Annotated in this window: 51 protein-coding genes, 2 rRNA genes and 1 pseudogene (1 of these 54 running past the window's edge); 34 read left to right on the top strand and 20 right to left on the bottom strand. The window is 60.0% G+C overall.

Going from position 1 to position 57,671, the window contains the following annotated elements; all coding sequences use genetic code 11:
- On the top strand, positions 1-44 hold the final stretch of the coding sequence (locus AOA61_RS08435; RefSeq protein WP_099601543.1) for a hypothetical protein. Its footprint begins 268 nt before the window's first position; the window shows 44 of its 312 coding nt (coding positions 269-312); its start codon lies beyond the left edge, outside the window; its stop codon occupies positions 42-44.
- A gap of 66 nt (positions 45-110) precedes the next feature.
- Here AOA61_RS08435 and AOA61_RS08430 read toward each other — a convergent pair whose 3' ends face one another.
- Entirely contained in the window at positions 111-539 is a 429-nt protein-coding gene (locus tag AOA61_RS08430; protein WP_099601542.1) for a hypothetical protein, read from the bottom strand.
- A gap of 137 nt (positions 540-676) precedes the next feature.
- Positions 677-1,264 (bottom strand): hypothetical protein, encoded by a 588-nt coding sequence (locus AOA61_RS08425; protein WP_099601541.1) that lies wholly within the window; start codon positions 1,262-1,264, stop codon positions 677-679.
- A 67-nt stretch (positions 1,265-1,331) separates the two neighbouring features.
- Between AOA61_RS08425 and AOA61_RS08420 the strand changes: the two genes are divergently transcribed.
- A complete protein-coding gene (locus tag AOA61_RS08420) occupies positions 1,332-3,416 on the top strand; it encodes a DNA cytosine methyltransferase (protein ID WP_099601540.1) in 2,085 nt (694 codons plus the stop codon).
- Here AOA61_RS08420 and AOA61_RS08415 read toward each other — a convergent pair.
- A complete protein-coding gene (locus tag AOA61_RS08415) occupies positions 3,413-3,643 on the bottom strand; it encodes a hypothetical protein (protein WP_099601583.1) in 231 nt (76 codons plus the stop codon). The genes AOA61_RS08420 and AOA61_RS08415 overlap by 4 nt on opposite strands.
- Positions 3,644-3,713: 70 nt before the next feature.
- Between AOA61_RS08415 and AOA61_RS08410 the strand changes: the two genes are divergently transcribed.
- The 4 genes from AOA61_RS08410 to AOA61_RS08390 all read left to right on the top strand — a co-directional run bounded on the left by AOA61_RS08410 (position 3,714) and on the right by AOA61_RS08390 (position 5,949).
- On the top strand, positions 3,714-4,025 hold the full coding sequence (locus tag AOA61_RS08410; RefSeq protein ID WP_099601539.1) for a DUF4406 domain-containing protein: 312 nt from the start codon (positions 3,714-3,716) through the stop codon (positions 4,023-4,025).
- A 146-nt stretch (positions 4,026-4,171) separates the two neighbouring features.
- Entirely contained in the window at positions 4,172-4,381 is a 210-nt protein-coding gene (locus tag AOA61_RS08405) for a hypothetical protein (RefSeq protein ID WP_143521198.1), read from the top strand.
- A 651-nt stretch (positions 4,382-5,032) separates the two neighbouring features.
- Positions 5,033-5,362, top strand: coding sequence for a hypothetical protein (locus AOA61_RS08395; protein ID WP_099601536.1), 330 nt, complete (start codon positions 5,033-5,035; stop codon positions 5,360-5,362).
- Positions 5,359-5,949 carry a hypothetical protein gene (locus AOA61_RS08390; protein WP_099601535.1) on the top strand — a complete coding sequence of 197 codons (591 nt, stop codon included), beginning with the start codon at positions 5,359-5,361 and terminating at the stop codon, positions 5,947-5,949. The genes AOA61_RS08395 and AOA61_RS08390 overlap by 4 nt, the downstream gene beginning before the upstream one ends.
- 64 nt (positions 5,950-6,013) lie before the next feature.
- On the opposite strand, the gene AOA61_RS08385 is transcribed toward AOA61_RS08390, so the two are convergent.
- Complete coding sequence (locus AOA61_RS08385) at positions 6,014-6,334, bottom strand: hypothetical protein (protein ID WP_099601582.1); 321 nt, start codon at positions 6,332-6,334, stop codon at positions 6,014-6,016.
- Positions 6,335-6,498: 164 nt separating this feature from the next.
- Here AOA61_RS08385 and AOA61_RS08380 point away from each other — a divergent pair.
- The 6 genes and pseudogenes from AOA61_RS08380 (at position 6,499) to codA (ending at position 12,115) form a co-directional block, all read left to right on the top strand.
- Positions 6,499-7,353, top strand: a pseudogene (locus AOA61_RS08380) (DNA adenine methylase).
- A 68-nt stretch (positions 7,354-7,421) separates the two neighbouring features.
- Positions 7,422-7,634, top strand: a complete 213-nt coding sequence (locus AOA61_RS08375) for an AlpA family transcriptional regulator (protein ID WP_081609232.1) — start codon at positions 7,422-7,424, stop codon at positions 7,632-7,634.
- 63 nt (positions 7,635-7,697) lie between these two features.
- Complete coding sequence (gene queD, locus AOA61_RS08370) at positions 7,698-8,054, top strand: 6-carboxytetrahydropterin synthase QueD (RefSeq protein WP_003173033.1); 357 nt, start codon at positions 7,698-7,700, stop codon at positions 8,052-8,054.
- A 327-nt stretch (positions 8,055-8,381) separates the two neighbouring features.
- Positions 8,382-9,650 (top strand): cytosine permease, encoded by a 1,269-nt coding sequence (gene codB / locus AOA61_RS08365; RefSeq protein ID WP_032886708.1) that lies wholly within the window; start codon positions 8,382-8,384, stop codon positions 9,648-9,650.
- On the top strand, positions 9,647-10,852 hold the full coding sequence (locus AOA61_RS08360) for a PucR family transcriptional regulator (protein ID WP_095186459.1): 1,206 nt from the start codon (positions 9,647-9,649) through the stop codon (positions 10,850-10,852). The genes codB and AOA61_RS08360 overlap by 4 nt, the downstream gene beginning before the upstream one ends.
- Before the next feature lie 27 nt (positions 10,853-10,879).
- Positions 10,880-12,115, top strand: a complete 1,236-nt coding sequence (gene codA / locus AOA61_RS08355; protein ID WP_099601534.1) for a cytosine deaminase — start codon at positions 10,880-10,882, stop codon at positions 12,113-12,115.
- 9 nt (positions 12,116-12,124) lie between these two features.
- Here the strand turns inward: codA and AOA61_RS08350 are convergent, their stop codons facing one another.
- The 5 genes from AOA61_RS08350 to AOA61_RS08330 all read right to left on the bottom strand — a co-directional run bounded on the left by AOA61_RS08350 (position 12,125) and on the right by AOA61_RS08330 (position 19,201).
- Entirely contained in the window at positions 12,125-14,275 is a 2,151-nt protein-coding gene (locus tag AOA61_RS08350) for a lipase family protein (RefSeq protein WP_099601533.1), read from the bottom strand.
- A gap of 4 nt (positions 14,276-14,279) precedes the next feature.
- A complete protein-coding gene (locus tag AOA61_RS08345; RefSeq protein ID WP_099601532.1) occupies positions 14,280-15,062 on the bottom strand; it encodes a hypothetical protein in 783 nt (260 codons plus the stop codon).
- Positions 15,055-15,891, bottom strand: coding sequence for a DUF4123 domain-containing protein (locus AOA61_RS08340; protein ID WP_099601531.1), 837 nt, complete (start codon positions 15,889-15,891; stop codon positions 15,055-15,057). The genes AOA61_RS08345 and AOA61_RS08340 overlap by 8 nt, the downstream gene beginning before the upstream one ends.
- Positions 15,891-17,909 carry a type VI secretion system tip protein VgrG gene (locus AOA61_RS08335; RefSeq protein ID WP_099601530.1) on the bottom strand — a complete coding sequence of 673 codons (2,019 nt, stop codon included), beginning with the start codon at positions 17,907-17,909 and terminating at the stop codon, positions 15,891-15,893. The genes AOA61_RS08340 and AOA61_RS08335 overlap by 1 nt, the downstream gene beginning before the upstream one ends.
- 305 nt (positions 17,910-18,214) lie before the next feature.
- Positions 18,215-19,201 (bottom strand): diaminopimelate epimerase, encoded by a 987-nt coding sequence (locus AOA61_RS08330; RefSeq protein WP_099601529.1) that lies wholly within the window; start codon positions 19,199-19,201, stop codon positions 18,215-18,217.
- A gap of 349 nt (positions 19,202-19,550) precedes the next feature.
- On the opposite strand from AOA61_RS08330, the gene AOA61_RS08325 reads away from it, so the two are divergent.
- The gene (locus tag AOA61_RS08325; protein ID WP_032886723.1) at positions 19,551-20,702 is read left to right on the top strand and encodes an MFS transporter; all 1,152 of its coding nucleotides are present in this window, start codon (positions 19,551-19,553) and stop codon (positions 20,700-20,702) included.
- A gap of 4 nt (positions 20,703-20,706) precedes the next feature.
- Here AOA61_RS08325 and AOA61_RS31530 read toward each other — a convergent pair whose 3' ends face one another.
- On the bottom strand, positions 20,707-21,624 hold the full coding sequence (locus AOA61_RS31530) for a type III secretion protein (RefSeq protein WP_178075190.1): 918 nt from the start codon (positions 21,622-21,624) through the stop codon (positions 20,707-20,709).
- Between the two features lie 605 nt (positions 21,625-22,229).
- Positions 22,230-22,781: a hypothetical protein gene (locus AOA61_RS32170; RefSeq protein ID WP_241150133.1), complete on the bottom strand. Its 552-nt coding sequence runs from the start codon at positions 22,779-22,781 to the stop codon at positions 22,230-22,232.
- A 23-nt stretch (positions 22,782-22,804) separates the two neighbouring features.
- Between AOA61_RS32170 and AOA61_RS32165 the strand changes: the two genes are divergently transcribed.
- From AOA61_RS32165 to AOA61_RS08290, 4 genes are all read left to right on the top strand, one after another.
- Positions 22,805-23,017 (top strand): hypothetical protein, encoded by a 213-nt coding sequence (locus AOA61_RS32165; RefSeq protein ID WP_099601528.1) that lies wholly within the window; start codon positions 22,805-22,807, stop codon positions 23,015-23,017.
- 773 nt (positions 23,018-23,790) lie between these two features.
- Positions 23,791-24,591 carry a glucose 1-dehydrogenase gene (locus AOA61_RS08300; RefSeq protein ID WP_032888248.1) on the top strand — a complete coding sequence of 267 codons (801 nt, stop codon included), beginning with the start codon at positions 23,791-23,793 and terminating at the stop codon, positions 24,589-24,591.
- Complete coding sequence (locus tag AOA61_RS08295) at positions 24,584-26,425, top strand: glycoside hydrolase family 15 protein (RefSeq protein ID WP_099601527.1); 1,842 nt, start codon at positions 24,584-24,586, stop codon at positions 26,423-26,425. Before AOA61_RS08300 ends, AOA61_RS08295 begins: the two co-directional genes overlap by 8 nt.
- Positions 26,426-26,696: 271 nt before the next feature.
- Entirely contained in the window at positions 26,697-27,602 is a 906-nt protein-coding gene (locus tag AOA61_RS08290) for an alpha/beta fold hydrolase (RefSeq protein WP_099601526.1), read from the top strand.
- 148 nt (positions 27,603-27,750) lie between these two features.
- Here AOA61_RS08290 and AOA61_RS08285 read toward each other — a convergent pair whose 3' ends face one another.
- Positions 27,751-28,719 (bottom strand): GlxA family transcriptional regulator, encoded by a 969-nt coding sequence (locus AOA61_RS08285; protein ID WP_099601525.1) that lies wholly within the window; start codon positions 28,717-28,719, stop codon positions 27,751-27,753.
- A 90-nt stretch (positions 28,720-28,809) separates the two neighbouring features.
- On the opposite strand from AOA61_RS08285, the gene inhA reads away from it, so the two are divergent.
- Positions 28,810-29,490 carry an isonitrile hydratase gene (gene inhA / locus AOA61_RS08280; RefSeq protein WP_099601524.1) on the top strand — a complete coding sequence of 227 codons (681 nt, stop codon included), beginning with the start codon at positions 28,810-28,812 and terminating at the stop codon, positions 29,488-29,490.
- A gap of 51 nt (positions 29,491-29,541) precedes the next feature.
- Here the strand turns inward: inhA and AOA61_RS08275 are convergent, their stop codons facing one another.
- Positions 29,542-30,171 (bottom strand): LysE family translocator, encoded by a 630-nt coding sequence (locus tag AOA61_RS08275; protein WP_032888237.1) that lies wholly within the window; start codon positions 30,169-30,171, stop codon positions 29,542-29,544.
- A gap of 158 nt (positions 30,172-30,329) precedes the next feature.
- On the opposite strand from AOA61_RS08275, the gene AOA61_RS08270 reads away from it, so the two are divergent.
- The 15 genes from AOA61_RS08270 (at position 30,330) to AOA61_RS08200 (ending at position 50,160) form a co-directional block, all read left to right on the top strand.
- Positions 30,330-30,845: a sigma-70 family RNA polymerase sigma factor gene (locus tag AOA61_RS08270; RefSeq protein ID WP_099601523.1), complete on the top strand. Its 516-nt coding sequence runs from the start codon at positions 30,330-30,332 to the stop codon at positions 30,843-30,845.
- Positions 30,832-31,782 (top strand): FecR domain-containing protein, encoded by a 951-nt coding sequence (locus tag AOA61_RS08265; RefSeq protein WP_099601522.1) that lies wholly within the window; start codon positions 30,832-30,834, stop codon positions 31,780-31,782. The genes AOA61_RS08270 and AOA61_RS08265 overlap by 14 nt, the downstream gene beginning before the upstream one ends.
- A 105-nt stretch (positions 31,783-31,887) precedes the next feature.
- Entirely contained in the window at positions 31,888-34,374 is a 2,487-nt protein-coding gene (locus tag AOA61_RS08260; RefSeq protein WP_099601521.1) for a TonB-dependent receptor, read from the top strand.
- A gap of 431 nt (positions 34,375-34,805) precedes the next feature.
- Positions 34,806-36,245 (top strand): undecaprenyl-phosphate glucose phosphotransferase, encoded by a 1,440-nt coding sequence (locus AOA61_RS08255; RefSeq protein ID WP_095186468.1) that lies wholly within the window; start codon positions 34,806-34,808, stop codon positions 36,243-36,245.
- On the top strand, positions 36,245-37,705 hold the full coding sequence (locus AOA61_RS08250) for a mannose-1-phosphate guanylyltransferase/mannose-6-phosphate isomerase (RefSeq protein ID WP_099601520.1): 1,461 nt from the start codon (positions 36,245-36,247) through the stop codon (positions 37,703-37,705). Before AOA61_RS08255 ends, AOA61_RS08250 begins: the two co-directional genes overlap by 1 nt.
- A 1-nt stretch (position 37,706) precedes the next feature.
- Positions 37,707-38,618, top strand: coding sequence for a glycosyltransferase family 2 protein (locus tag AOA61_RS08245; RefSeq protein ID WP_032888224.1), 912 nt, complete (start codon positions 37,707-37,709; stop codon positions 38,616-38,618).
- Between the two features lie 29 nt (positions 38,619-38,647).
- Positions 38,648-39,424, top strand: coding sequence for a polysaccharide biosynthesis/export family protein (locus AOA61_RS08240; protein ID WP_032888222.1), 777 nt, complete (start codon positions 38,648-38,650; stop codon positions 39,422-39,424).
- Positions 39,425-39,438: 14 nt separating this feature from the next.
- Complete coding sequence (locus AOA61_RS08235) at positions 39,439-41,430, top strand: exopolysaccharide transport family protein (RefSeq protein WP_032888220.1); 1,992 nt, start codon at positions 39,439-39,441, stop codon at positions 41,428-41,430.
- Positions 41,430-42,620, top strand: coding sequence for a glycosyltransferase (locus AOA61_RS08230; protein WP_099601519.1), 1,191 nt, complete (start codon positions 41,430-41,432; stop codon positions 42,618-42,620). Before AOA61_RS08235 ends, AOA61_RS08230 begins: the two co-directional genes overlap by 1 nt.
- Positions 42,610-43,938 (top strand): beta-galactosidase, encoded by a 1,329-nt coding sequence (locus AOA61_RS08225; protein WP_099601518.1) that lies wholly within the window; start codon positions 42,610-42,612, stop codon positions 43,936-43,938. Before AOA61_RS08230 ends, AOA61_RS08225 begins: the two co-directional genes overlap by 11 nt.
- A gap of 8 nt (positions 43,939-43,946) precedes the next feature.
- Positions 43,947-45,164 carry a glycosyltransferase family 4 protein gene (locus AOA61_RS08220; protein ID WP_099601517.1) on the top strand — a complete coding sequence of 406 codons (1,218 nt, stop codon included), beginning with the start codon at positions 43,947-43,949 and terminating at the stop codon, positions 45,162-45,164.
- Entirely contained in the window at positions 45,155-46,258 is a 1,104-nt protein-coding gene (locus tag AOA61_RS08215) for a glycosyltransferase family 1 protein (protein ID WP_099601516.1), read from the top strand. Before AOA61_RS08220 ends, AOA61_RS08215 begins: the two co-directional genes overlap by 10 nt.
- Before the next feature lie 2 nt (positions 46,259-46,260).
- Positions 46,261-47,688 carry an O-antigen ligase gene (locus AOA61_RS08210; RefSeq protein ID WP_099601515.1) on the top strand — a complete coding sequence of 476 codons (1,428 nt, stop codon included), beginning with the start codon at positions 46,261-46,263 and terminating at the stop codon, positions 47,686-47,688.
- A complete protein-coding gene (gene murJ, locus AOA61_RS08205; protein WP_099601514.1) occupies positions 47,688-49,097 on the top strand; it encodes a murein biosynthesis integral membrane protein MurJ in 1,410 nt (469 codons plus the stop codon). The genes AOA61_RS08210 and murJ overlap by 1 nt, the downstream gene beginning before the upstream one ends.
- Positions 49,098-49,119: 22 nt before the next feature.
- Complete coding sequence (locus tag AOA61_RS08200; protein ID WP_099601513.1) at positions 49,120-50,160, top strand: acyltransferase family protein; 1,041 nt, start codon at positions 49,120-49,122, stop codon at positions 50,158-50,160.
- A 26-nt stretch (positions 50,161-50,186) separates the two neighbouring features.
- Here the strand turns inward: AOA61_RS08200 and AOA61_RS08195 are convergent, their stop codons facing one another.
- The 4 genes from AOA61_RS08195 to AOA61_RS08180 form a co-directional block, all read right to left on the bottom strand.
- Positions 50,187-50,762: a DUF4174 domain-containing protein gene (locus AOA61_RS08195; protein ID WP_032888204.1), complete on the bottom strand. Its 576-nt coding sequence runs from the start codon at positions 50,760-50,762 to the stop codon at positions 50,187-50,189.
- A 164-nt stretch (positions 50,763-50,926) separates the two neighbouring features.
- On the bottom strand, positions 50,927-51,559 hold the full coding sequence (locus AOA61_RS08190; protein WP_099601512.1) for a glutathione S-transferase N-terminal domain-containing protein: 633 nt from the start codon (positions 51,557-51,559) through the stop codon (positions 50,927-50,929).
- Positions 51,560-51,618: 59 nt separating this feature from the next.
- Complete coding sequence (locus tag AOA61_RS08185; RefSeq protein ID WP_099601511.1) at positions 51,619-53,976, bottom strand: DNA polymerase II; 2,358 nt, start codon at positions 53,974-53,976, stop codon at positions 51,619-51,621.
- 201 nt (positions 53,977-54,177) lie between these two features.
- Entirely contained in the window at positions 54,178-54,645 is a 468-nt protein-coding gene (locus tag AOA61_RS08180; protein ID WP_032888196.1) for an SRPBCC family protein, read from the bottom strand.
- A 99-nt stretch (positions 54,646-54,744) separates the two neighbouring features.
- Between AOA61_RS08180 and AOA61_RS08175 the strand changes: the two genes are divergently transcribed.
- Positions 54,745-55,146, top strand: coding sequence for a GFA family protein (locus AOA61_RS08175; RefSeq protein WP_099601510.1), 402 nt, complete (start codon positions 54,745-54,747; stop codon positions 55,144-55,146).
- Position 55,147: 1 nt separating this feature from the next.
- On the opposite strand, the gene mrdA is transcribed toward AOA61_RS08175, so the two are convergent.
- The 3 genes from mrdA to rrf (AOA61_RS08160) all read right to left on the bottom strand — a co-directional run bounded on the left by mrdA (position 55,148) and on the right by rrf (AOA61_RS08160) (position 57,652).
- Positions 55,148-57,040 carry a penicillin-binding protein 2 gene (gene mrdA / locus AOA61_RS08170; protein ID WP_032888193.1) on the bottom strand — a complete coding sequence of 631 codons (1,893 nt, stop codon included), beginning with the start codon at positions 57,038-57,040 and terminating at the stop codon, positions 55,148-55,150.
- Between the two features lie 272 nt (positions 57,041-57,312).
- Positions 57,313-57,428, bottom strand: a 5S ribosomal RNA gene (rrf, locus tag AOA61_RS08165).
- Between the two features lie 108 nt (positions 57,429-57,536).
- Positions 57,537-57,652, bottom strand: a 5S ribosomal RNA gene (rrf, locus tag AOA61_RS08160).
- Positions 57,653-57,671: the final 19 nt, after the last annotated feature.

The following is a 57,671-nucleotide window of genomic DNA, read 5'->3' as shown; positions in this document are numbered from 1 at the left end:
TCGGCCAACGCCAAGCATCGCGGCTCGACGCCGAAGAAGCATAACCCACCCTACTCGCTGCATCCGGTAACGGAGAGTGACATAACACAAGCCCGGCTCTGTACCTATACTCAAGTACCTGCCCACAAGGCAGCAAAAGAAACAATTAAACTCACAATGGAAATAGGGACTGCCAAGCCCTGATTCTTGTTGCAGAAATCTAGAAACTTGTCCACCGGTGTCATTGAAGCTCTTCCGTAACCAGCTTCGGTTAGAAAGAAAGCAATATTGCTATCGAATATTACGTAACCGCTAGCCTCCAGCTCCCTCATTACATCGACAAACAGATCACGAGCCATGTTCTCGTCGTATTCTCTGAGCTCTGGCATATCAGGCAGGTAAACCTCTGCGCTTGTTATCCAGATCGGAAATTCACGGAGATTGCGCACGCCATGCCCTAGGCGCTCCACATACTTTCGATAAATCAGAGCCAGGAGTTTCTGCTCCATGCCCTTCTTAAGCTGCCTAGTTATCAAATCCACTCCTTGATCCGGCTCCATGCCGGTCACCCGTAATACACCATATCAACGAATGAAGATAGCAGGAGCAAATGCCCGACCTGAAGTCGTGATTGCAGAAAAGCAGTCACGACATCTTGAAAGTTTCTCAAGATCAGGTTGGATTGAGGACGCTAAGTTTAGCCAAGATCATAGATCTTAGAGTTAACAGTAAGAAGACCGCTTTTCACTTTTTCTCTTAGTTCATCTACCGTATCAAAATCCATTAGCGAGACTTCAACGGAGAGTTGAATAAGACATTTAATCTCCCGCTCGGCTGTTGCCAAATTTTGATTAGCCTTATTGAGATCTTCCGTCCTTGCGGAGCCAGACCTTCTCATGTACTCGGAAATCCGCACCACATCGGTGTCATATCGGTCGATCATTCGCTCGTACATAAGGATTTGCTGGTCCAGCAAACGAAGCTGGGTGGCCTTGAATTCCGACAGCCTTGCCGATCTACCGTCTTCGACAAAATGCGCACTTTGATCAAGTTGAAGATCAATGGTTCGCAATAGAGCTATTAATGTGACAAGAGAAATAGCAGGACCGATTAGCCCCCCAACAAACGTGCCGAAATCAGACCAGTTATCCGACGACTTTGAAATACCATTATTGAAGATACTGAAATAAAAGCTCGCAACAACCACTACGAAAACACCAAGGGACAGTAGAGCGATATTCAGTGGTCTTCCCCACCGATGAACAAATTCAACTTCCGATTCCATTCTAAACCCTTCTCTTGATTGAGAGACAAACTACTTGAAAGTAGGCGAACTCGCCGAAGGATAACTCATGTCCGCACAACAGAAGAAACACCCCTTCGATTTCAAAACCCAATACGGACTCGGCTTCAACCCTCAGGACGATGAGATCGTTGTCGACTTCTTCTGTGGTGGTGGCGGCGCCGGTACTGGGCTGGAAATGGGCCTGGGCCGCACGGTGAACGTGGCGAAGAACCACAGCCCACAAGCGATCAGCATGCACACCGTGAACCACCCAGGCGCGAAGCACTTCACCACCGACGTGTTCGAGGGTGATCCGGACACGGAGTGCGGCGGCAAGGCCGTGGGCTGGTTCCACATGTCACCGGACTGCACGCATCACTCCCAGGCCGCTGGCGGCCAGCCGCGCAAGCGTGAGATCCGCAACCTGTCGTGGATCGGCCTCAAGTGGGCAGGCATGAAGCGGCCCAGGGTGATCAGCCTAGAGAACGTGAAACAGATCCTGCAATGGGGCCGACTGATCGCCAAGCGAGACAAGGACACCGGCCGCGTCGTCACCCTCGACCAGGTTCCGCACCCGACCAAGAAGGGAGCGACCACCAACCGGGTCGCTGCGCCAGGCGAACGGGTTCCGGTTTCCAACCAGTTCTTGGTGCCTGACCCTAAGCAGCGCGGGCGCACCTGGCGCCGTTTCGTAGCCCTGCTGGAAGGCATGGGCTATTTCGTTGAGTGGAAGGTGATCAAGGCCTGCGACTTCGGCGCGCCGACCAGTCGGGAACGCCTGTTCATGATTGCCCGGTGCGACGGTCAGCAAATCGTGTGGCCGGAGCCAACCCACGCCAAGAACCCCACCAAGGGCCAGCAGAAGTGGAAGACCGCCGCTGACTGCATCGATTTCACCGACTTGGGCAAAAGCATTTTCGGCCGCAAGAAAGACCTGGCCCCGGCCACCCTGCGCCGCGTTGCCAAGGGCATGAAGAAGTTCGTTATCGATAGCGCGGCGCCATTCATTGTGCCGATCGCCAACTGGTCAGGGGAAACGGTGCAGTCAGCCGACGAGCCCTTACGCACCATCACCTCCTACCCGAAGGGCGGCGCCTTCTCGATGGTCAGCCCTATCATTGCCCCGGCTACCCATCAGGGCAGCGACCGAATCAACGACCCACTCGAACCGCTGCCGACAGTGACCTGCGCCAACCGCGGCGAGCTGACACTGATCAGCCCGTTGATGGTTGGTGCTGGTGGCCCGGAGTACTCAGGCAAGCCGGTGGGCATGGACCAGCCGGTTGGCACGCTGATGACCCAGAACCACCGCGCGCTGGCTTCGGCCTGCATCGTCCAGGCCGGGCACGGGGAGGGTTCCGGTGCAAACAAGCGCCGCTCCCACGGGGTGAACGACATCTGCGGACCTATCGGCACCGTAACTGCCAGCGGCGGCGGCCAGTCAGTAAGTGCCGCCGTGATGATCCAGGCCAACGGCGGATTCAACACCACGCACGCCAAAGGTATGCACGAACCCATGACGACGGTCACCAACACCGGCAGCCAGCAGCAGTTGGCCGTGGCGAACCTGGTGCACCTGCGTGGCAACTGCGATGCGCGCGACCTCAATGACCCACTTCACACAGTAAGCGCCGGCGGCCAGCACCACGGGTTGGTCAGTGCTTTCATGGAGCGAGCATTCGGCGCCAGCGTCGGTCAGGGCCTAGAAGAACCGGCGCCGACCATCACGGCAGGCGGCGGTGGCAAGAGCTCGCTGGTGTCGCTCACCTTGTCGCCTGAACACGAAGCCGGTGCCCTGCGGGTCGCTGCTTTCCTGATCAGCTACTACGGAACAGAGAACATCAGCGCTTGCGACTCACCGGCGCCGACAATCACCACCAAGGACCGCCTCGCAATGGTCACCGTAATGGTCAAGGGCACGCCCTATGTGATCGTCGACATCTGCCTGCGGATGCTGAAACCGACCGAGCTGTACAAGGCACAGGGCTTTCCGGCGGATTACATCATCAGCCACGGCGCCGACGGCAAGCCGTTCACCAAGACTCAGCAGGTGCACATGTGCGGCAACAGCGTCAGCCCGCCGCCTATGGCTGCGCTTGCGCGGGCCAATGACCCGTGGCGAATAGCTGAGCGTCAGGCGGTTGCGGCTTAAACGTGCCCTGCAATCAGCCTGGCCCCAACTTCTCGCCCAGCCACCTGCGCCAGCCCACGGTCAACATAGGTTCGGTCACCAGCAACAACAGGCACCACAACCTCACCACCGCGCTTCACCTCGACGTTGATACGCCAGGTCTCCCGGCCCTCATCGTCCTTGTCGCACTCCATGTAGTTCCAAACCTGAAAGCCTTCGATGTCATCGTAAATATCGTGCTTTGTCATGGCCCAGCCCATTTAGAGGAAGGGGCCATCGTAGCACCACACCCCGGGCATGACCCGGCAAGGAACCCCCGTGAAACGGATTTACCTGAGCGGCCCCATGACCGGCCTGCCCGGCCTCAACTTCCCGGCCTTCGCCGCAATGACCGATAACCTGCGCGCCGGCGGCCACACCGTCACCAATCCCGCCGAGGTCAACCCGGACGGCGGCACCTGGAACGACTGCATGCGCCGCGACATCGTCGCCCTGATGGACTGCGACACCGTGGCTACCCTGCCCGGCTGGGAGCATTCAAAGGGTGCCCGCCTGGAAGTCCTGATAGCCGAACGCCTCGGCATGACGGTTGTGAAAGCCCATGATCTGGTAACGAGGGAGGCTGTATGAGCCGGTTCTGTTTTTGTAACTGCCCTGCAGGTTTCTCTGCTGATCCTGAACGCCATGCACCTGATTGTCCCGGGCGATCCGGCGCGGGCAAGGCACGGACTCCGGTGCCGGCCACACTTACCGCTTCGCAGCCGCTGGACAGTGCCGTGGATTTCGGAATTGACGGTCGATCGGTGCGCGTATCTCAGGAGGCTTACTCGATCTTCCTGGCGCGTGAAGCGGCCGGACGAGAAAAGATCGCGGCCCTGCAACAGCGCCTCACCGCTGCCGATCAGGAGATAGATGATTTGCGGGCTGAACTCAAGACTGTACGCCTGGGCCCCTGCAAGATGATCGTCGGAGACGAATTGCCATGACCAATCGACCAACAGTCCGAACCAGCACCGGCGCGACAGTGACCCTAACCATCGAAATCTCGAACATCGGAAGTTGGGGGCCAGATTGCAAGATTGACCAGGTTTACCGACAGGCTCGGGAAGAGGCAATCGGCCGAATCAATCGAGCGTTCAAGGATGACCAGCGAGGTGTCCGAATCCTTGGTCCGGTGGTCGTGAAGGCGATCACAACGGATGTCGAGTTGCGCGGGTAAGCATTCCGCGACAGGAGTACATCCGTACTCCTGAAGTGCAGGGATGAAAAGTTACTCAGGTGTCGCGTACAAATGGCTAACGCAGACTCCACATACAGACCGTCCTAGAACAGCTGCTGCCTTACGGGCAGGATCCTCAGCCAAGCAACTTTTTCCTACGTTCTCAGTGTCAGCACGCAGCACCTTCTGGCAAATCGAGTTTTTACCGGTTTCACATCTAAGAGGATCGCGGCTTGTGAGCGTGCCTTCGTAGATATGGTGCTCTCCAGTCTGGGCGAGTTTTCGTATTGAAAACGTAATCATTCCTTTGTCTCACATTTGTTGATGGCAGGTTGCCATAAACCAGCATGAAGATTTTTCGCAGATATTCAACCCCTCCCCCTTCAAAGTCAGCCGCTATAGCGGCAAGGACGAAGTCATGCCTGAAGAAATCAAATTGATCCAGCCAGCCCCGGTCGTGCGCGATGAATACGGGATGTTTGCTCATCCCGATATGCCCGACTTCGACGAGGGCGACGGTGATAAGTGCAAGCAGTGGATTGCTGAACAGGGCCTGCAGGTGAAGATGGTTGAACTCGAATACCACAGCGACGAAGCGATCTATGAGCGTTATTTCGAAGCCGGCGACCCGGACTGCAGTTATTGGGAGCCGGATCGGCCTGACGGCGAAAGCTGGTTCTGCTTGGCCATCCACGACACTGACGACGGCCCTGTCTGCTGGTGGGCGCGCAGGGAGGTTACGCCGTGAGCAAAATCAAAGAACGCCCCATCCTGTTCTCGGCGCCGATGGTGCGCGCCATCCTGGAAGGCCGGAAGACTGTCACGCGGCGCGAGGTTAAGAAAAAGGCGGCGCTGGATTGCTTAGAGGCCGGGTTTGAGCCGGCGTTTCTGACATTGCCTGGCAATGCTGACCTTTGCCCCTATGGACAGCCCGGCGACCGGCTATGGGTGCGCGAGACCTGGGCACGCATCCAGGTAGCTCAGGCGCCGGACCAGGAATGGGTGGTGTACCGCGAGAGCGACAACCGAACCGACTACGGAGGCCCGTGGAAACCGGGCATCCACATGTTCCGCCGTGATAGCCGCATCCTGCTGGAGATTACCGAAGTGCGCGTCGAGCGGCTGCAGGACATCAGCGAAGAGCAGGCCAAGGCCGAGGGCGTGCGGCTCTACACCGATCACGCCGAACTCGGTGATTGGTGGCACGTCGAGGGGATCGAGACATACAGCGCTGATCCGCGCAAATCGTTCGAACTGCTCTGGTCATCCGTCGGCGGCGACTGGCAAGCCAACCCGTGGGTATGGGTGGTCGAGTTCAAGCGGGTGACGCCATGATCGCCCCCCTCTGGTTCGCCTACGTCTTCATCTACAAGGGGCCAGCGTGAGCGCACTTAAGAAATCAAGTGTTGCGGTAGACGCCAAAACGTTTAGTCGAAGATATAGGTGAAAGCTTCGTCGCTGTAAGCATCACTGCCCTTGCCACACCGAAGGCCAGAGCTGAAGTCATAGATTCGCCTGGTCGCTCTTTGTAGTACTCCTCGAAAAGTACACCACCATTTCCGCTGTATGCGCCCACAAACAACTGAACCAAACCTGTTCGAGAGGTGCGCACTTGAACGTCAATCTGCCCTCCATCGGGAAGCAGGCCATCGTGATACCGAGAATGAAGCTCGCAGTCCGACCAATCCCAAAACACACGCCCGCGTTGCTTTGAAAACATGATGTCGGTCCGCATTAGAGAGTGCGTCACTTGTACTCCCTTTTCAGGCAGAAAAGTTACATAGATCAATCTTATTGAACTTTCTTCGGCCTTGGCGGTATCGGTCAACCTTCACCCCCCACATGTCTGCCGGTGAGCGGCGGGCGCACGCCTGGAAAACAATTATGACCATCACCGCCCCGGTTATCCGGTACCACGGCGCCAAGTTCCGGCTTGCGCCGTGGGTGTTGCAACATTTCCCACCGCACACCTGCTACGTGGAGTCGTTCGGCGGCGCCGCTGGCGTGCTGATGCAAAAGCCTCGGGCGTATGCCGAGGTCTAGAACGACCTCGATGGCGACATCGTGAATCTGTTCAGGGTTTTGCAGGATCAGGAGTCGCGATCGGGACTTGTCGAGCGCCTGGTATTCACGCCCTACTCCCGCGAAGAGTTCGAACTTTCCTGGGAGCCGAGCGCCGAGCCGATCGAGCGCGCAAGGCGGACCATCATCAGGGCGCAAATGGGGTTCGGCTCCGCCGGTGCGACCAAGGGCGTGACCGGCTTCCGCATCGACACCAAGCGCCAATACGGCACAGCCCAGTCACTCTGGGCATCCTATCCGGAGCAACTTGCCGAGGTTGGCCAGAGGCTCAGCGGCGTGCTAATCGAAAACCGCCTCGCGATCGAGGTGATCAAGGCGCACGACGGCCCGCAGACATTGCATTACGTCGACCCTCCCTACGTGCATGACACCAGGTACAAAGGCGCGTCGAGCGGCCGGTACTACAAACACGAGATGGATGATGCCGCACATCGCGAGCTACTCGGGGTTTTGCTCGATCTAGAAGGAATGGTCGTGCTGTCGGGATACCCGAGTGACCTGTACGCGGAGCTTCTACCCGGCTGGGCCAGCTACAGCACATCTGCCCGCATCAGCGCCGGCCGCGGTACAGCCAACCGCACCGAATGCATCTGGCTGAACCCAGCCTGTGTCGATCGCGTAAGCCAGATCGGCTTGGATCTCTGCGAAAGAGCATAACCCTAACCCACCTTCTGCCGCCCAGCGCGGCTCATTGACTCACGCCGCCCGCGGCACGGAGATTCAACATGGCAGCAGCAGAAAAAATTGATCGTTTCCTTCGCCTCGACGAGGTGCTTTACACCACAGGCCTGGGCCGCAATACAGTTTATCGGCGGATCAGGGAGGGCACATTCCCAAAACAGGTTAGAATAGGCCCCAATTCGGTCGCCTGGCGCCAGTCGGCAATTGCTGAATGGATGACCTCAACAACGCCCAGCAACGACCAATCAGTACATTGATCAGTACACCAGCAACTGACAATATTCCCAAACCCACGCAACACAAGCCCTACAGGTCACACCGTGGAAATCTTCAAAGAGTTTACCTTCGAATCCGCCCACCGCCTGCCGCACGTGCCGGATGGCCACAAATGCGGGCGCCTGCATGGGCATTCGTTCAAGGTGGCGATTCACCTGAGCGGCGACCTGGATCCCCACACCGGCTGGATTCGCGACTTCTCGGAGATCAAGGCGATTTTCAAGCCACTCTATGAACGCCTCGACCACAACTACCTCAATGACATCCCAGGCCTGGAAAACCCAACCAGCGAAGTGCTGGCCAAGTGGATCTGGAATGAACTGAAACCACTGCTGCCAGAACTCAGCGCAATTCGCATCCATGAGACCTGCACCAGCGGCTGTATCTATCGCGGCGAGTAAGCCAGCGATGTGAAAAAACCACCCATGCGGTGGTTTTTTTGTGGCTGCCTCACTTACAGCCATGCGTCCCGACGGTAAGGAGCACTTGCGCCGACGGCCGGACACAAGCCCAGCGATCACACACGCTGTCCGACTGATCCATTTTGTATCACCCCTGCACTGCTTTCGTGCCCGACTGGGCACAGCGAACATTCTTTTCTGCGCGTCTCCCCTGTTTGGCTATAAATACTGTGCACCGTGCACAGCCGCCGCCGTGCGCCCGTCACTGCTGCGGATTTGGCACGCGCGGTGCAATAGGCCTCGTCACTCATTCAGGGAGCAAGGCACATGACGCAGCAAGAAACGGGCAACGATTACCCCTTAAGCGAAGTCCCCATGCATGCGCGCAAGGGCCTGGCGTCAACCGCCATGGTGCTGTTGGGCTTTACGTTTTTTACCGCGACCATGTTTGCCGGCGGCAAGCTGGGAGTAGCGTTCAGCTTCACCGACATGCTCGGCGTGGTGGCCCTGGGTAACCTGCTGCTGGGTATTTACGCCGCAGGCCTGGGCTACATTGCCTTCAAGAGTGGTTTGAACTCGGTGCTGATGGGGCGATTCTGCTTCGGCGAAGTGGGCAGCAAACTCAGCGACTTGATCCTCGGTTTCACCCAAATCGGCTGGTACGCCTGGGGCACCGCCACTGCTGCCGTGGTGCTGGGTAAATATTTCGAGCTGAGCCAGGGCAGTGTGCTGGCCTTGATGGTGCTGTTCGGCCTGGTGTTCTGCGCGACAGCCTACGTGGGCTATCGCGGGTTGGAGATTTTGTCCTACATCGCGGTGCCGGCCATGGGCCTGTTGCTGTTTTTGTCGATGTGGGTCGCCACGGTGAAAATCGGCGGGCTGGACGGGTTGCTGGCGGTGGTGCCGACCGCTGAACTGGACTTGTCGACGGCAATCACCCTGGTGTTCGGCACCTTTGTCAGCGGCGCGACCCAGGCCACCAACTGGACGCGGTTTTCACGCTCAGCCAGGGTGGCGGTGCTGGCCAGCCTGATCGGTTTCTTTATCGGCAATGGCCTGATGGTGTTGATCGGGGCCTATGGCGCCATCGTCTATCAGCAACCGGACGTGGTGGAAGTATTGCTGCTGCAAGGCTTTGCCATGGCGGCGATGGCCATGTTGCTGCTCAACATTTGGAGCACCCAAGACAACACCATTTATAACTTCGCCGTGGCCGGCTGCAATCTGCTGCGCACCAAACGCCGCAAAACCGTGACCCTGGCTGGTGCGGTGATCGGCACGTTGCTGGCGCTGCTCGGCATGTACGACATGCTGGTGCCCTACCTGATCCTCCTGGGCACGGTGATCCCACCCATTGGTGGCGTCATCATGGCGGACTTCTTCTACCGCTATCGCGGCCAATACCCGCGCCTGGCTGAAGCGCGTCTGCCGGCGTTCAACTGGCCGGGGCTGGTGGCGTATGCGGTGGGCACCGTGCTGGCATTCAACTCACCCTGGGTCGCGCCGTTGGTGGGGATCGCTGCCGCGTCGCTGACCTACATCGCGCTGACCGCCGTACTACGCGTGCGTGTACCGCTGGCTGACGCCCAGGCATGAGCCTGACCCTCGCCGACGTACTGGCACTGCCCGGACTGGAATCCATGCGCCTGCGGGCCGGTGAAGCCAGCCTGGATAACCGCGTTCGCTGGCCGTACGTGGCGGAAAACAGCGGGATCGCCGAGTGGGTACTGGGCGGCGAACTGGTGTTCGTCACCGGCATCAACCACCCACGGGATGAAGCCAATCTGCTGCAACTGCTGGACGAAGCGTGTCAGCGCCAGGTCGCCGGATTGGTGATTCTTACCGGGCCGGCATATATCCAGGCGATCCCCCAGCGTTTACTCGACGCCGCCGAAGCCGCCGGCATGCCACTGATCGAACAGCCTTATTCGTTGAAAATGGTACTGGTGACCCAGGCTATCGGCTCCGCACTGATTCAGTCCGAACAGCTGGGGCGCTCACGCCATGATGTGCTGGAGCGCTTGCTGACCGGTGACTATCAATCCCTGGATCTGCTGCTGCACCGCGCCGTGCAATTGGGCATGTCCCTGGCGGGGCATTGGCAAATTGTGCAATTGCAACTGGAAGGCAGTGAATTGCTGTTCGCCCAAGACGACGCGACGCGGGTGGAGGCGCAACTGGCCCGACAGCACGATGCAATCAGTCGCCGCTTGCGTCAGTTGTCGACCGCGCTGCCGATACTCGGGCGGGCCGGACAATGGACCCTGTTGCTACCGGCGCCGGATGCTGGCGCGGCCTCGGCCAACCGTCAGCAATTGGCCCAGTGGCTGAAGCCCCTGAACCTGCGCCTGGCACCCCTCAAGCTATTTATCGGCTTGAGCGCAGCGCGCCATCCGGCCGAGCGCCTGGCTCAAGCACAGGATGAAGCGCGCCAGGCCCTGGCCGCCGCACGACGGTTCAGCGAGCGGGCCGGATTGTGCGTGTATGACGAATTGGGCGTGCTCAAGTTGCTCAGCGGCGTGCGTGATCGCGCCCTGCTCGACCAATTTCTCAATGAGCGCCTCGGCCCGTTGCTGCGCCACGACCTGCACCATGGCCCCAGCCTGATGCCGACCCTGGAAGCCTGGTTTCACGAGAATGGTAACCTGATGGCCGCCGCCCAGCGCCTGGCCGTACACCGCAATACCCTGACCCACCGCATCCAGCGCATCGAAGCCCTGTGCGGGCTGACGCTGGATAATTCATATGACCGCCTGGACATCGGCATTGCCCTGATGATCTGGCGGCTGTCTGCCTGATTGTTTTTAGCCAAGAGGAACTTGCCCATGCACATCATCAACGCCCGCCTGCGCAACCGTGAAGGCCTGCATGATCTGCACCTGGAAAACGGCCGGATCGCCAGCATCACCCCACAAGCGACGCCACCCGTCATGAAGGCTGGCGACCTGGATGCCGCTGGCAATCTGGTAATCCCGCCCTTCGTCGAACCCCATATCCACCTTGACGCCACTCTTACCGCTGGCGAACCACGTTGGAACATGAGCGGCACCCTGTTCGAAGGCATCGAGTGCTGGGGAGAACGCAAAGCCACCATCACCGAGGAAGACACCAGGACCCGTGCCACGAAAACTATCCAGTCCCTTGCCGCTCACGGCATCCAGCACGTACGCACCCATGTCGACGTGACCGACCCCGACCTCACGGCACTCAAGGCCATGCTGCAAGTGCGCGAAGAAAGCACGCACCTGATCGACCTGCAAATCGTCGCCTTCCCTCAAGAAGGCATCGAGTCGTACCGCAACGGCCGCGAGCTCATGGAAGAAGCCATCCGCCTGGGCGCCGACGTGATCGGCGGCATCCCCCACTTTGAATACACTCGCGACCAAGGCGTGAGTTCTGTGAAATTCCTGATGGACCTGGCAGAGCGCACCGGTTGCCTGGTGGACGTGCATTGCGACGAAACCGACGACCCCCATTCGCGCTTCCTCGAAGTGTTGGCAGAAGAAGCCCGCAGCCGCGGCATGGGTGCCCGCGTCACGGCCAGCCACACAACGGCCATGGGTTCCTACGACAATGCCTACTGCGCCAAGTTGTTCCGCCTGCTGGGCCACTCCGGTATCAGCTTCGTCTCGTGCCCGACCGAAAGCATCCACCTGCAAGGCCGCTTCGACAGTTTCCCGAAACGGCGAGGTGTCACGCGGGTCAACGAACTGCTCGAAGCGGGCATGAACGTGTGCTTCGGACAGGACTCCATCGTCGATCCCTGGTACCCGCTCGGCAACGGCAACATCCTGCGGGTGCTCGAAGCCGGTTTGCATATCTGCCACATGCTCGGCTACCGCAACCTGCAAAGCGCACTCGACCTGGTGACCGACAACAGCGCCAAGGCCATGGCCCTGGGTGATCGCTACGGCCTTGAGCCTGGACGCCCAGCCAATTTGTTGATCCTCTCGGCGGACAGCGACTACGAGGTGATTCGCAGCCAAGGACTACCGCTGTACTCGATTCGCAACGGCAAGGTGTTGATGAAGCGCCAGCCCGCGCAGGTGGAGTTTGTGTAAGCACGGGGATCATACGACTGAGTCGATATCCAGCGATTGCGCCCTCCCCAGCTCGCTTGGCGTGGCGGGAGGGATACTGGCGACCTGAGGCAGTGCCTGGTTTTCACGATGGCGGAACCAGCGCTTCAGGCTCGGCGGCAGCGCTGCAGAGTGGGCGTGGCTCCCGTAGATATCACGGGCATCGAGGCGACGCCAACGCAGGGTTTGCAGGCGTTCGCGACTGGTGTGCAGGCGGTCGATCTCGGCATTCAAGGGCTCGTGATATTCATAGGACCGTGCGTTGGTCGGGCGATGTCGGGTGAGTTCACGCCGCTTGTCTTGCAGTTGTTTGCGCATGGTCGCCAGGGCATGGTCGAGCAGTTCAAACTCGCGCTGGGTCACCAGAGGGCCGTTGCTATCCAAAGCTTGTTGCCAGCGCCGCAACGTCGCCCAGGCAGCAGGGATATAGCTGGCGGTCATGAAGTGCTGTTTGTATTGCACCAGTTGCCTGATCAAACCTTCGCGGTCGGGCATGTCACCTCGCACTTGCAACGCTCGACTGTGACCAGCCTCTTCGATGGACTCACAACCAGGCTTCCACAATACCGACGAGTGCGTGCCATCCGGGAGCACGATCGGCATATAGTGCTGCTGCTCGCCATGATGTTGGTAAGGGTTGCCGCCAATACGTACCAAGCCGGCTGCGAACAGCAGACCACCTGCGGTGGGCGCGCTGAATAGCGTGACGGCGCCAGGGATCCAGAGCTTGGCGGTGGTATTCATCCAGGGCGCAGGGACGCTGGGAACGGGGTCGTTGTGGTTGACGATGCGATGGTGAACCAACGTGGATGCGCCGCGAGTGAACTCCGAGTCGGCGGCGCGGGGAGCGCCGTAGGTGTAAAGAAGGACGTTGTAATTAGCATCGGGAATTCGACGTAACCCTTCAGCCAGGAGCAACGCAATCGCGCCGCCCAGGCTGTGGCCACAAATCACAATGCGCTGGCCTGTGTGAAACTGATCAAGGTAGCGTAGTACGAAATCACGCACCGCTTGGTATGCCAGATAAAACCCTTCATGCGCCTTGCCAACACCCTCCGCGAAAAGCACCTGGTGGGCGTTGGCATCTCGCAACCCATCAGCTGAACTGGCAGTGCCTCGCACCGCTATCAGAATTACCTCATCGTGGTGAGTGATGAACGCCTGGGTATCAGTGCCGCCTTTTTCGTCATCGAAGAAATGCAAGCGCGCGGGGTGTTCCTGTTCATCCCCCAGTTCCGGGCGATTCTGTGGGTATAACGCAGGATCAAAGGGCAGGATTTCGAAGCGCCTGGAGTACGGGACTTCCTCATAGAATGGATAGAAACGCTGTGTTTGCTCCGGATCAACCCGCCACGCTTCCTGATGCCCTGAAAGCTGCTCAGCAAATAGATTTCCGACACTTGGGTCTAGCGGAAAATGCACTTCATCCTGGGGTTTCTCCGGCGGCACCTGACCGAAGTTGCAATAACTCAGTGATGCAAACAATGCCAACTGGTACAGGTTCAAGGCACAGAAATCGTCTTGAGTGGAAAGCATTGGGCGCAAGGCTCGAAGCGGGCGTACTTCGAGAACGGTGTGGTTGTTGGGGAAGAGCACGACCCCGAACAAGGCTGGCTGAGGTGGACCGAAGCCGAGGTCTGCCATCATTTTTAGGGCGTGGCGTTGGGGGCGATGGGCTGAAGGTGCTACAGGGGGTAGGTGGGCAATGTGACGAACCAAGTCGCTCACTTCGACTTGATAAAACTGATCCGTGCTCTGCGGTGAACGATTGCTCTCGGTTCGCTTACCGTTGGTGTTTGAAAAAGCCGTTCGCTCAGCACGGATTTGAAGCTCAGAGATCGGCAACTGGTAAGTCCTACGAGTCATTAGTTCGCGGTAGGGCTCTTCTTGCCCAGTGTATTGATTATCTAAGCTTAGAACTGCGGGACCACAATAAAGGCCCTGAAGTTTGGCGAACCCGTCACTATTTAATCGTCCTTCGTATTGGGCTCCGGCACTGTCGTAGATAGTAAATGGAAGGCCGCCATAGGGTTTGCCACTACCTGTTTCATCTACTAAGCCAAAGCTCATCCATGCTCCTCGCAACGGGCACGCGGGCATCCTGTCACTGAAAAAATCTCGCTTCCATGCGTCCTGCACCATGATTTCACTCCTTTACACTGCACGTTGGATAGACATCACATATGCGCCCATCTGGCATTTTTATAGGCTTGAAGTCCTTAGTGTTACTGCCGCAATAGGCATGCAAATCCTCGAAACTTTTACCTCTACAACGCCTCCACCCGCCTGGAACAGCTATCCATCTATCGTCAAAAGCCGGCTGTTCCTCCTCGGTTAAAGTCAGCACCACCCTAAGCGTTTTACCCGGTAGCTCATCGCGCTGTGCAACACCCCCTGCGGGCGTTTTTTGCAGTTGACCTGCCGCGTCCAGTGAACGGCATTGCAGAATCTTCCTGATCCCATGAAGGGGGCCTACCGTTCGAAACCACCACTGACATTGACCCGGCAGCTCCTGAACACCGGACTCAGGCATCCGGGGCGAATCCAGGCGATCGATAATGGAAATGCCCGCAATATCCCCCCCAACATCCCCATCCCGTTTCCCCCATTTCGCATAAAAATCAAACTCGACGCCACGCAACACCAGCGGGCATCCCTCCACCGTTTCAGTTAGCGGCAATTGATAACTCACCCGACTGGCCGCAGGTTTGTATTCGGTAAAAAAGACCTTCCGCTCTGGCCGCTTGCCTCGACGCCTTGGCAAGGTGCAAGTCTCACCCGTGGCGGGCCTGTAGTTGGCGGCTGTTTTAAGTTTAAATTCCGGTGGTAGATCCACCTGCAGCGTAAAGCTTTCGACCGGCTTTACCGCACACCCCGAAAGCCCCGCCATCCCCAGCGCCAGCAGCACACCCAAGATCCGCCTACTCATCGGTTTTCTCCACCGAGCACCACAGCTGCAACGTCCGCTGGAAATGATCTTCAGGGGTTTCTCCGACGGTTGGCTGCCATCGAATCACACTGGCGCGACTGGCCTCTTCCAACCGTCGCACTACCAGAAATTCCAACTGCTCCGGCCGGTTCCATTGCCAGGCCCGAGCCTGTTCGAGTACCTGGGTCAGCCATACCCTGGGGTCTTGGAATTCGACCAGCGCTGCCAGACTTTCACTGTGCTCCGCCAGCAGGTAACGCAGGATATTGGCGTGCAAAATGGCGTGGGCATTTGGGTTAGGTATGTTCAGCCAAGGGGCTGGATCGGGCACCGGATAATCACCGGGAGCAGGGTTACTGCCATAGTGCCAACGGTCTTCATGCCAGTAACACACGCTGAACAGCGGACCTAGGAATGCTGGCCATTGCCCAACCTTCAGGCAGTTGAGTGCACGCGCCAGCGTACGATTGTCGTGAAATCGGTACAGCGCCTGGTGCCCCTCGGGCCCGACCAGCAGCCGGTCGCGCCAATGCCGCGTCACGTCCGTGAGGTCCACGTTTGGCAAACTGCCCAACCACCCCCAATTCATCTCCGGCTTTTGTAGAAGATCGAGCAGCGCGGGCTCGCCAACCTGATCCAGCAACAGGATCAAGGGGCCAGCCGTGGCGATTTCCGCCAGCGGGGTTTGTGCGTAGAGGCTGCAATAGTCTGGAAAGCCTCGCGCTGCCAACATCGGCTGGCGGGCTGCGTTACTGCCTTCAAGTATCAAGCACAGCCTGCGCCCTGCCTGCAGCTGCTGGCTCATCCATTGGTTTGGAAGGTTGTCCATCAGGCAGCCCTCTCACTAATATCGCACAGGCCTTCGCGGCAGCGTTCGCACACTGGACAGAAGTCCGCGCCCAGTTGCTTGGCCAAGTGCATGATGACGCCCTGGACAACGGAGACTTCAGGGGCTGTAGCAACCGACACAGAACTCGCCGACCCGGTCGCGGACGGTGTGCCACCGAGGGTAATGGGCCGACTACTGAAAATACCTCCCGCCTGGATCACCAGGTGCTCTCCGCCCGCCTTAAAGCTCAGGTGTGCGCCGGCGTCGATCACCAAGCTGGCACCGGCCTTGAGATGCACCTCTTGGCCAGCTTCGATCACGAGGGTCTGCCGGACATACGTCTGGCTATCGCCCTGCACGTCCAGGTGGTCGCTGGCTTTGAGAACAACCTTACGATCACCCGTGACATGACGATGCTCCTCACTTTCCAGGTGAACCGTGCTTAACCCCCGGATGATTTCCCGTCGCTCCCCATCCACTTCCAAGCGAGCGTCATGGCCCACCTGTTGCTCAAAATCCCGTTGAGCCCGAACGTAGATGAGCTCCTCGCCACGACGATCTTCGAGGTGCAACTCGTTGGAACCTTCACCGCCCAGGGTGCTGCGAGTGCGCAAGACACTGCGGGTCTTGTGTTGCGGCAAAGGATAGGTAGGCATGTGCAACGCATTCGGCAGGCAACCGTGGATCAACGGCTGGTCCGGGTCTCCTTCAAGGAAGGTCACCAGCACTTCCATGCCCACCCGTGGGAGCATCGTTGCGCCAAACCCATCACCGGCCCATCCTGACGCCACTCGCACCCAACAACTGCTTTTGTCATCGGTCTTGTCCAACCGGTCCCAATGAAATCGCACTTTCACCCGACCGTATGCATCGCAATGCACCTCCTCACCGGAAGGCCCGGTGACCGTTGCGGTCTGAGTCCCGTTGATGGTCGGCTTGGGGTGTTTGAGGGGCGGTCGATGCGTCGCACTCCAGGGTGTCGCCGTGAAGCGATTGCGATACCCCTGAAATGTACCCACTTCCTCTATCGCTTCCTCCAGCACCTGGGGTTGATACCCCTCGTGCCGGACCGAAGTGATTAACCAAAGGTCGTTGCAAAGCGGGTCTGGATAGTCCTGCAATTCAAGGAAATGCCCACTGCGCAATACCGGCTGGTCGCTCTTGCCCAGCGCGCGAAAACGGTCGCGTTGATGGCGCTCCAAGCCTCTGCGTGCCAGGCGCGAACCCCGTGCATGACCGCTAAAACCTGCTGGATAACAGTAGTCTTCAAGGGTTTGCGCTGCGGTCGAGCCTGCGGTGGTCTGTAAGCGCAAGGAGGGATGTTCAAAGTCATGATCGCGGCGCACCGTTTGCCCACTGCGGGTGCCCAGGCGCACATCGAAACGCTGGATAACCCGCGTATCAGCCCGCGGCCCGCCGGCAGGTGAATAACGTTGCACGGGCAAGCGGCGGAATACGGTCTGGTCATCGCCAAATACCAACACATGCGCGCCCTCGCTGTGACGGAAGTGGTAATGAATGCCCTCCTCTTCACACAGCCGCTGGATGAAATGGAGGTCGGTTTCCGCGTATTGCACACAGAACGTACGAGGCGGATACACCACCGGCCCCAGCTCAAAGGCATAGCTGTCGGCCAGAATGCCGTGGTGCTCAAGGACTGTCGCGATGATCTGGGGAACGCTGCGCTGCTGGAAAATCCGCTGGTCGCGCCGATGACCAAGGTAGGCGAGGCGCGGCGCCAACGTCAGGTGATAGCGGGTGAGCCGCCGGCCAGGATCATCGCGGCCAATTGCGTAAATCTGCCCATGCAAGCCTGTATCCGTGTCGCCGAACGCCAGGTATGCAGGCTGGTGGAGCAAAGCCTCCAGATCCAGTGAAGGATTTTCGCTGACCACCTGCACCTGAATAAAAAATGGTTGATCAACGACCTCCTGGCCTTTGAACGCCAACACTTGAAAGTCACTTTTAATACCTGGAAGGATCAAATTGAAACGTGACGAAAAAAACGCACTAACCATCCGTTGTTACCCGCCAAATCTATTTATTACCGTACTGAAATACTTTCCCCGTCAAACGTAGAAAAGTTACCGAGAGAAAGCGCCTGAACGCCATGAAGCTTAGCGATTTCAGGAAAAAATCGACCTCGGAAAAATAAAAGAGAAGTTTCGTACAACGAAGATTGAAGGGTCTTTTACAAGATATTAATTCTATTCAACCAAACACTTCTTAAAGACAAGAAATGCCCTACACCAACTTTCGTCTAATCAATTAATTGATCGTGAAACAGCTGACACCCCCTTGGGCATCAGCGATTCAAAAAGCTTTACGCCTGAGGCCGCGCGGTCCCGAACAGACTGACGCTCTGCAGTGTGTCGTTCTGCGTATGCAGGCGGACCGGCGCAGTGCCACCAGGCATCACCACGGCGACTTCACCGCCCTCAACCCAACCCGCTCGCCAAGCCGCACAGGCCACGGCACTGGCGCTGGTTCCGGAGGACGCCGTAGGGCCTTCTCCCCGTTCGAACACCCGGGCAATCACTCGGTTGCGGGAGTGCCTGGCGACCCATTGCAAATTGATCCCGGCCCAACAGGGGCGACCGCTGCCAGCCGGAGGGGCGAAGGCTATCGCCTGCAAGGGTTCATACAACGCGGGTTGCTGCATCTGTAGGTTATCCGGCAAAGCTGACGCCTGATCGACCAAGGTCACACAATGAGGGTTACCTACACGCACAAACTGACTGTGTGTCCACCGCGGATCGATAGCCGCCAACGCCCTCACGTAACTCAGTTCAGTGCCGGCCAGAATTGTCTGCTCCACCTCTTGCGCACCAACGGCTGACGGCCCAAATCCAGGCAAACCCAAGGCCAGCCAAAATCCCGAGAGGTGCTCGTAGACGGCAGGCTCGACACGAGTCACCACCGGCGACACTGCATCAGGCTTGTCATGATGCACTCGCAATTCACACGCCTCAGTCATCAAGCCCTGGTCAGTGAGGGCCTGGGCGAAAATCGTCAACCCATTGCCACTGCGCTCAGCCAGGGAGCCGTCGGTGTTCACGATCAATAGGTCAAACGGCGGCTCGGTCTGGAACGGGCCAACCAACAAACCATCACAGCGGTGGGGCTTGGCATTGATGGGACGCGGCGTCGAATCCCAATCGCATTCAGACGTTATGGCTCGGGTTGCCCAACGCTCGCGAGCACGCACGGCTTGCGCGGCGCTGTCGGGCACCTCAATGCCCTGGTTTCGTAAAAAAGCCGGGCTGGTCACGCCATAAATATTGCCTCGTGCGTCATAGAACAGGGTCATGGTACTAGTCGCCTTCCAATTTTCATCGGTTCGTCCGCTCACTTGCCTACAGGCTTGGCCAGCAGCGTATTACACAACATAGCGTTTGTGGGAGGCGGCCTGGAAGGTGGTAATCCACCACGAGAAACCCGGGGTTCACCGGTTCCCACAGGGATTACGCACCTTCCAGGCCGCCTCCTACGAGCTCAACACCTCCTGTTGTGGCTGCCGACATCCATAGGGTTCCTGGTTTTTAAAAATTAACCTGAGTACAGGTCATCTCCGGGGAACCCGGCTCGCCCCCCAAGGCCCGATGTGCAAGGATGTCGCGTCGGACACCGTTCGTTGAACGCAAAACCAAGGATTTTTCATGACTGCCATTCCCACCTCCGCGCCCGTGATCCCCGGGCGGTTGGAGCAGATGTCGACACGTATTGCATTTTTTATCGCCGGCTTCGGCATTGCTGCGTGGGCGCCGCTGGTGCCGTACGCCAAGGCTCGTGCAGAACTGAGTGAGGGCACCTTGGGCCTGCTGCTGTTGTGCCTGGGGGTGGGGTCTATCATCGCCATGCCGGCCGCCGGCGCATTGGCATCGCGCTATGGTTGCCGACGCGTGCTGAGCGCCGGCACGATCATGATCTGCCTGGCCCTGCCCATGCTGGCCACGGTCAGCTCGATACCGTTACTGATCGCCGCATTGTTCCTGTTTGGCGCGGGCTTGGGCACTGTGGACTCCACGGTGAACCTGCAAGCCGTGATTGTTGAGCGGGCCAGTGGCAAAACAATGATGTCGGGCTTCCATGGTTTGTTCAGCCTGGGAGGTATTGTCGGCGCGGCGGGGGTTGCCGGGTTATTGGGACTGGGGCTGTCGCCTCTCCAAGCGACCCTGGTGGTGATCGTCATCATGGCGGTGGCGCTGCTCAAGGCCGGGCCGCATTTGCTGCCCTACGGCAGTGAAAGTTCGGGCCCGGCATTTGCTGTTCCCCACGGCGTGGTGCTGTTTATCGGCTGTCTGTGCTTTATCGTGTTTTTGGCCGAAGGCGCCGTGCTTGACTGGAGTGCGGTGTTCCTCAGTGCCGAACGCGGACTTGACGAAGCCTACGCTGGCCTGGGTTACGCAGCGTTCGCCCTGACCATGACCGCCGGCCGTTTGACGGGTGATGCCATCGTACGGCGCCTGGGCGCTACGCGGGTGATCGTGATCGGGGGCGCACTGGCCACCGCCGGCATGTTGCTGGCGACGCTGCTTCCTGCCTGGGAAACCGCTCTGCTGGGCTACGCATTGGTAGGCGCCGGGTGTTCGAATATCGTACCGGTGCTGTATACCGCCGTCGGTAAACAGACAGTGATGCCAGAGCACATCGCCGTGCCCGCCATCACTACCCTGGGGTATGCCGGGATTCTTGCCGGTCCCGCCGTGATCGGTTTCATCGCGCATGGCAGCAGCCTGAGCAGCGCCTTCGTGCTGATCGCATTGTTGCTTGCGGGTGTGTCCCTCAGCGGCAAAATTCTCAAGGTGTAAACCATCAGCGCGCCTTGCGAGCTTCGTCTTGTTCCAGCCAACGATCGAGACTTTTGTTGCTGAGCCAGCCTTCCTTTTGAGGAGGCCCAAATAGTCGCGTTCCGTTCGCGCGCTCCAGTGAAGGCAGTAACCCTGGCCGCTCCAGAATGTTCTTTGCGGTGTAGACGCAAAGCTCGCTGTACTTGGGCCTGGGCATGCCGGTGGACGGCTCCAGCACTGGGATACCCTGCGGGTCAACAGCATACGGGTCCTGCATGACCGCTTTGAGTGTGGCGATTTCGACGTACTGGTGCTGCTCAAACAGAAACGTCCGGTCCTGGGATTTGTCTCTCAGTTGCTCGAAGTGGCCCTGCAGGGCCTGCACCACCTGGGTGTTACTCTGGGCATGGAACGGATCCTGGCTGAACACGCTCGGAGAACTATTGCCCTGCAATGTTTGGGCGGCGGCCCTGAGACTGTCACGAGTAATATCACCATCGCGGCTCAAGATCGCGTCATTCAATCGCGGTCGCTTCAGAATTTCACTGACCACCTGAATCGTTCGGTCCAACTCCTCGTGTTGACCCGTACGTTCAGCGGCAACGCGCCGCAATGACGACCAGGTCAAACGTCCTTCGTTCAGGAATGGGTGCAGCCTGCCAAAATCTTTCTCCAGGGCCGTTGCTAATTGGCTGTCCGTGGACGCCACCCCGGGAGGCGAAAGATTGGCGCGCGTCACTGACAGGTTCTGCAGCGCTCGGTGATGCAGCACCGACAATGTACCGCGCAACGGCAATCGCCCGCGCGACGCGTTTTCCGGGTGCGCTGGGCGAGCGTCATTCCAGGTTTCAGCGTGGGTTTGCGACGCTGGCGCTGTGGGTCTCGAAACCATCCCGTCCAGTGCCAGAGGCCCACCATGAGGTAGTACACCCTCGATTTTCATGGGTTTTCTCCAACTTTTTTCCGATCCCTGCCTGTACGGTGATCGCCCCCTTGGCGGCCGAAATCATTGAATGGATTCCACTCAGGCAAGCACCTCATGTGTGGCTGGACGAATACGACAGTTCCTTACGACCAATGAATTCCAATGACAGCATGTAAAAAACCACGAGCGCGCCTTTACCGACTCCACCAGGCTGTCAGGTAATTCATCAGCCTGGAGTGTTTAAGTGGCTTGGCGTTATCACTAGAGGCGTGGTTGGACTTGAGCAGTCCCCTGCAAAAATCTTCCTCTACGGGCGCCTGGAATTTGTGCTGACCTGCGAATGTCCTCATGCGCCTGGCTTCGACAGCATGCGCAGTCTGCAGGGCCAGGGACTCTTGCGTCGCTATGTCGCCTTTGGACAGAGTTGAGTCGCCATCATGGGGATCACGAAACAACTCATGACAGCTGGGTTGAGATGAGTGAAACGAGGTTGACGTCATTTGCTAGCCCTCCACTTGGAATTTGAAAGACGGTGCATATGACCTATGTGGTAAATCGGCGTAAACAGTTCCTGACACAATTGAAGCAGACGCCGTCATTCAATAACGGCGTCTGAGTTTCGGTTAACGGGAAAGCTGGTAGAGCGCTTGCCAGCTGATGCGACCGTCGTTATCACGGCCCGCGAGATTGTCCATTTTCTTCAACACGTCACTGCGTCTGAGAATTTCCTGGGCAAGCTGGACAAGGTGATCCTTGGAAGAATCGCCCGTCTGAGACTGTGACGCCAACCGCCTGAGGTCATGGAAGCTCAGTTCCCCGGCCCTGGGATTACTTTTCAACTCGTTGAAGTGCTTAAGCATTTCCCCGGCCAACTCCTTGTCGCTCTTGTATTTGAAGTAATTTTCTCCCTTGATTACAGCATTCACATTTTGCCGATTGATCAGGCCATCCAACGCACCGGTGGAGGTATTCCGGTCAAGGGCGCTCATCAGTTCTGGACGACGTAGCAACTCGTTGGCCAGGCGAATGTTCGCGTTCGTGACGGGATCGGGAGACCAGCCTTTTTTGGCCATCGCATGGATACTATCAACGCTTATATACCCAGGGTTATTGCGGTCCCTGAAGGCGTTGAAGTTGTCGCTCAACTGCTGCGCCAACTGTTCGTTGTTTTTCAACGAGTACTGCGGATCAGGCCTGCATGGAGGCATCGGATAGGGTCTGCAGGGGGTGGGGTTGGGTCGTGGGGGTGGATTGCTACAGCCAGGATTTGGCCTCGGCGGCGGGTTACTACAGCCTGGATTTGGCCTCGGTGGCGGATTACTGCAACCAGGGTTTGGCCTCGGTGGTGGATTGCTGCAACCGGGAAAGGGTGGTCGATAGCCGGAAAAACAATGGCCTACCCAGTGTTTGAAAGAGGTCACGAAATTCGACGTGGCCGGCGCGCTGTAAGAAGGTTCCATACGTTCAAAAGGGTTCTGACGGGCCGGCAACGACTGGCGATCGCCGAATACCGGCCCGCCCTGGCTCTCCGGCGACAGGAACCTGACGTTCGCAGCCGCGTTGCCGTTCGGGGCGGGCACCTGCCGTTCGGCGTTGCCTTGAGGCGCAACATTGTCCTGCGAACGAGCAGAGGTTGATGAAGCAGCAGCGTGTGTATCGGACATCGATACCGACATAAGTTTTCTCCATTGCGGTGGGCGCGATCTTCAGCTTGTCGCTCCAACGTAACGTCGAAGCCCATCAGCTTTCCCATGCGTGGTGCTTTCGTCGGTACCGGTTCCTGTGTCAGCCGCAATATGCGCTGCATGGATGTAAGAAATAGCCAAAAAAATCAAAGCCCCTCGCTGAGCTGCGACTTTTCCCAAACGATACGGGTTAGAACCCGACGCTGGCCTGTAAAAAGAACGTACACGGCTAGCCCAGGTACAACCCCGCAGTGTTGTCGCTGGAGCGGGTGTAGTGCTGCTGGTCGAACTCATAGTGGTGTTCTGAGTTCTCAGTGCGCCACACGTCGAAACGCTTGCGCTCGATTGCGCGCGGTTTGATACGGATACGTGGATATAAGCACCCGCACAACAACCAGTGTGAGTCGGCTCAATTTCTCCCAGCTACCACACGGATGAACTTCCGTTGCGCGCCATCAGTCAGCTAATTGAACTCATGAATTAATAGGCTGGGTGGGCAATGCACATCTCGTTAGAGCAACAAGTAGCACTGGTGACGGGCGCCAGTTCTGGAATCGGTGCTGGTGCGGCCAAGGCTCTGGCTCAGGCCGGGGCTGCCGTGGTGCTGAACTACAACCGCCAGGCCGCCCCCGCCGAAGCGCTGGCGGCGCAGATCAACGCCGACGGCGGGAGGGCGATTGCCATTGGCGCCGACGTGTCCAAAGAGGCCGATGTAGAACGGCTGTTTGCCCAGACCCTCGATGCGTTTGGCCACCTGGATATCCTGGTGGCCAACTCCGGCATGCAGAAGGACGCTGCCGTGGTCGACATGACCCTCGACGATTGGAACAGCGTGATCGGCGTCAACCTCACCGGCCAGTTCCTCTGTGCCCGCGCTGCCCTGCGTATCTTCAACCGCCAGGGCATCCGTGAAGGTGTGTCCCGGGCGGCGGGCAAAATCATCCATATGAGTTCGGTGCACCAACTGATCCCTTGGGCCGGGCATGTGAATTACGCCGCGTCCAAAGGCGGCGTGGAAATGCTGATGCGCAGCCTTGCCCAAGAGGTCAGCGAGCAGCGCATCCGCATCAATGGGATTGCGCCAGGGGCGATTCGGACGGCGATCAACCGCGCAGCCACCGAAGGCGCGGCGGAAAAAGAACTGCTCAAGTTGATCCCGTATGGCCGGGTCGGCGATGTGGAAGACGTCGCCAACGCCGTGGTCTGGCTGGCCAGCGATGCCTCCGACTATGTGGTCGGCAGTACCTTGTTCATTGACGGCGGCATGAGCCTATATCCGGAGTTTCGTGACAATGGTTGATTTGAAAAAGGTTGATTTGAAAAACGAACCACAGAGCGCCATTCACGCCCACGGCATCATCGGCGACATGCGCAGCGCGGCGCTGGTTAACGATAAAGGCAGCATCGATTTTTTCTGCTGGCCGGAATTCGACAGCCCCTCGATCTTTTGCTCGCTGCTCGACACCCCCGATGCCGGTATCTTCCAACTCGCCCCGGATTTGCCCAACGCCCGCCGCGAGCAGATCTACCTGCCCGACACCAACGTGCTGCAAACCCGCTGGCTCAGCGATGAAGCCGTGGTGGAAATCACGGACCTGCTGACCATCAGCGAAGAAGCCGATGACCTGCCACTCTTGATCCGCCGGGTACGCGTGGTCAGCGGCCAAGCCAACATTCACCTGCGCTGCGCCGTGCGCCATGACTACGCACGCAAGCCAACCGCCGCCTCCCTCGATAACGGCACCGTGTGCTTCAGCGCCGACGGCCAGCCTGGCCTGCGTTTGTCCAGCAGCCATCCACTGCAACTCGAAGACAACACTGCCGTGGCGAGCTTTACCCTGACTCAGGAAGAAGGCGCCGAATTTGTCCTCGGCGGCCAAAACGATGAACGCGTCGACAGCAGCTGTACCGACTTGGCGCTGGCCCACACGTTGAAGTTCTGGCGTGGCTGGATCGCCCAATCGAACTACCGTGGGCGCTGGCGCGAAATGGTCAACCGCTCGGCCCTGGCGCTGAAGCTGTTGACCTCGCGCAAACACGGCGCAATTATCGCCGCCGCCACCTTCGGGCTGCCGGAAGCACCCGGCGGCGAGCGCAACTGGGACTACCGTTACACTTGGATCCGTGACGCCTCGTTTACCGTCTATGCCTTTATGCGCTTGGGCTTCATCGACGAAGCCAATGCTTACATGCGTTGGCTCAAAGGACGCGTCAGCGACTGCTGCGGCAAGCCGACCAAAATCAACATCCTCTACGGCATCGACGGTCGTCAGGAGCTGCCAGAAACCGAGCTGGACCACTTCAGCGGACACGGTGGCGCCCGGCCGGTGCGCATCGGCAATGAGGCCGTCGACCAGATCCAGCTGGATATTTATGGCGAGTTGATGGACGCGGTGTACTTGGTCAACAAGTACGGCGAAGCCATCTCCCACGAGGGTTGGAAACACACCGTGGAAGTCGCCGATCAGGTCTGCGAAATCTGGAACCAGAAAGATGTGGGCATCTGGGAAATGCGCGGTGAGCAGCACCACTTTCTGCATTCGCGATTGATGTGCTGGGTGGCCCTGGACCGTGCGATCCGCCTGGCCTCCAAACGCTCGCTGCCGGCGCCGTTCGCACGCTGGGACCAGACGCGCCAGGCGATCTACGCCGACATCTGGAGCAACTTCTGGAACGAAGAACGCGGGCATTTTGTACAGCACATCGGCAGCACGGCACTGGATGGCTCGATGCTGCTGATGCCGCTGGTGCGCTTCGTCGCTGCCACCGACCCGCGCTGGTTGAGCACCCTGGAAGCAATCCAGAAAAGCCTAGTGCGCGACGGCATGGTCTACCGCTATCGCAACGACGACAGCCAGATCGACGGCCTGCAAGGCACCGAAGGCGCATTCACCGCTTGCTCGTTCTGGTACGTCGAATGCCTGGCCCGCGCCGGCCAGGTGGAAAAGGCCCACCTGGAATTCGAACAATTGCTGCGCTACGCCAACCCACTGGGGTTGTATGCCGAAGAGTTCGACAGCCAGGCGCGGCATCTGGGCAATACGCCCCAAGCGTTGAGCCATTTGGCCCTGATCAGCGCGGCGACATTCCTGGACCGTAAATTGAGTGGGGAGAAAACGGTATGGCAACCTTGAGAGGTGACCGGTAAGGCACTGACTCACTGCGGTCCAAATAGCGGCCTGTGCTCTACAAAAACGCAAAGGCTGACACATACTGCTGTGGCGAACAGGCTTGCCCCGCGCTGGGTGGCGAAACCGGCCCAATCAAAACGCCGCATTCTGCCTGACAGAACGCGACGCCTGATTTTGGGGCCGCGTCGCAGCCCAGCACGGAGCAAGCCCGCTCACCACAAGGGCCTTGCGTCCCTTCAAATGTGCTAACGCTGGCCAACCACGGAGCCCAACCATGACCCTGACCGCCCCATTGCTCCACGCGCAAACCTCCATGCTCGACATCGCCTATGAAGCCCACGGCCCTGCCGACGGTGAGCCGGTGATCCTGCTGCATGGTTTCCCTTACGACCCGCGCGCTTACGACGCCATTGCTCCGGTGCTCGCCGGGCGCGGCTGCCGGGTGTTGGTGCCGTACCTGCGCGGTTATGGCCCCACGCGTTTTATCAATGCGCAGGTAATGCGTTCCGGGCAACAGGCCGCGTTAGCCAAGGATCTGCTGGAGTTCATGGATACGCTGGGTATCGCGCAAGCCACGCTGGCGGGTTATGACTGGGGTGGGCGCGCCGCGTGTATCGTCGCCGCGCTGTGGCCGCAGCGGGTGCGCGGGCTGGTGACCGGGGATGGCTACAACATCCAGAACATCGCCAAGTCGCTCAAGCCTCGGGCGCCGGTGACGGAGCATCGGTTGTGGTACCAGTATTACTTTCACACCCAGCGCGGTGTGGACGGGTTGACCGCCAACCGTCGCGAGCTCTGCCAATTGCTATGGGCGCTGTGGTCGCCGTCATGGGCCGAGGGGCCGGACCTGTATGGGCAGACGGCGCCGTCCTTCGATAACCCGGACTTTGTCGAGGTGGTGATTCACTCTTACCGCCACCGTTTCATGTATGCGCCCGGCGATCCGGCGCTGGAAGCCATCGAGCAGGCGTTGGCGATGCAACCGGCGATCTCGGTGCCGAGCATCTCGTTGTGCGGTGCCGATGACGGCGTAGGCCCACCGCCGGAAGAGGACGATGACGTGGAGCACTTCAGCGGTTTTTACCGACGCCAGGTGTTGCCCGGCGTGGGCCACAATATTCCCCAGGAAGCACCGCAGGTGACCCTGTCAGCGATCATCGAGCTACTCGATAGGGCTTAAGGCACTGCGGCAATCCTGAAGCTGAACACGCTGCCCTGCCCCTCCTCGCTCTCAGCTCGGAGGGTGCCGCCGTAGGCTTCGATAACCCCCCCGCCCGCTGTGGGTGGGAGGCCAACATAGCACCTTGGTTCAACGGTGTACTTTTCGTTCAGGCCAGTGCGCAAAAGCGTTCGCGGTAGGCCTGGGGCGTGACCGACAAGGCCCGCAAAAAGCTGCGGCGCAGGGTTTCTTCACTGCCAAAACCGCACTGCACGGCAATACGTTTGATTGACGCATTGCTCTCTGCCAATTGCCGGCGGGCGGTTTCGACGCGGATCAGCTCGACGGCGCGCGCTGGGGTTTGCCCGGTTTCGGCGCGGTAGTGGCGCACAAAGCTGCGCTCGCTCATGCCGGCCTGGGCGGCCAGGGTCGGGATGTTCAATTCCAGAGTGAGGTTTTCGGCCATCCAGGCGTGGAGTTCTGCGAAGCGGCTGTCGCCCTTTTGCAGGGACAGGGTCACGCTGAACTGCGATTGGCCGCCGGGGCGCTTGAGAAACACCACCAGGTGCCGCGCCACTTCCAGCGCTACCGCGCCGCCGAGATCTTCTTCCACCAAGGCCAGGCACAGGTCGATGCCGGCGGTGACGCCGGCCGACGTCCACACGGCGCCCTGCTGGATGAAGATCGGATTGGACTCCACCGTCAGCGAAGGAAACCGGCGCGCCAATTCCTCGCAGCGCGTCCAGTGAGTCGCCACGCGACAGCCATCGAGCATGCCGCTGGCGGCCAGCAAAAATGCGCCCGTGCACACCGAGGTCATGCGTCGGGTATGCCGGGCCTTTTCCCGAACCCAGTCCACCAGCGCCAAGTCTTCGGAGGCGCCATAAACGCCCCAGCCGCCAGCGATTACCAAGGTATCGCAAGGCGCATCGACGGCGGGCAGCGGTTCGGCTACCAGGGCCAGCCCGGCAGAGGTCATCACCGGCGCGCTTTGAGCAGCGATCACCGAGACCGCATAAGGCAGCGGCAGGCCGCGCTGGCGGGCCAAGTCATTGGCGGAAGCGAACACCTGCAACGGCCCGGTCACGTCAAGCACTTGGGCGTTATCGAAAGCGAGGACGTGGACAATTCTGGGCATGATTGGCGTAATTCGTGGGTTCAATGGCGTATTCGCCAAAGCCTAGGCCTCTAGAGTGAAGCCGTCCACCTCTTTATCGGAGCATCCCTGATGACCTTGCAGATCGGCTTTGTGTTGTTTCCCGGCATCCAGCAACTGGACCTGACCGGCCCCTATGACGTGATGGGTTCGCTGCCGGACGTGAAATTGCACCTGGTGTGGAAAGACCTTGCGCCGGTCACCTCCAGCACTGGGTTGGTGTTTACACCGACCACCACCTACGCCGACTGCCCCAACCTGGATGTGCTCTGCGTGCCCGGCGGTTCCGGCGTGGGTGCGCTGATGGAAGACCCGGCCACCCTGGATTTCCTCAAGACCCAGGCTCAGACCGCACGCTATGTGACCTCGGTGTGCACCGGCTCGCTGGTACTCGGCGCGGCGGGTCTGCTGCGCGGCCGCAAGGCCACCACCCACTGGGCCTACCACGACATGCTCGCCCCCCTCGGTGCTATCCCGGTGCAGGAGCGCGTAGTGCGTGACGGCAACCTGTTTACCGGGGGTGGAATCACTGCGGGGATCGACTTCGCGCTGGTGCTGGCGGCCGAGTTATACAGCGAAGCGGCGGCGCAACTGGTGCAGTTGCAGATCGAATATGCACCCGCACCGCCGTTCGATTCGGGCAGCCCGCAGACGGCGCCTGCGCATGTGCTGGAAGAGGCGAAGAAGCGCACGCTGGAATCGCGCAGGGTGCGCGGTGAGATCACCGCACGGGCGGCGGCGCGGTTGGGCTGACATGGACGCGCGCCGCTAGCTCTTGCCTGGCGGGCTCCCCGCCGCCCAAGATCAGTTGGGACGAGACATCACCGCCAGGCGCACCGCCAGCAGCATCAGTACCGTCGCCAGGCCCCACTTCTGCAGCCAGGCGCTGTTTGAACGCCTGGCAAAGAACCGGCTGAGCGCCCCGCCAAAACACCCCAGCAGTACGTGAAATACACCGGCAATCACGGTCAGCACCCCGCCGAGCACCATCAGCTGCATGGCAATGGGCCCGGCCTCGGGCCTTACGAACTGCGGCAGGAATACCAGAAAAAACAGCAACGCCTTAGGGTTGAGCAAGCTGTTGAGCATCGCCTGCCAACAGACTTGGCCCAAGGCCACGCGGTTGATGTGAGCCATGTCCAGGCCAGGGCTTTTCTGCAAGGTCTTGAACACCAGCCACAGCAGGTAGATCACTCCCGCATAGCGGATCACATCAAAGGATGGCGGCCAACTGGCAACCAGCGCCGTCACCCCGCTGGCAGTCAATACCGTCAGCAGCAGGTCCGCCACACAGATGCCCAACGCCGACGCCATTGCTCCGCGCCAGCCGTGGGTCACGCCATGGCTGATGACAAAAGCCATGTTCGGCCCCGGTGATAGCAACAACAGCACCACGGCACCGGAAAATATCGCCAGGGTCGCCACGTCGATCATGCTCAGCCCTCCACCAGGAAAGCCCGCAGACTAATCGGCGCGCTTTGGGCAAACAAAAAATTGTGCTGGATACATTGCTTGCCAGTGATTGCTCAACGCCACGACCAACGTCTAGAATGCGAAACATTATCAATTAAGACTGCTGCGCCAGGATGCCCATGTCGAGCGATCACCCACTGGACCATGCCGCCATCGGCCAGCTGTACCATGCCCATCATTCGTGGTTGCGCGCCTGGTTGAGTCGGCGCACCGGTTGCCGTGAGCATGCCGCCGACCTGGCCCAGGAAACCTTCGTGCGCCTGCTCAATGCGCGCAAGCAGCAGACGGTGCAGCAGCCGCGCGCGTACCTGAGCAGCATCGCGCGCAGCCTGATGATCGACCAGTACCGGCGCCGTGAACTGGAGCGTGCCTACCTCGAAAGCCTCGCGCATTTTCCGCAGGCTGAAGTGCCGTCGGAGGAAACCCGGCGGCTGATCCTCGACAGCCTCGAACGTATCGACCGCCTGCTCGACCAACTCAAGCCGCGCGTGCGCGAAGCGTTCCTGTTAGCCCAACTTGATGGCCTGACCTGCGCCCAGATCGCCCTGCGTCTGGGCGTGTCCAAAGCGACCGTGGAGCGCGACCTGTCCAAGGCGCTGCACGCCTGTTATCGGTTGCGTTATGCCGAGCTATGACCCGCGCCTCGTAGACCAGGCCATCCAGTGGATGATCACGCTGCGCTTCAACACAGCCGACGACGCCAGCACCGCAGCATTTGACCGCTGGCTGCACACCAGCGCCGAACACCAGCAAGTGTGGCAGCGGGTGGCGACGATGAATGACGACTTCAGCCAACTACCGGCCCAGGTGGGGCGCCATGCCCTGCGGGGTGCGCGCCAACGCATCAGCCGTCGTGATGGCTTGAAACTGCTCGGGCTGATGGCCGGCGCAGCCGGTTTGACCTGGCTTGGCCGCGACTACACGCCGCTGCCGGCCCTGATGGCCGATTACCGTACCGTCACCGGCGAACGACGCTGGGTGGCGCTGAACGATGGCAGCAACATCCAGCTCAACAGCGCCAGCGCTTTCGATACGGCGTTCAATCAAGAGCGGCGCCTGGTGCACCTGCGCCAGGGTGAAATCCTGGTCAATACCGGCGTCGACAGCCGACCTTTCTGGGTGCAGACCCGCGACGGTTACTTGCGCGCCATTGGCACCCGCTTCCTGGTGCGCGAAGACGCCCAAGGCACATTGCTCGCCGTGCAACAGGGCAGCGTGGCGCTGTTTGCCGACCGTCACGACACCCACGCACAGCAGTTGATAAAGCCGGGCGAACAGGTGCTGTTCGACCGCAATGGCATCCGCCCTCCCCTCGCCAATGGACTCGACCCTTGGGCCTGGAGCGATGGCGTGATCAGCGCCCACAACATGCGCCTGGATGACTTCCTCGCCGAGCTGGGGCGCTATCGAAACGGCCTGCTGCGGTGCAGCGAAGCGGTCGCCGGGATGCGCGTGTCGGGCACCTATCAGTTGGACGATACCGATCAAGTGCTCAGCCTGGTGGCGCATTCACTCAAGGTCGACGTCACCTACCGCAGCCGTTATTGGGTGACTGTTTCACCCCGCGTATAACCCTTCAAAAATAAATGAGGTGAATTCGCATTACCGCTCGACCTATTAGGAAAGGCCGATCAACAGGCCGGTTCTGTTCACTTCCTTCAGGAGCATCCCGCGGTCATGCAAGCGTTACCCTTCCAACGTTCCCCCCTCAAGCGCGCAGCGCAGGCCGCTTTGCTCGGCGCCTGCCTGAGTGGCGCGGCAGTGCCATTGGCCGTGATGGCTCAAACCCCAGCCAGTGACATCCAGGCCCGCGACTGGCATATCGCCGCCGGCTCCCTGGCCGATGCGCTGGACCAGTTCGCCCGTCAGGCCAGTATCAGCCTGTCGTATGACGCCACCAGCGTCGCCGGCAAGGCCAGCCCAGGCCTCAACGGCCGCTTCGACCCGCAACAGGCCCTCGGCCAGTTGTTGCGAGGCCAAGGCCTGGAAGCCCAGCGCCAGGGCAACAACACGTGGTTGCTGCTGCCCGAAGTGGCCGAAACCGGCGCTCTGAACCTGGGCGCCACGATGGTCACCGGCGAGCGCTTGGGCGTCATCACCGACGGCACCGGTTCGTACACCACCGGCGCAGTGACCATTGGCAAAGGCGAACACAGCCTGAGGGAAACGCCGCAATCGGTCAGTGTGCTGACCCGCCAACTCATGGATGACCAGAACCTCACCACCATCGACGATGTGATGGAACGCACGCCGGGGATCACCACCTACGAGTCGCCCATGGGCGGCAAGTACTTCTATTCCCGTGGCTTCAAGATGCTCGGCCAGTACCAGTACGACGGCGTGCCGTTGGACATGGGCAAAGACTACGTACAAGCCGACAGTTTCAGCGCCAACATGGCGATCTACGACCGAGTGGAAGTGCTCAAGGGTGCGGCCGGGATGCTCAAGGGCGCCGGCACCGCCAGCGGCGCGGTGAACTTCGTGCGCAAGCGACCCCAGGCCAATCCCACCAGCAGCCTGTCGTTGTCCGCCGGCACCTGGGACAACTACCGCGCCGACGTCGACACCGGCGGCCCGTTGAATGACAGCGGTACTATTCGCGGCCGCGCAGCGATCAGCCAGCAGGAGCGCGGCTCTTACATGGACATCCAGAAGCGCCAGGACCAAGCGTTCTACGGCGCGCTGGACATCGACCTCAGCCCCGAAACCACCCTGGGCGTCGGCGCCAGTTACGAAGACGTCGACGCCACACCGTGCTGGGGCGGCCTGCCCCGCTACGCCGATGGCAAAAGCGCCAACCTCAGCCGCTCCACTTGTCTGGGCCAGTCCTGGAACAACTGGCAAAGCCGGCGTACCACGTTCTTTGCCGACTTGACCCATCAATTGAACGATGACTGGAAACTCAAGGTGTCGGCGGTGCACAGCCGCAATCTGCAAGACACCAAGTACGCTGCCAGCGAAGGCACGATCGCCTACGGTGATCCGGCACCCACGGCCGGTTCCTATGCCGCATTGATGGACTACAACCACAAGGACTTCGGCCTCGACGCCTACGTCGATGGCACGTTCGAAGCCTTCGGCCTGGAACATGAGTTGATCCTCGGCGCCAACGGCAGCCGTGGCACTCAGGACGATGTCTACGCGATCCAGAGCCTGGCCTTGCGCCAGAGCATCTACCAACCTAATCGTCACTTCCCGGAACCGGCCGACAGCACCTTCTGGCCGAACATGTACCGTGGCGGCACGGTCAAGGAGACCGCTACCCAATACGGCACCTATGCCACATTGCGCCTGCGCCTGGCCGAGCCGCTGATGTTAATCGTCGGCAGCCGCGTCAGTTGGTACGAGAACCGTCGCCAATCCTACAACCTGGCCTGGGGCGAATGGGCTTCGCAGGATGCACGCACTCGGGAAACCGGCGAAGTCACACCGTTTGCCGCGCTGATCTACGACCTCAATGAGCACCTGTCGGTGTACGCCAGCTATGCGGATATCTTCCAGCCGCAGAGTTCCTACGCTACCGTCGACGGCGCTGCGCTCAAGCCGAAGATCGGCGACAACTACGAGTTGGGCATCAAGGGCGAATGGTTCGACGGACGCCTCAACAGCTCCCTGGCGCTGTTCCGCGCCCTTGAGAAAAACGGCGCCGAATCCGACTACACCACCCAATGCGCGACCTCCGCCGATGGCTATTGCTACACCGACAAAGGCAAGGTGCGCGCCCAGGGCATAGAGGCCGAAATCAGTGGTGAAGTGCTGGAACGCCTACAGCTGTTCGGCGGCTATACCTACACCCAGACCAAGTCCCTGAGCAGCATCGAAGTCGCGAAGGAAGGTGGCGTTTCCAACACCTACGTGCCCCGCCACATGCTGCGTTTGTGGGGCGATTACCAACTCGACGGCGCGCTATCGAAATGGAGCGTCGGCACTGGGGTCAACGCCCAGAGCAGCAACTATCGTGTGCAGACCATCAAGCTCGAACAGCCCGGTTACGCCACTTGGAATGCGCGCCTGGCCTACCGCGTGGATGACACCTGGACCGTAGCGCTCAACGGCAACAATCTGTTTGATAAAACCTACTACAACACCGTGGGTACCGCCTCTTGGGGAAACTTTTATGGCGAACCGCGTAATTTTTCGGTGAGTTTGAAAGGCAACTTCTAATCCCGCGAAAGCCCCAGTGGCAAGGCACTTAGTGCGCCTTGCCACGCCCTCTTTGTCCCCCTTTCCTACCTCGGTCATAAAAAGGTTTTCCCGTTAAGCAGGAAAAATCTCACATTTATTCCTACACTCAAAAACACACCCCATCACCGAGTGTTCGGACAAGGAATGTCAATAAAATGCCGATAAAAAGACTGATTAACCCGTCTATCCTGCATGCCCCGCAACATCGTCAATCCGTTGACTAGCACTATGAAGGAAACACTCCTTAAGTCACTACCCCCGCGAAAAGCATTCAAATGGATTTATTTTTTTGAATGGATAGTTGCGTATTACCCAGCGTAGCCGTAGTTCGAAGTGCCTTTAAAGCAACCCGTTGCTTTATTGAACAAACAATCGAACAAGCGCGACTGGAGTGCAATGAGGGATGTTTTATGCGAGAAAAGTCGTCCGTCGACAGTCTGTTTTTAACGCGTGCCGGTTTTGTTGAGTTCTTTGTTGTTTTCGTCAAATTCATACATGGCCTGAGCGCCATTTTGCCCCCGTTGGTCCTGGTGATTTTCATCGACCCGATGGACCCAGAGCTACGCGGTCATTTCCTCGGCCTATTGGTATTTTTCGCGGTCCTGACGATCATTCTGTTCCAGGCCCTGGGCATCTATTCCGAAGAGTTATTCAGCAACCGGTTGCGTCTGAAAACCAAGATCAAAGCCTGGTCGGCGGCGTTTTGCATCCTGCTGTTCATGTACCAGATCCTGCAGTTTTTCCCGCTATTGACCCCGCGCAATCTGGTGGCGTGGTACGTCGCCAGCCTCTGCTTGTTCTGCCTGGAACGCCTGCTGATGCTGCGCCTGTACCGCCACCTGATGCGCAAGGGCAAATACCTTCAACGCACGGTGATCCTGGGCTTTACCGACACCGCCGTGCATGTGGCCGACCACCTGCAACGCAACGGCGATATCCGTTCCGGGCTGATCGGTTTTATCGACGACCGCACCGAACGCATCCCCAAGGAATTGAGCCGCCTGCCCTTGCTGGGAAACACCCGTGACCTGGAAAAACTGATCCGCGCCGAGCAGGTCAACCAGGTGATGATCTGCCTGCCTTGGGCCGCCGAGCAGCGCATTCATGGGCTGGTCAATCGCCTGCGGCAGCTGTCGGTGAACGTGATGCTGGTGCCCGACATGGCCGCCTTGCGCTACGGCCACAGCAAAATCACCGACGTCGGCGGCATCCTGATGTTCAACACCTCGCAACTGCCGTTGCGCGGCTGGTCGCCGGTGATTAAGCGCTTGGAGGATTGCTTCCTCGCCAGCCTGGCGCTGGTGTGTCTGTCGCCGGTGATGGTGGTCACGGCGATTGCGATCAAACTCGATTCCAAGGGCCCGGTACTGTTCCGCCAGAACCGTTACGGCTACAACGACAACGAAATCCGCGTCTTCAAGTTCCGCTCGATGTACACCGACCAGAGCGACTTCACCGCCGAACGCCAGACCACTCGCCAGGACCCACGCATCACTCGGGTGGGCCGCATCATCCGTAAGACCAGCATCGACGAGCTGCCGCAGTTGTTCAACGTGCTGCTGGGCAACATGTCGATGGTCGGCCCGCGCCCGCACGCCACGGCGACCAAGGCCGCAGGTGTCCCGTTCGAAGTGGCGGTGAGCGAGTACAGCTCGCGCCACCGCGTGAAGCCAGGCATCACCGGCTGGGCGCAGATCAATGGCTACCGGGGTGAAACCGACACGCTGTTCAAGATCCAGAAACGCGTCGAATACGACCTGGAATACATCTCCAAATGGTCGGTGTGGTTTGACCTGTACATCGTCTTCATGACGGTCCCCGCCGTCCTTTCCACCAAGGAAGTCTATTGATGAATACCCTCAACGGATTAATTCCCTGCATCGTTTCCGGTGGTTCGGGCACACGGCTGTGGCCGGTGTCGCGACAGAACATGCCCAAGCCCTTCATGCGCATGCGTGACGGCCAGAGCCTGCTGCAAAAAACCTTTCAGCGCGCAGCCAAATTGCCTGGGGTGGAAAGCGTGCTGACGGTGACCAATCGCGACCTGCTGTTCCGCACCCTGGATGACTACCGACCGGTCAACAACGCCCACCTGCCCCTGGACCTGTTGCTGGAACCGTTCGGCCGCAACACAGCGGCGGCCATCGCCGTGGCAGCGTTGCATGTGCAGGAACATTTCGGCGGCGACGCGCAGTTGCTGGTGATGCCCGCCGACCATTTGATCCTCAATGAAGCCGCGTTCGCCGAGGCCGTGACTCAGGCCCGCGACCTGGCCGAAGCCGGCTACCTGGTGACCTTCGGCATCCAGCCCGACCATGCAGAAACCGGCTTCGGCTACATCGAACAGGGCGAAAAACTGAGCCACGGTAACCGCGTAAAACGCTTCGTCGAGAAACCCGACCTGGCCACCGCCCAAGGCTACCTCGACGGCGGCAAGCACCTGTGGAATGCCGGCATGTTCTGCTTTAAGGCCAGCACCCTGGTAGATGAACTGGCCACCCATGCCCCGGACGTGCTGGACGCCGCACGCGCCGCGCTGGAGCGCAGCCAGAGCCTGCAAAACAAAACCTCGCGCCAGCGTGAATTGGACGCCGACGCCTTCGCCACTGCGCCGGATGTTTCCATCGATGTGGCACTGATGGAAAAGTCCAACCAAGTGGCCGTGGTGCCCTGTGACATTGGCTGGAGCGATATCGGCTCGTGGGAAGCCCTGCGCCAGCTCACCCCCAGCGACGCCCAGGGCAACCAGGTCAATGGCGAAGCAATTTTGCATGACGTACACAACTGCTACATCGACTCACCCAAGCGCGTATTGGGCGCCGTGGGCGTGCGCGACCTGATCATTGTCGACACCCCCGACGCCTTGCTGATCGCCGACGCCCACCGCAGCCAGGACGTGCGCTACATCGTCGCCGAGCTCAAGCGCCAGAACCATCCGGCGTACAGCCTGCACCGCACCGTCACCCGGCCGTGGGGCACCTACACCGTGTTGGAGGAAAGCAGCCGCTTCAAGATCAAGCGCATCGTGGTCAAGCCCCAGGCGTCGTTGTCGCTGCAGATGCACCACCACCGCAGCGAGCACTGGGTGGTGGTCAGCGGCGCGGCGCAGATCACCAACGGCGAGCGGGAGTTCCTGATCAACGCCAACGAGTCCACCTACATTCCGGCCGGGCACAAACACCGGCTGACCAACCCAGGCATCATCGACCTGGTGATGATCGAGGTGCAGAGCGGCGAGTACCTGGGTGAAGACGACATCGTGCGCTTCGACGACATCTACGGCCGTGCGCCTGCCGACGTGAAAAAATGACATGCGCACCTCCTTGATCATCCCGACCCGTAACGCATCCAGCCACCTGGCACGCCTGCTGCCGGCGCTGAAGATGCAAACCCTGCAACCGGACGAAATGCTGGTGGTGGACAGCGCCTCCAGCGATGACACCGTGGCGCGTTTTCGAGAGTTCGGAGCACGGGTCGAAGTGATCGACGCCCGTGACTTCAACCACGGCGGCACCCGCCGTTGGGCCAGCGAGCAAGTTGGCGGCGACGCGTTGTTCGTGATGACCCAGGACGCTATTCCCGCCACGCCCGAGACGTTCGCCAACCTGCTCGCCGAGTTGCAGGAGGATCCGCTCAATGGCGTCGCCTATGGGCGCCAACTCCCCCACCCTGACGCGGGTGTACTGGGCGCGCAATCGCGACACTTCAACTACCCGGAGCACAGCCGCAGCAAAAGCCTGGCCGACGCGCCCACGCTTGGGATCAAGACCTGCTTCAGCTCCGACTCATTCTCCGTGTACCGACGCAGTGCACTGCACGCGGTGGGTGGCTTCCCCGCCGACGTGATCGGCAGCGAAGACGCCTACGTCGCCGCGCGCATGCTTCTCGACGGCTATAAGGTGCGCTACGCCGCCACGGCGCTGGTGCATCACTCACACGATTACAAACTCATGGACGAGTTTCACCGCTACTTCGATATCGGCGTGTTCTACGGCCGCGAGCCGTGGATCAAGCAGGCCTTTGGCGACGCGGGTGGCGAAGGCAAACGCTATGTAATGGCTGAACTCGCGGCCTTGCGCAAAGCCGGCGCCTTGCACCGCGTGCCGGAGGTGCTGGTGCGCAGCGCGTTCAAATTGCTCGGTTACCGCCTGGGCCATCTTGAGCGTCGTCTGCCTCTCGCCCTCAAGCGGCGCATCAGCATGTTTCCCGGTTATTGGAGGTGAGCATCATGACCCACAGGAAGTCCCCCTTGATGAAACGAACCCTGCTCGTCGTGGCCATGATGGCTCTGGCCGCCTGTAATACACCGGCGCGCATCGTGCCGCCCGACAGCCAGACCGTCGAGGACGGCAAGCGCGCCCTCGACCAACTGGCCCAGTTGCCACCGGCGGTGGAACGCATCCGCATCGGCGACCAGTTGCGCATCGTGCGTGATGCCGGCGAGATGCCGACGCTGTCGGCGTTCAACGTCAGCACGATCTACGAGTTGACGCTGTACACCGTGCAGACCGACGGCAAGATCAACTACCCGTTCCTGGGGCCAATCCAGGTTGCGGGGCGCCAGCCTTCGGAGCTGGCGACAGAGCTGACCGGCAAGCTCGCGCAGACATACCGCGAGCCGCGTGTGACGGTGAACATCAATCAGGCACCGGGCAGCTCGGTCATTGTCGGCGGCGCGGTGAATAACCCGACGGCGGTGCAGATCGCCACGGCCAACACGCTGGAACAGGCGATTATCGGCGCCGGCGGGGTGAGCCCGGCGGGCAATGCCAGCATGGTTGCGCTGCTGCGCGAAGATGCCCAGGGCGCCTATCGCGCCTATTTCCTGGACTTCAGCCAACTGCTCAAGACCGGCCCCAACGGGCGCAAACCGGTGCACCTGCAACGCGGCGATGTGGTGTTCGTGCCCAAATCCAACGTGGGCGAGCGCATCCAGGGAGTGGATACCTACATGAACCAACTGATCCCGTTCACCAAGTCCATTGGGGTTGGCTACAACTACACACGCACCAGCGGCGGCAATAACTAAAGGAGCGACATCCTATGATCGAGATCCGTTCTTTTCGTGATCTGCTGCGCCTGTTCTTCATCTTCCGGCGCGAGTTCAAACTGGCCGCCATTGCCGCGTTGGTGATCATACTGCTGGGGGCGTTCCTGCTGCCGGCCAAGTACGAATCCACCGCTCGACTGCTGGTGAAACCAGGCCGCGATTCGACCCTGCCCATCGAGATCAGTAATCGTCAGGCGCTGGTGATGCCCAGCACCCAGCGCGACCCGATTGTCGACGAAGAACGCCTGCTGACCGGGCGCCCTATCGTGCGTGCAGTGGCCGAGCACTACCTGGAAGTCATCAACAATGCGCCGCCGCCGGAGGGTTTCTGGAAGCGCACCAAGCACGCCGTCAAGGAGGGCGTCGGCGCGGTGTTCGACGGTATTCGCGTGGTGCTGGAAAGCGTCGGTGTGATCGAAAAAACCACGCCGGTGGAACGCCTTGCCGCCAACCTGGAAAAGAGCTTTGAAGTGAGCCACGCCGCCGGTTCCACGGTGATGGACATCAGCTTCACCTGGGGTGATCCGCAAATCGCCCAGGCGGTGGTCAAGGATTGGGTCGAGACCTACATCAACGAACGTACCCAGGCTCTGGGACGCAAGAGTTTGTATGTGTTCTATGAAGGTCAGGTGTCCACCAGCGCCACGGAGATCAAGGGCTACAAGGAGCAGATCCTCACACACCTGAATGAGATCGGTGCGGCCAGCATCACTGATCGCCTGGAAGACTTGTCCGAGCGCATCAACGTATTGCGCGGCGAGACGTTCAACACCACGCGCCTGATCGCCTCCTCCGACAGCGCCATCGCGAGCACTCGCACGCAGCTCAAGACCCAACCCAAGGAAGTGACCACGGTTCGCCAGATCGCACTGAACCCACAGCAGCAGGACTTGCGTCGCCTGCTCAACCAGAAGCTGCTGGAAAAGGCTGACATGATGCGCACCTACACGGATAACGCGCCGCCGGTCAAAGCCCTGGATGCGTCGATCCGCGCGATGCAGGCCCACGTCTCCAGCGAAAGCAACACCGTGCAGAGCTCGGAAAACCGTGCGCCCAACACGCTGGAAATCCACTTGCAGCGCGTGCTGCTGGATGAAACGAGCAACAACCTGGCGCTGCGCACTCAACTGGTCCAGCAGCAAAAGCAATTGGTCAACCTTGAAGCTCAACGCAAGCAAGCCCTGGAGATCGAACCGGAGTTGACCCGCCTGGGCCGCGAGCTGAGCACCGCCGAACGCAACTACGCGTTGTACGTGGACAACCTGGAAAAATCGCGTATCGACCGTGAGCTGGATAACAGCCAGATCAGCAACATCGCGGTGATCGAAGAAGCCACCCTGAACCCCGGCCGCATCTTCCCGAAAACCCTGGTGATGCTGCTGTTGGCGATTCCGTTTGCGATCGTCGTCGGCCTGCTTGTGATCTACCTTTGCTACCTGCTCGACCAGCGCATCCACGACGGTGGTTTGGTGGAACGCAAGTTCGGCCTGCCACTGTGGACGACCCTGCCGGAGTTGGACACCAGCACCGCCCAAGGCACCAACGCGTTCAATGCAAGCATCTACCGCTTGTACGGTTTGCTGCAGTTGGAGCGGATTGCCGAGCAAGGCATGACGCTGGGGCTGACCTCGGCGCGCCATGGCGAGGGGGTGACCTTTGTGGTGGAACACCTGCGTCAGTTGCTCCAGGAAAACGGCATCAACGTGCGGGTCGGCGGGGCTGAACCTGCCAAGCCGGGCGAAGTGGTGCTGCTGGACGCGTCGGCGCTGCTGGATAACCGCGATGCGTTTATCAACCTGCGCCGCGCCGACCTGATCGCCCTGGTGGTGGAAGCGAATACCAGCACGGTGCCCGTGGTCGAGCACGCGCTGTCGATCCTCAACACGGCATTCGGCAAGGTGGACGGCATCATCATCAACCGGCGTAAGTTCGAAGTGCCGGCCAAGGTGCTTAAATTCATCGCCAAGTACCGGGGAGCGTTCTGATGCGCATCGCCCTGCTCGCCCCATTGCCGCCGGAAAAAAACGGGATCGCCGACTACGCGAACCATTTCCGCACGGCATTGGAACACCTGGGCGTAACGGTGCTGACGCCGTTGACCGGTGTGGCGAGCAACAGCGAGGCCATCAAGCAGGCTATCGCTGCATTCGACTGGCAGAGTGTGGACCTGGTCCACGCCGAACTGGGCGGCGGGCGGCTGGGGGAGTTTCTGGCCCTGCGTGAACTGCGCAAGACCTACCCGGCATTGCCCTTGACCGCCACCGTGCATGACCCGGAACGGATCGTGTGGCGGCGCGAGCAGTTGCCATTTCCGTTGAACCTGCTGGACCGCTTGCCGAGCCCGCTGCCCCAGGCGGCGGTCGTGCTGGCCGACCCACTGACCCTGCGTGAAGAGCGTCAGGTCGCTAAAGGCCTGACGCGGCTGATCACCCTCACTCGCCTGGGCGCCCAATGCCTGAGCCAGCGCATGCAACTGCCGGCGGGCAAAGTCGCGGTGATCAACCACGCCAACCTGGCCATCCCACCCGTGCCGCTGCCGCCGTTGGACACGCTGCACCTGCTGTACTTCGGTTTTATCTACCGGGGCAAAGGCATCGAGGACCTGCTGCAGGCCCTGGCCGCCGTGTTCGAACAAGCCCCTGAATTGCGAGACCGTGTGCGCCTGACCCTGGCCGGAGGCACAGCCGCCGAAATGGCGTTTGGCGCAGGCAGCAATTACCTGGAGCAGTTGAATAGCCAAATCGCCGACCTCGGCCTGACGGACGCTATCGATTGGCGGTTGAACTTGCCGGCCAACGACATCGCCCAGACCATTCAGGCGCACCATGTGATGGTGCTGCCGTACCGTGAATCGAAAAAACTCGGCCTGCTCGGGCGCCAGCGCGGCACCAGCGGCGCGTTGTCCTGGGCGGCGGCATGCGGGCGCGGAGCGATTACCTCGGATGCCCGGGCGTTTGCCGAAGAAGTCGCCAGCGGCAACGGCGCCATCTACCCCGAAGGCGACGTGGCCGCGCTCAGCGAGCAACTGCTGCGCCTGGCGCGCACACCGCTGTTGGCCCGGGACTGGGCCGAACGCGCCGGCGAAATCGGCCGTGAGCGCTTGTGGCCGTTAACCGCGCAGAAGTTCGCCGCACTGTTTGGCGACGCCATTTCAGGAGCCCGCCATGGCGCGTAAACGCACCTACTTCGCCACCCTGGCCGTGGTCGCTGCCTTGGGCCTGACTGCGTTTTTTTGGGGGCGCCAGGCGGATGCAGAAAGCCATGTGCTCAAGGGCAACAAAGAGGTGGTATGGAAGGATTTCCTGGGGGTGAACGCGCAATTCCTATGGTTCAGCCCCGAGCGTTATCAGAAGCAGATCGACCGTCTCAAGGCGCTGGGTTTGGAGTGGGTGCGCCTGGACCTGCATTGGGATCAGTTGGAACCCGTAGAGGGCCAGTACCAAGTGGCAACCCTGGACCAACTGGTGGGCAAGCTGCAGGACAACCAGCTCAAGTCGGTGTTTTACCTGGTCGGCTCGGCGCCGTTTGCCACCACTGCACCGGCGGGTGCGCCCTTTCAGGACCAGTACCCGCCGAAGGACCCGAACGTGTTCGCCAACCGCATGGCGTTGCTCGCCCAGCGCTACCCCAGCGTGGACGCCTGGCAAGTGTGGAATGAACCTAACCTGCTGGGCTTCTGGCGTCCGGTGGCCAATCCGGCCGGCTACGCCACGCTGCTGACCACCTCAGCCGCCGCGCTGCGAGCGATGAGCCCGAGCAAACCGGTGGTCGCAGCCGGTATGGCGTTCTTCAGCGAGATGCCTAACGGCCAGACCATGTTCGATGCCCTCGGCGCACTCGGCGTGGCCAGCCTGAATACCGTCATCTCCTACCACCCCTACACCCAATTGCCCGAAGGCAACGACCCCGCCAACCTGGACTTTATCGCCAAGACCACCGCACTCAACCAAGCCTTGCGCACAGGCGGTGTGCAGACCCTGTGGAGCACCGAATGGGGTTGGTCGACCTACACCGGCCCCAAAGATGCCCAGGACATCATCACCCCACAGGCCCAGGCCGATTACGTAGTACGCCGCCTGGCGCTGATGAGCGCGATGGATTACGACAAGATTTTCCTGTTTACCTTGAGCGATCTGGACCAGCGCGCCAGCGTGCGTGACCAGTCCTACGGTTTGCTGGACATCGACACTAACCCCAAGCCGGTCTACACCGCGCTGAAAAACTTTCTCGACGTCAGCGGGCCGAAGCTAATCCCCGGCGACCCACCCACCGCCGACCAATTGCCCGATGGCCTGTTCAGCATCGGCTGGACCCGCACAGATGGTCGCAAGTTATGGTTTTTTTGGTCGGCACAAGGCGGTGACGCTCACTTGCCAGGATTGGCCAGCGCGACCCTGTATGACCCGCTGCGCGGCACGCAAACCCCGGTGAGCGGCACCAACGGACTGACCATCACGGTCAAGCCAAACCTGCAAATACTGTTATGGGAGTGAGGCCTGCGATGCGCATTTTATGGATCCTGCCCTACTCGCCCTGGCCCGCCACCAGCGGCGGCAAGACGCGTCAGTTCCATTTGCTGCGCAGCCTTGCGGCGCGTGGGCACCAGATCACCTTGCTGCTGCATGACAAGCATCCGGTGTCGCTCACCGACCGCCAGGTGATGGAGGTGTTTGTCGAACAGTTGATCATCCTGCCGCGCCGCCCGTTGCGCAGTTTCAAGACCCTGGTGGCCGGGCTGTTTGCGCCCTACCCGCTGCTGGCCAGCGTGAATGGTTTGGCGGGCGAGTTGCAGGACACTTTCAATTGGTTGCTGGGTGAGCAGTGGGACGTGGTGCAGATTGAGCACAGCTACAGTTTCCAGCCTTACGAAGATGCACTGGCGCGCAAGTCACAGCCGTTTGTGCTGACCGAACACAATGTGGAGTCGGCCCTGGGCGCAGCCACTTACGACCGTTTGCCGCGGTGGGCGCTGCCGTTCATTCGCTACGATCAATGGCGCTATACCCGCTGGGAACGCCGAGTGATGCGCCAGGCCGCGCAGGTGGTGGCCGTCACCGACAGCGACGCGCAGGTCCTGGAAAAAATCGCCGGAAAACCGGTACCGGTGGTGGTCAATGGCGTGGACTGCGATCACTTCGCCGCCGCCCGTCCCGACCCGTCGACCCGACGCGTGCTGTTCCTGGGCAACTATGAATACGCGCCGAACGTGGACGCCATCGAATGGGCGCTGGATGAAATCCTGCCCAAGGTCTGGGCGCGCTGCCCGGATGCGCGCATGAGCGTGTGCGGTTTCGGCATGCCGGGCAGTTGGCGCGAGCGCTGGAAGGACCCGCGCATCGAGTGGCAAGGTTTCGTGCCCGACCTGCTGAATTTGCAATCAAGCTGCTCGGTCTTTCTGGCGCCGTTGCGCCACGGCGGCGGGTCGAAACTCAAGGTGCTAGAAGCCCTGGCCGCCGGCCTGCCGTTGGCCAGCACCGAGCAAGGTGTATCCGGGCTGGACTTGGTGGAAGGCCTGGACTACCTCGGCGGACAAAGCGCCACCAAGCTGGCCGATGCGGTGGTACGCCTGCTGCAATTCCCCGACGCCGCCGCGCCCATGGGTGAAGCTGGCCGCGCCTACGTGCGTCGGGCCCATGACTGGAGCGTCGCCGCCAGCCAGTTGGAGCAGGTGTACGCCACCCTCGCGCCGCAGAACCAAAAGGAGCCGGCATGCGTGTAGGCCTGGATTACCGCACCGTCGGCACCTCGCCGCAATCGGGCATCAGCCGCCAGGTGTATGCGCTGGAGAGTGCGCTGCACACGCTGCCGAACATCGAGGTCGAGCGCTTTACCGTGGCCCCCCTGGGCGATGAAACCCGGTTGTGGGCCCATTGCCCGGCTTGGGGCTGCGCCAAGACTGCCATGCACCAGCCACAGAATCGCCTGCGTTTCGAGGCGGGTTTCTTGCCGCGGGCCTTGCGCGAACACCATGTCGATTTGTACATCAGCACCTTCAATATGGGCCTGCCGTTGCCACCCAAGCCTCAAGGACTGCGCACCGTCGTGCTGTTGCATGATCTGTTTCAGATCACCCTGAACAACTACCACGCCAACCGCTTGAAGGCGTTGATCTACAAGACCAGCGATCGCCTGTCGATTGCCTACGCGGTGCACAGCGCCGACCGCGTGTGGACGCCGTCGCAGTACAGCGCCGATGAAACCGCGCGGCTGTTCCCCAAGGCGGCGGGCAAGATTCGCGTGTTGCCCAACCAGGTCGATGGGGTCTCCGAGCTGGCCGCCGACCTCAGCGCGCGCCAGTTGCCTGCGCGTTACTGGTTGTTGGTGGGCACCCGCGAGTTGCGCAAAAACGTGCCATTTCTGGTGGACGCCTGGCAGCAAGCGCGACGCCAATCGCCCTCAGTGCCGGAACTGGTATTGGTAGGCAGCCTCGATCATTTGCCCGAAGCCCAGCGCACACTGCCAGGTATTCGCGCCTTGAGCGGTGTGTCGGACGCTGAGTTGCACGCGTTGTACCGCCGGGCCTCGCGCCTGTGGCAGCCGTCGTATGCCGAAGGGTTTGGCCTGCCGGTGATCGAAGCCTTGAGCGTCGCCACCCCCGTGGCGGTGGCCAGCGGTACATCACTGGATGAAATCACGCCACCGTCAGCCCCCCGCTTTTCGCCCACCGATGGCCCGGCGCTGACGCAATTGATGATAGGCCTGGGCGAGCAACCCGACGAAGAATCCCCCGAGCAACGCCGCCAGTGGGCGCAACGCTTCAACCACCACGCTTATCGCCGGCGCCTGGCCGAACTGATCGAGGAACTGACGTGAGAGTGAATCTGGCAAGCCTCGTCGCGATACTCTTCGGCCTGCTGTTTGGCGCCCTGGCTTTGCTGCTGTCGCCGGCCAAGGCGTTTCTGGCTGTGGTCGGTCTGGCGGCTGCGGTGACCATCCTGCGCTTTCCGTTCTGGGGCCTGTTGCTGTTTGCGGCCGTGGCGACGTTCATGCCGTATTCCACGGTTAACCTGGGCATTCGCACCACGGTGAGCGAGGCGATTCTGGCCCTCACCTGGGGCGCGATCCTGTGGCACAGCTTCCTGTCGCGCCTGCCGCAAGCGCCCAGCCTGACCCGACGGCCCACCGACCAAATGCTGTTGTGGCTGATGCTGTTCAGTGCGTTCCCCTTCATGGTCGGTCAGGTTATCACCCACGCCGACAGCAGCGGCTTGGCCAACTGGCTGCGCTGGTTGCTGAACCTGTCGGGGGTGTTCCTCGCGGCCAAATTGCTGGTGGATCAAAAGCACCGCGAATCCCTGGTGATCGCACTGTTGCTCGGCACCCTGGCGATGCTGGTGTTGTCCATCGGGGTGTTTGTGCGCACACGCTCAGGGGCCGGGATCGCGCCGATTCTTGGCCTGTTCAACTACGCCAATTTCGACATGCTCAAATTTGGTCTGGAGGCCATGTCTTCGCGCATGGGCTCGCCGTGGACGCACCCGAATGCCATCGGTGGGATCATGGCGTTGCTGCTGCCTTTAGCCTTCTGCTTCGGCATGACCGAGCAAGGCTGGAAACGCGCACTCGGTTTGGGCGTGGCCTGTTTGGGAGCGGCGGCATTGCTGCTGGCCAGCAGCCGTGGCGCGATGGTCAGCCTGGCGCTGGTGCTGATATGGATGGCCTCACGGCGCGTGCCGTACACCGGTCGCCTATTGATGATCGGTGCGGCGCTGACGATAGCGCTGGTGATGGCTTATCCACCGTTGCAGGATCGCCTGGCGACGATTTTTTCTACGAACAACGCCAGTACCGAAGTGCGTTTCGATGAATACCGCATGTTCCCGCAGGCCGTGGCGGCCTATCCGCTGGGCATCGGCTTCAAGGTCGACCCGCCAGTGCCGGGCACTGGTCTGCTGGGCATCTCCAACCTGTGGCTGAACTACATCTACAAGATAGGCCTCATCGGCATGCTGCTGTTTGTGGCGGTGACCGTCCGCTGGTGGCGTGAAGCCCGTCCAGAGAAAGGTCCGATCCGCCTGACCAAGGACAACGCCCTGTGGCTGGGTACCACGGCGGGGATTCTGTCCGCGCTGGTCAGTGGCTTGTTTGACCACTACTTCAGTTTTGCGGTGGTGATGGTGGCGCTGTTCTGGCTGATGGTGGGCATCAATGTGTTGGAGGCGCGGCGCTTGTTTCCGGCGCGCCTGCCGCAGGTCAAGACAGTGACCTACCGTAAACCGCTGTTCAGCGGCGCACGGCTCTGATGCTGGGCTCCGCCGCATGGCTGACCCTGGCGACCTTGCTGGGCCTGTGCCTGGGGTTCGCCCGTGAGTGGTTGCTGGTGGCTGCGTGGGGCGCGGGGGAGCGCAGTGATGCGTTCCTGATTGCGCTGTTCTTGCCCGAGGCGCTGCGCATGTCTTTGGCCGGCGGCGTGCTCAGTGCGGCGGCGTTGCCGTTGTACCTGGCGCGCAAGGATGGCGAGCGGCTGGACTGGCTGGCGGTATTGTTTCCGGCCTTGATGCTGATCGCCTTGGTGACCAGTCTGCTGCTGACGCTGTTGGCGCCGTGGCTGGTGCAAGTGCTGGGCCCAGGGTTGGCCGACACCGCGACGGCGTTGGCCAGCAGCAACCTGCAGGTCGTCGCCTGGTGCGTACCGGGGCTGATGCTGCATGCGCTGTTCAGCATTCCATTGCAGGCCAGCGAGCGTTTTGTGCTGGCCGGCTTGGGCTCGCTGCTGTTCAACCTGCCACCAGTGACGTACCTCGCCCTCGCCGGCACCGCGACTCAACCCCACTCACTGGCCCTGGCATGCCTCGCCGGCAGCTTGCTGATGCCATTGGCGCTGCTGCCGTCGATGTGGTGCCAAGGCTGGCGGCCGTGGCGCTGGCAGCTGACCTTCGCGCCGTTACGCGAGCTGGGCCAACGCATCGGTCCCTTATTGATAAGCAACGGAGCCAGCCAGGGCCTGGCGCTGATCGAAAGACTCGTAGCATCGCTGCTTGGCGAAGGCGCAGTCACCTGGGTCAACCTGGCCCGCAAGCTGATGAACCTGCCGCTGATTGCGCTGATGAGCCTCAATCAGGTGCTGCTGGGCATGATGAGCCGACGTCAGGGCGATGCGCGCCTGGCCCTGCTCAAGCGCGGCCTGGAAACCGCCAGCGTGCTGACGCTGCCCGCCGGCGTCGGGCTGGTAGCCGCCGCACCAAGCCTGGTGGCGCTGCTGTTGCCCCAGCAATCGTCTGACTCACCATTGCCGCTGCTGCTGGCGTGGTTTGCCGTGCCGTTGGTGTTCGGCGCCTGGAACGCCTTGCTCGCGCGTTACGCCTACGCCGCCGGCGATACGCGCCAGCCGCTGCGCTGCGAATTGCTCGGCAGCCTGGTCAACGTGTTGCTGCTTTGCGTCTTGCCATTTGTGTTGGGCCTGGCAGGAATTCCACTGGCCGCGCTGGCGGGAGTGATCTGCACCGCGCTGCTGCTGATGCAACGCCAAACACTGCTCGGCGCCCTGCCCTGGGCCCGGCACTGGCTACTCAGTGCGCTGGTGCTGGGCGTGGCGGCGCTGGTGTTGTTTCGTCTTGAAGGCGTATGGCTGCAACTGGGGCTGAGCACCCTGGCCGGTGCCTTGGTATTGCTCGGGATGGGGCTGTGGCTGAAACCATGGCGCAAGGCATGAAGGGTTGACTGGGGAAACGCAGATGAAACATCGCTGGATCCAAATGGACATCGCCAAAGGCATCGGCATCCTGGTGATCGTGTATGCCCACAGTTGGTTTGTCGCCACGTCACCGGACCTTATGTATCTGATCCTGGCGTCGTTCGTGCTGCCTTTGTTCTTCTTTCTGTCGGGGGTCCTTTTCAAGCCTGAACAGCCCTTTCTCGAGATGGCGGTGCGTAAGGCGGATGGCCTGCTCAAGCCGTTTTTCTTCACCATGCTGGTGTACGTGATCGTGCGAGATCTGCTGCGCGGCCAGCCGCTGCTGCCGGATATCGGCGGCGTGTTGTATGCCTCGGTGGACACCATCCCATGGCAGGCTCTTTGGTTTTTGCCGCACTTTTGGGTGGCGATTCTTTTTGGTTGGGTGCTGCTACGGTTGATCCAGCGTCTTTCGCTGGCCGTGAGTTGTGTACTGATGCTGGTGCCGCTGCTGATCGGCATCTGGATGCTGCCCTGGTTCTGGCAATTGCCGGTGACGGTCGGCGGGCAAACCTGGGTACTGCCCGGCTTGCCGTTCAGCCTGGACATCACGCTGATCAGCAGCGCGTGTTTCGTCTACGGCTATCTGCTGCGGGACTGGCTGCGTACCCATGCGGGGTCAGTGCTGACCCTGTTGCTTTCGGTGGCGCTGTTCGCGGTTGTGTTCATCTACAGCCACGACACCATGGACCTAGCGCAACGGCGCTACGACCACTGGCTGTGGACCAGCCTGCTGGCGGTGATTGGTGTTTACGTGTGCTGGGCGCTGGCACGGGTGCTGATGGTGTCGGCCCTGATTACCCGGGCGATGACCTATATTGGCCAATCGACGCTGATTTTGTTGATCTTCCATGGCGAGATCCAGCACAAGACGTTTGACCTGATGGAGCGGCTGGGGCTGCATGCGTTTGTCGCGGCGTGTATCGGTTTTGTCGTGGCTGTGGTGGTGCCGTTGTTGATCGGGGAAGTGATCAAGCGGGTGGCGTTTTTGCGGTTTTTCTACTTTCCGTTTCCGGTGCGTAAGCCACAAAAAACCCTATAGGCGGCGGGGCCTACAGGGTTTCGGGTTCAGTCATCCAGTTGTTGAGGGGCTGGCTTGCTGCCCGGCTTTGCGGGCTTGGCGCCCTTGGCTGGCGCTGGTGGGGCGGGTTCAGGTTCTGCGGCGGCAGCGGCTTCTTTCTCCGCCATGGGCATCTGGTCGATGGTGCTGAAGAATTCCTTCAAGTCGAGGGTATCCGGTGGCACGGTCTTCTCAAGTTTCTTATCGCCATCCTTGCCGATCAGGATCACCTTAGTGCCGCTGCCAGCGCCAAGTTTGAGTGCGCGGATCAGTGCATTGGTTTCGGGCGGCGTGAGCTTTTTATTGTCCTTTGGGTCCTTGGCGAACTTCTCGCCTTCGGCGCCAATGCTGCCGAACTTCACGGTGTAGAACACCATGGCGCGCTCTTCAAAGGACTGCTTGATGGCGGGCTCGTCCAGTTGTTTCTTAAGGGTCGCCAGCGTGGAGTTGCCTGAATCAAGCTCAACCACCACCAACGGCCGGGCCTTGCCCAGATCCTGCTTGAGCGGGTTGATATCATCAGCAGCCAACAGCGGCCCCGTAAAAGCCATCAAGGTAGCCAGGGTCAGCGACCGGATGAGCATGCGCACCTCCTTTGAATTCCATGCAGGGTTCTTGAGTTTCATGTCTGCGACAGTCAAATTCAAGGATGATTCCTACAGCGCTTTAAGAAAGCGTAGGTCAGGACGCCCGCTACGCAAGGGTTTGGCGCGGACATCCGTGATTGTTTCCGTTGATTGCGGAAACATTACGAGACCTTCCACTCCGGCCAATGCCGCGCAAAAACCGGGGCCACGACAGGATCGGCATCCACCTGCGCCAACGTCTGGGCAAAGCCGGGTGCCAAGCCGCCCAACGCCTCACGGGCGTCATCCCAGCGCGACACTGCTGCCGCCATAATGCCCAGTGCATTCGGCTCACCGTTCGGCGCAAACAGCTGCTGTTCGAACTGATCGGCGAACACTACCCAGGCCTGATGCAGATAGCGGCGAGTGCCGGTCGCCAGTTGCACTTGGGCCGCTTCATTGGCGTTGCCCAACCAACGTTGCGGGTAGTCAATGATGCCGATCGCCGAATAACAGTTGGCGGCGATATACACCAGGCCTCTGATGATCTGCGCCCGGTCGCCGTTCAGCAGGTGCGAGTCAGGAAATTCGAGCCCCAGGTGAATGAGGATCGCGGCGCTTTCCGTCAGCACCTGCCCGCCGGGAGTGACCAGCGTGGGGATTTGCTTGAGCGGGTTGATGCGTGCCAAGGCTTCGCTGCCCTCGCTCTCCTGCCAGGAGCTGGCGTCCACTCGGTGCCACGGCACCACACAGCGCTGCAGGGCGATTTCGATCATGCAAGAGCCGGATTCGTCGGTGCCGTAGAGCGTGTACATGAGCGTTTTCTCCTATCGATGGAGGCGTAACCTCCCACACTTTTAAGGGGTGTTGATCGTTAGAACAGCCCCATTTGCCCACCGACCAAGGTGCCGAAATCGTCATTCACAAAGGGCAGAATCGCATCGGCCACCGGCTGCAATTGCCGGGTAACGTAGTGATCGTAGTCGATGGGCGCTTGGCGTACTTCCAACGGTTCAGGGCCGTTGACGCTGATCACGTAGCTGATCCAACCGCCGCGCTTGTACTGGCGCGGCCGCCCCAGGCGGTCATTGTAGTCATCGGCCAGGCGCGCGGCGCGCACGTGGGGCGGTACGTTGCGTTCGTAGTCATCCAACCGGCGGCGCAGGCGCTTGCGGTAAATCAGCAGTTCGTCGAATTCGCCGCTCAGGGTTCGGCGAACGTAGTCGCGAATGTAGTCCTGATGGGGCTGGCGGTGAAAGATGCGCTGGTAGAGTTCCTGCTGGAATTGCCGAGCCAGGGGCGACCAGTCGCTGCGCACGGTTTCCAGGCCTTTGTAGACCATATCTTCGCTGCCATCAGCACGCGTGACCAAGCCGGCGTAGCGTTTTTTGCTGCCCTCCTCCGCACCGCGAATGGTGGGCATGAGAAAGCGCGTGAAGTGGGTTTCGTATTGCAACTCCAGAGCGCTTTGCAGGCCAAATGCGCTGTGCAGATGTTCGCTCCACCACGCATTGACGTGCTGCACCAGCGTCTCTCCGATACGGCTGGCAGCTTCCTGGGAATGGGCCTTGCCGAGCCAGACGAAGGTTGAATCGGTGTCGCCGTAGATCACCTCATAGCCCTGAGCTTCTACCAGCTCGCGGGTCTGACGCATGATCTGGTGGCCGCGCATCGTGATCGAGGACGCCAGTCGTGTGTCAAAGAAGCGGCATCCGCTGGAACCGAGCACGCCATAAAACGCATTCATGATGATTTTCAGAGCTTGGGACAGCGGCGCGTTGTGTTCGCGCTTGGCCACTTCACGGCCCTCGGAGACGCGGGCGACGATAGACGGCAGGCAATGACGCGTACGGGAAAAACGCGCACCGCGAAAGCCTTCCACTGACTCGCTGTCGTCCGGGTGCTTGAGGCCTTCGATCAAGCCCACGGGGTCGATCAAAAAGCTGCGGATGATCGACGGGTAGAGGCTTTTGTAATCGAGTACCAGCACGGATTCGTAGAGACCGGGACGTGAGTCCATGACAAATCCGCCGGGGCTGGCCTGGGGCGGTTTGTCGCCCAGGTTGGGCGCGACAAAACCCTGGCGGTGCATCAGCGGCATGTACAAGTGGGTGAATGCTGCGACCGATCCGCCATTGCGGTCGGCTGGCAACCCGGTGACGCTGGCTCGTTCGAGCAGGAACTTGAGCAGTTCGGTCTTCTCGAAAATCCGCGTGACCAGCTCGCAGTCCTTGAGGTTGTAGCGCGCCAGTGCGGGCTTGTCCTCGGCGAACATGCGGTTGATTTCGTCCATGCGCTGGTAGGGCGTGGAGATATCCTTGCCCTCGCCCAGCAAGGTCTGCGCAACGTTTTCCAGACTGAAGGATTCAAAGCTCCAGGTGGCCGACCGCAGGGCTTCGATACCGTCGATGATCAGGCGCCCCGCCGCTGCGGCGAAGTAATGGTTGCGACTGCCATGTTCGCGCCAGGCCATGGGTTCGTCGCCACGGCCAAGCATGAGCGGCACCTTGAGGCGTTGGGCGTGTTCGTGGAGCACGCGCAGGTCGAACTGCACGACATTCCAGCCGATGATGGCGTCGGGATCAAAGGTGGCGAGCCATTGGTTGAGGCGCTCCAGCAGTTGGGCGCGGGTGTCGCAGTAGTCGAGCTTGAAGTCCACTGCGTCGGTTTTGTTCGGTGGCCCGAGCATGTAGACCTGGCGCTCACCGCAGCCTTCAAGGGCGATGGAGTACAGGTCGCCCTGAGCGGTGGTCTCTATGTCCAGGGACACCAGTTTGAGCGGCGGGCGGTAGTCGGCGGAAGGTTTCATCTGCGCGTCGCACAGAGCACCAGAGACGTCGGGTGTGCCACCGAACCAGACCGGGGCGGTGATAAAGCGCTCCATCATGTAGCGCTCAGGTGGACGTACATCGGCTTCGTAGACGTCGACGCCGGCAGCGCGCAGGCGTTTTTCTACATCCATCAATTGGCGGTGCTGGCGGGTGTACAGGCCCAGGACCGGGCGGTGATGAAAATCGCACAACTGCAAGGGGCGCAATTCAATATCACGCTCGCCCTTGAGCAACCAATCCAGCGGCTTGCGATGGGCCTCTGGGATGAACATCACCGAGGTCTGCATGGGTAGGCGGATGAACTGTGGGCCCTGGTCCGTGGCCAGCCAGAAACTGACCTCCGTACCCGCCGGGGTATCGCGCCAATGCCGGGTCAGGACAAAACCCTGCTGTAAATCCACCTTGCCGCACCTCAGGAATCGCTTTCAGGCGTTGATTCTACGCGGCATCCGGGCCAGCGCGGCAGTTAAACGCGCGCACAGGCTGCAATCTCACAAATTTATTCTATTAGCCAACTCAGGGCTCTTGGCACATAGGAAGTCACTACAGCCATGGGAGCTGAAAGCTGTAAGCACGGGCATCAGCAATGATGCCCGCTTGGGTCATGCCCGACGGGCAGTGTTCAGATAGTTTTCGATATTACCCATCTGCTCGTCCCAGCCACGAGAGTTCATCTTGAAGGCCTTCTGGCGACGAGCCTGGGGCACTGCGTCGAAGCCGGACTCCACAACCCGAAGCAGAATGCCCGGAGCACGATCTTCAATCGTGAACTCAACCAAGGTGGGTGTCTCCTGGTCATAATCGACGCCCTTCTCAACCGCAAAGGGATGCCACCAGAAAGAGAACAATGTCTGTGGCAGGATGCGTTCGATTTTGGCTTTCCAGACCACATGCTCGTAACCTGGATAGGTAATCGGCGCCTCGATGGTTTCTCCCACCCCGAAGACTTTGCCCTTAAGGGCGACGCCAAACCAATCGCCGAATTGCTCAGCGTTGGTCAGTGCCTCCCAGACCTGTTTGCGTGAAGCGTTGAGCAGGACTTTTCGCTCGATGCGATCTAATACGTGCATAAGTCACCTCCTCCATTGACAGTAGGCGACATCAAACAATGCGCAACCTGAGGTTGTAAGCAATGATGATGACCCCATCCTTGAACCCGGCAATACGTTATGACTGAACCATTGAATGGAAGTTGCTTTTGCAAAGGTGTGCGCTATCAGGTGGACATCTTGGATATGCCCATCAGCCACTGCCATTGCAGGAGCTGCCGCAAGATACACGCGGCGGCGTTTGTCGCCACGGCAGGGGTGATGCGCGAACATTTTCGCTGGACGTTAGGGGAGGAATTGCGCGCGGCCTTCGAGTCTTCACCGGGAAAATTCAGACATTTTTGCAAACGCTGCGGCTCACACCTGATGGCGGAGCGTAGCCAGCAGCCCCATGTAATTGTGCGAGTGGCAACGCTGGATGATGATCCGGGCGTCAGTCCCACCTCACACATATGGGCGAGCCACGATGTGCCCTGGCTCGCCTATGGGGATATGGAGCGCTGGGACGAGTGGAAGCCATGACCTAGACGCGCGGCTCACCCGGTGCCTTGGCTGGCGCTGCATATTGCGGCTTCAGGTGACCGTCCTGGTCCAGCAGCCAAGCATCCATGATCTGCCGCACGACCGGTCCTGCAACGCGACCACCGGCCTCACCGTTTTCGATCATCACCGAGATCACGATTTTCGGGTGTTCGGCGGGAGCAAAGCCGACGAACAAGGCGTTGTCGCGGTGGCGTTCCAATGTCTTCTCACGGTTATAGCGCTCGCCCTGCTTGATCGCGACCACTTGGGCCGTACCACTCTTGCCGGCGATGCGATATTGCGCACCTTGCGCAGCGGCCCGGGCGATACCGCGCGGATCGTGCATTACCAGTTGCATGCCGTGGTTGACCTGCTCCCAGTCACGCGGGTCTTTGAGTACAACGTTCGGCATGGGGTTTTCGTCAACGGGCGGCACGCCATTGATCGTTTTGGCGAGGTGCGGTCGGTTCCATACACCTTTGTTGGCGATCAGCGCGGTGGCCTGAGCCAGTTGCAGCGGCGTGACCTGCATGTAGCCTTGGCCGATGCCGAGAATCACGGTTTCGCCTGGAAACCAGGGCTGGCGGCGGGTCGCGCGCTTCCAGGCCTGAGACGGCATCAGGCCGGCTGACTCTTCAAACATGTCTAGGGATACTTTCTGACCCAGGCCGAATTCCGCGAGATAGTCGTGTAGGCGGTCGATACCCAGCTTGTGGGCCAGGTCGTAAAAGTATGTGTCGTTAGAGCGCATGATGGCTGCGTCCATATCCACCCAACCGTCGCCGCTATGGTTCCAGTTGCGGTATTTGTGGTCGAAGTCGGGTAGTTGGTAGTAACCCGGGTCGAACACACGGGTTTGGGCGGTGACGACACCGCTGTCTAGGCCTGCGATGGCCACTTCTGGCTTGATGGTCGACCCCGGTGCGTACAGGCCTCTAAGGACACGGTTGAACAGCGGTCGGTCGATGGAGTCGTGCAGCGCGGCATATTCCTTGAAGCTGATACCGGTTACGAAAAGGTTCGGATCGAAGCTGGGCTTGCTGACCATGGCCAGTACTTCACCGGTTTGCGGGTCAAGTGCCACTACTGAGCCGCGACGATCACCCAGGGCCTCCTCAGCCGCTTCCTGGAGCTTGACGTCGAGGCTCAGGACGATGTTCTTGCCGGGGATCGGGTCAGTATGCTTGAGCACGCGCAGCACGCGACCCTGGGCGTTGGTCTCAACCTCTTCATAACCGACATGACCGTGTAGCTCGGATTCGTAAAACCGCTCAATACCGGTCTTGCCGATAGACTGCGTGCCACGGTACTCCACCGAGTCGAGGGTCTTAGATTCTTTCTCGTTAATACGGCCCACATAGCCAATGGAGTGGGCGAAGTGAGCGGCGAGCGGATAGTGACGGACGAACTGTGGTTCTACATCGACCCCCGGCAGGCGGAACTCATTCACTGCCAGCAACGCAATTTGCTCTTCGGTCAACTCGTAAAACAACGTCACTGGAACGAAGGGATGGCGCGCTTGCTTCAAGGCCTTGTCGAATAATCCACGGTCCTCAGGCGGCAAGTGCAGGAGATTGACGATGGCATCCAACTCTCCCTTGAGGTCGGTGGTGCGTTCTCGGGTGATGGTCAGGTTGTAGCTGGGGCGATTGTCGGCCAATACCACACCGTTGCGGTCATAGATAAGGCCACGCGTCGGTGTAATGGGTAATACGTGGACGCGGTTGTTCTCAGAAATTGTGGAGTGGTAGTCGAACTGTACGACCTGCAGGAAATACATACGCCCCACCAGAGCGCATGTGATGCCAATGACCAGTAGCGCGCAAGCGAGCAAGCGTTTATTGACAAGACGGTTTTCTTTTTCGTGATCTTTGATCGGTATTGGTTCTGGCATTTCTACAGCATCTCGTTGAAGAGGGTCGACGCCGCATCCTGCGATGAAAGATCAATCCTTGGGAAAATGTGCTGCACCATACCAAAAATGCAGAAACACTTTGCATTGAATTCCTCAACGGTACTTTGACGGATGTTTGCACATCAATGACCAAGGTGGCAGGCCCGCCGTCCCTGAGGATATTCGAGAGCTCGCCCTGATCCGCCCTCGCACTTTCCGCCCGCCCAAAACAAAACCCCATCTGCTTTCGCAAATGGGGTTTCGGAATTTAATCTTGACGATGACCTACTCTCACATGGGGAAACCCCACACTACCATCGGCGATGCATCGTTTCACTACTGAGTTCGGGATGGGATCAGGTGGTTCCAATGCTCTATGGTCGTCAAGAAATTCTGTGTATCGGATCGTTGCATTCGCATCGCGCCGATGAAATTCATGAGTTTCTACATAAAACAAAACCCCATCTGCTTTCGCAAATGGGGTTTCGGAATTTAATCTTGACGATGACCTACTCTCACATGGGGAAACCCCACACTACCATCGGCGATGCATCGTTTCACTACTGAGTTCGGGATGGGATCAGGTGGTTCCAATGCTCTATGGTCGTCAAGAAATTCGGGTACTGAGTCG

This window comes from Pseudomonas sp. 2995-1 (assembly GCF_002742505.1).
In the GTDB taxonomy this organism is placed as follows: Bacteria; Pseudomonadota; Gammaproteobacteria; order Pseudomonadales; family Pseudomonadaceae; genus Aquipseudomonas; species Aquipseudomonas sivasensis.
The sequence above is the reverse complement of the archived record's forward strand: the minus strand, read 5'-3'. Positions and strand labels throughout refer to the sequence as shown.

Bases quoted from the DNA above. Each gene is read 5' to 3' on its own strand.
- AOA61_RS08430 (WP_099601542.1), bottom strand. From the start codon at position 539: ATGGAGCCGGATCAAGGAGTGGATTTGATAACTAGGCAGCTTAAGAAG.
- AOA61_RS08425 (WP_099601541.1), bottom strand. From the start codon at position 1,264: ATGGAATCGGAAGTTGAATTTGTTCATCGGTGGGGAAGACCACTGAAT.
- AOA61_RS08420 (WP_099601540.1), top strand. From the start codon at position 1,332: ATGTCCGCACAACAGAAGAAACACCCCTTCGATTTCAAAACCCAATAC.
- AOA61_RS08415 (WP_099601583.1), bottom strand. From the start codon at position 3,643: ATGACAAAGCACGATATTTACGATGACATCGAAGGCTTTCAGGTTTGG.
- AOA61_RS08395 (WP_099601536.1), top strand. From the start codon at position 5,033: ATGCCTGAAGAAATCAAATTGATCCAGCCAGCCCCGGTCGTGCGCGAT.
- AOA61_RS08385 (WP_099601582.1), bottom strand. From the start codon at position 6,334: ATGTTTTCAAAGCAACGCGGGCGTGTGTTTTGGGATTGGTCGGACTGC.
- AOA61_RS08375 (WP_081609232.1), top strand. From the start codon at position 7,422: ATGGCAGCAGCAGAAAAAATTGATCGTTTCCTTCGCCTCGACGAGGTG.
- codB (WP_032886708.1), top strand. From the start codon at position 8,382: ATGACGCAGCAAGAAACGGGCAACGATTACCCCTTAAGCGAAGTCCCC.
- AOA61_RS08360 (WP_095186459.1), top strand. From the start codon at position 9,647: ATGAGCCTGACCCTCGCCGACGTACTGGCACTGCCCGGACTGGAATCC.
- codA (WP_099601534.1), top strand. From the start codon at position 10,880: ATGCACATCATCAACGCCCGCCTGCGCAACCGTGAAGGCCTGCATGAT.
- AOA61_RS08350 (WP_099601533.1), bottom strand. From the start codon at position 14,275: ATGGTGCAGGACGCATGGAAGCGAGATTTTTTCAGTGACAGGATGCCC.
- AOA61_RS08345 (WP_099601532.1), bottom strand. From the start codon at position 15,062: ATGAGTAGGCGGATCTTGGGTGTGCTGCTGGCGCTGGGGATGGCGGGG.
- AOA61_RS08340 (WP_099601531.1), bottom strand. From the start codon at position 15,891: ATGGACAACCTTCCAAACCAATGGATGAGCCAGCAGCTGCAGGCAGGG.
- AOA61_RS08335 (WP_099601530.1), bottom strand. From the start codon at position 17,909: ATGGTTAGTGCGTTTTTTTCGTCACGTTTCAATTTGATCCTTCCAGGT.
- AOA61_RS08330 (WP_099601529.1), bottom strand. From the start codon at position 19,201: ATGACCCTGTTCTATGACGCACGAGGCAATATTTATGGCGTGACCAGC.
- AOA61_RS08325 (WP_032886723.1), top strand. From the start codon at position 19,551: ATGACTGCCATTCCCACCTCCGCGCCCGTGATCCCCGGGCGGTTGGAG.
- AOA61_RS31530 (WP_178075190.1), bottom strand. From the start codon at position 21,624: ATGAAAATCGAGGGTGTACTACCTCATGGTGGGCCTCTGGCACTGGAC.
- AOA61_RS32165 (WP_099601528.1), top strand. From the start codon at position 22,805: ATGGAGGCATCGGATAGGGTCTGCAGGGGGTGGGGTTGGGTCGTGGGG.
- AOA61_RS08300 (WP_032888248.1), top strand. From the start codon at position 23,791: ATGCACATCTCGTTAGAGCAACAAGTAGCACTGGTGACGGGCGCCAGT.
- AOA61_RS08295 (WP_099601527.1), top strand. From the start codon at position 24,584: ATGGTTGATTTGAAAAAGGTTGATTTGAAAAACGAACCACAGAGCGCC.
- AOA61_RS08290 (WP_099601526.1), top strand. From the start codon at position 26,697: ATGACCCTGACCGCCCCATTGCTCCACGCGCAAACCTCCATGCTCGAC.
- AOA61_RS08285 (WP_099601525.1), bottom strand. From the start codon at position 28,719: ATGCCCAGAATTGTCCACGTCCTCGCTTTCGATAACGCCCAAGTGCTT.
- inhA (WP_099601524.1), top strand. From the start codon at position 28,810: ATGACCTTGCAGATCGGCTTTGTGTTGTTTCCCGGCATCCAGCAACTG.
- AOA61_RS08275 (WP_032888237.1), bottom strand. From the start codon at position 30,171: ATGATCGACGTGGCGACCCTGGCGATATTTTCCGGTGCCGTGGTGCTG.
- AOA61_RS08270 (WP_099601523.1), top strand. From the start codon at position 30,330: ATGTCGAGCGATCACCCACTGGACCATGCCGCCATCGGCCAGCTGTAC.
- AOA61_RS08265 (WP_099601522.1), top strand. From the start codon at position 30,832: ATGCCGAGCTATGACCCGCGCCTCGTAGACCAGGCCATCCAGTGGATG.
- AOA61_RS08260 (WP_099601521.1), top strand. From the start codon at position 31,888: ATGCAAGCGTTACCCTTCCAACGTTCCCCCCTCAAGCGCGCAGCGCAG.
- AOA61_RS08255 (WP_095186468.1), top strand. From the start codon at position 34,806: ATGCGAGAAAAGTCGTCCGTCGACAGTCTGTTTTTAACGCGTGCCGGT.
- AOA61_RS08250 (WP_099601520.1), top strand. From the start codon at position 36,245: ATGAATACCCTCAACGGATTAATTCCCTGCATCGTTTCCGGTGGTTCG.
- AOA61_RS08245 (WP_032888224.1), top strand. From the start codon at position 37,707: ATGCGCACCTCCTTGATCATCCCGACCCGTAACGCATCCAGCCACCTG.
- AOA61_RS08240 (WP_032888222.1), top strand. From the start codon at position 38,648: ATGAAACGAACCCTGCTCGTCGTGGCCATGATGGCTCTGGCCGCCTGT.
- AOA61_RS08235 (WP_032888220.1), top strand. From the start codon at position 39,439: ATGATCGAGATCCGTTCTTTTCGTGATCTGCTGCGCCTGTTCTTCATC.
- AOA61_RS08230 (WP_099601519.1), top strand. From the start codon at position 41,430: ATGCGCATCGCCCTGCTCGCCCCATTGCCGCCGGAAAAAAACGGGATC.
- AOA61_RS08225 (WP_099601518.1), top strand. From the start codon at position 42,610: ATGGCGCGTAAACGCACCTACTTCGCCACCCTGGCCGTGGTCGCTGCC.
- AOA61_RS08220 (WP_099601517.1), top strand. From the start codon at position 43,947: ATGCGCATTTTATGGATCCTGCCCTACTCGCCCTGGCCCGCCACCAGC.
- AOA61_RS08215 (WP_099601516.1), top strand. From the start codon at position 45,155: ATGCGTGTAGGCCTGGATTACCGCACCGTCGGCACCTCGCCGCAATCG.
- murJ (WP_099601514.1), top strand. From the start codon at position 47,688: ATGCTGGGCTCCGCCGCATGGCTGACCCTGGCGACCTTGCTGGGCCTG.
- AOA61_RS08200 (WP_099601513.1), top strand. From the start codon at position 49,120: ATGAAACATCGCTGGATCCAAATGGACATCGCCAAAGGCATCGGCATC.
- AOA61_RS08195 (WP_032888204.1), bottom strand. From the start codon at position 50,762: ATGCTCATCCGGTCGCTGACCCTGGCTACCTTGATGGCTTTTACGGGG.
- AOA61_RS08190 (WP_099601512.1), bottom strand. From the start codon at position 51,559: ATGTACACGCTCTACGGCACCGACGAATCCGGCTCTTGCATGATCGAA.
- AOA61_RS08180 (WP_032888196.1), bottom strand. From the start codon at position 54,645: ATGCACGTATTAGATCGCATCGAGCGAAAAGTCCTGCTCAACGCTTCA.
- AOA61_RS08175 (WP_099601510.1), top strand. From the start codon at position 54,745: ATGACTGAACCATTGAATGGAAGTTGCTTTTGCAAAGGTGTGCGCTAT.
- mrdA (WP_032888193.1), bottom strand. From the start codon at position 57,040: ATGCCAGAACCAATACCGATCAAAGATCACGAAAAAGAAAACCGTCTT.